Source organism: Maribacter sp. HS (genome assembly GCF_048059195.1).
Classification (GTDB): Bacteria; Bacteroidota; Bacteroidia; order Flavobacteriales; family Flavobacteriaceae; genus Maribacter; species Maribacter dokdonensis.
In genome coordinates, this window is the sequence record NZ_JAYLVV010000005.1 from 403701 (window position 1) to 461371 (window position 57671).

45 protein-coding genes (2 of these 45 cut by a window edge) are annotated in these 57671 nt (G+C 36.0%); 20 read left to right on the forward strand and 25 right to left on the reverse strand.

The window, feature by feature from the left end:
* The 6 genes from ilvB to VBZ51_RS14595 all read left to right on the forward strand — a co-directional run.
* Window positions 1-541, forward strand: partial view of a biosynthetic-type acetolactate synthase large subunit gene (gene ilvB, locus VBZ51_RS14570; RefSeq protein WP_074673504.1) — the final stretch only. The gene continues 1193 nt to the left of window position 1, outside the view; the window shows 541 of its 1734 coding nt (coding positions 1194-1734); its start codon lies beyond the left edge, outside the window; it ends in the stop codon at window positions 539-541.
* Window positions 542-562: 21 nt separating this feature from the next.
* Window positions 563-1141 (forward strand): O-methyltransferase, encoded by a 579-nt coding sequence (locus VBZ51_RS14575; RefSeq protein WP_099191977.1) that lies wholly within the window; start codon window positions 563-565, stop codon window positions 1139-1141.
* A 59-nt stretch (window positions 1142-1200) separates the two neighbouring features.
* Window positions 1201-1722 carry an acetolactate synthase small subunit gene (ilvN, locus tag VBZ51_RS14580; RefSeq protein WP_058105852.1) on the forward strand — a complete coding sequence of 174 codons (522 nt, stop codon included), beginning with the start codon at window positions 1201-1203 and terminating at the stop codon, window positions 1720-1722.
* Between the two features lie 37 nt (window positions 1723-1759).
* Window positions 1760-3235, forward strand: coding sequence for a ketol-acid reductoisomerase (ilvC, locus tag VBZ51_RS14585; RefSeq protein ID WP_074673508.1), 1476 nt, complete (start codon window positions 1760-1762; stop codon window positions 3233-3235).
* A gap of 154 nt (window positions 3236-3389) precedes the next feature.
* Window positions 3390-4655, forward strand: coding sequence for a threonine ammonia-lyase (ilvA, locus tag VBZ51_RS14590; RefSeq protein ID WP_416577401.1), 1266 nt, complete (start codon window positions 3390-3392; stop codon window positions 4653-4655).
* A gap of 92 nt (window positions 4656-4747) precedes the next feature.
* Window positions 4748-6334 carry an NADP-dependent glyceraldehyde-3-phosphate dehydrogenase gene (locus VBZ51_RS14595; protein ID WP_416577402.1) on the forward strand — a complete coding sequence of 529 codons (1587 nt, stop codon included), beginning with the start codon at window positions 4748-4750 and terminating at the stop codon, window positions 6332-6334.
* Window positions 6335-6370: 36 nt separating this feature from the next.
* Here VBZ51_RS14595 and VBZ51_RS14600 read toward each other — a convergent pair whose 3' ends face one another.
* Window positions 6371-7012 carry a tetratricopeptide repeat protein gene (locus VBZ51_RS14600; protein WP_091604974.1) on the reverse strand — a complete coding sequence of 214 codons (642 nt, stop codon included), beginning with the start codon at window positions 7010-7012 and terminating at the stop codon, window positions 6371-6373.
* Window positions 7013-7119: 107 nt separating this feature from the next.
* A complete protein-coding gene (locus VBZ51_RS14605; protein ID WP_416577403.1) occupies window positions 7120-9273 on the reverse strand; it encodes a TonB-dependent receptor in 2154 nt (717 codons plus the stop codon).
* A gap of 251 nt (window positions 9274-9524) precedes the next feature.
* Here VBZ51_RS14605 and VBZ51_RS14610 point away from each other — a divergent pair, with 251 nt between their 5' ends.
* The gene (locus tag VBZ51_RS14610; RefSeq protein WP_074673518.1) at window positions 9525-10724 is read left to right on the forward strand and encodes an MFS transporter; all 1200 of its coding nucleotides are present in this window, start codon (window positions 9525-9527) and stop codon (window positions 10722-10724) included.
* 190 nt (window positions 10725-10914) lie between these two features.
* On the forward strand, window positions 10915-12183 hold the full coding sequence (locus VBZ51_RS14615; protein ID WP_416577404.1) for a serine hydrolase domain-containing protein: 1269 nt from the start codon (window positions 10915-10917) through the stop codon (window positions 12181-12183).
* A 74-nt stretch (window positions 12184-12257) separates the two neighbouring features.
* On the opposite strand, the gene leuB is transcribed toward VBZ51_RS14615, so the two are convergent.
* From leuB to leuC, 5 genes are all read right to left on the reverse strand, one after another.
* Entirely contained in the window at window positions 12258-13313 is a 1056-nt protein-coding gene (gene leuB, locus VBZ51_RS14620) for a 3-isopropylmalate dehydrogenase (protein ID WP_416577405.1), read from the reverse strand.
* Window positions 13314-13388: 75 nt separating this feature from the next.
* Window positions 13389-13736: a four helix bundle protein gene (locus tag VBZ51_RS14625; RefSeq protein ID WP_416577406.1), complete on the reverse strand. Its 348-nt coding sequence runs from the start codon at window positions 13734-13736 to the stop codon at window positions 13389-13391.
* Between the two features lie 43 nt (window positions 13737-13779).
* Window positions 13780-15297: an alpha-isopropylmalate synthase regulatory domain-containing protein gene (locus tag VBZ51_RS14630; RefSeq protein ID WP_416577407.1), complete on the reverse strand. Its 1518-nt coding sequence runs from the start codon at window positions 15295-15297 to the stop codon at window positions 13780-13782.
* Between the two features lie 85 nt (window positions 15298-15382).
* Entirely contained in the window at window positions 15383-15979 is a 597-nt protein-coding gene (gene leuD / locus VBZ51_RS14635) for a 3-isopropylmalate dehydratase small subunit (protein ID WP_058105861.1), read from the reverse strand.
* 99 nt (window positions 15980-16078) lie between these two features.
* Window positions 16079-17491, reverse strand: a complete 1413-nt coding sequence (leuC, locus tag VBZ51_RS14640; protein ID WP_058105862.1) for a 3-isopropylmalate dehydratase large subunit — start codon at window positions 17489-17491, stop codon at window positions 16079-16081.
* 467 nt (window positions 17492-17958) lie between these two features.
* Here leuC and VBZ51_RS14645 point away from each other — a divergent pair, with 467 nt between their 5' ends.
* The 5 genes from VBZ51_RS14645 to VBZ51_RS14665 are packed head-to-tail and all read left to right on the forward strand — an operon-like array spanning window position 17959 to window position 23096.
* Window positions 17959-19248 (forward strand): MFS transporter, encoded by a 1290-nt coding sequence (locus VBZ51_RS14645; protein WP_416577408.1) that lies wholly within the window; start codon window positions 17959-17961, stop codon window positions 19246-19248.
* 13 nt (window positions 19249-19261) lie between these two features.
* Window positions 19262-20422 (forward strand): mandelate racemase/muconate lactonizing enzyme family protein, encoded by a 1161-nt coding sequence (locus VBZ51_RS14650; RefSeq protein WP_416577409.1) that lies wholly within the window; start codon window positions 19262-19264, stop codon window positions 20420-20422.
* A gap of 4 nt (window positions 20423-20426) precedes the next feature.
* The gene (locus VBZ51_RS14655; protein ID WP_416577410.1) at window positions 20427-21434 is read left to right on the forward strand and encodes a sugar kinase; all 1008 of its coding nucleotides are present in this window, start codon (window positions 20427-20429) and stop codon (window positions 21432-21434) included.
* Entirely contained in the window at window positions 21431-22063 is a 633-nt protein-coding gene (locus tag VBZ51_RS14660) for a bifunctional 4-hydroxy-2-oxoglutarate aldolase/2-dehydro-3-deoxy-phosphogluconate aldolase (RefSeq protein ID WP_416577411.1), read from the forward strand. The genes VBZ51_RS14655 and VBZ51_RS14660 overlap by 4 nt, the downstream gene beginning before the upstream one ends.
* 1 nt (window position 22064) lies before the next feature.
* Entirely contained in the window at window positions 22065-23096 is a 1032-nt protein-coding gene (locus VBZ51_RS14665; protein ID WP_416577412.1) for an SMP-30/gluconolactonase/LRE family protein, read from the forward strand.
* Between the two features lie 2 nt (window positions 23097-23098).
* Here the strand turns inward: VBZ51_RS14665 and recG are convergent, their stop codons facing one another.
* Window positions 23099-25204, reverse strand: coding sequence for an ATP-dependent DNA helicase RecG (recG, locus tag VBZ51_RS14670; protein WP_416577413.1), 2106 nt, complete (start codon window positions 25202-25204; stop codon window positions 23099-23101).
* 186 nt (window positions 25205-25390) lie between these two features.
* Here recG and VBZ51_RS14675 point away from each other — a divergent pair, with 186 nt between their 5' ends.
* Both VBZ51_RS14675 and VBZ51_RS14680 read left to right on the forward strand, forming a co-directional pair.
* Window positions 25391-27460: a M1 family metallopeptidase gene (locus tag VBZ51_RS14675; RefSeq protein ID WP_416577414.1), complete on the forward strand. Its 2070-nt coding sequence runs from the start codon at window positions 25391-25393 to the stop codon at window positions 27458-27460.
* 2 nt (window positions 27461-27462) lie between these two features.
* A complete protein-coding gene (locus VBZ51_RS14680; protein ID WP_058105870.1) occupies window positions 27463-28377 on the forward strand; it encodes a patatin-like phospholipase family protein in 915 nt (304 codons plus the stop codon).
* A gap of 7 nt (window positions 28378-28384) precedes the next feature.
* Here the strand turns inward: VBZ51_RS14680 and VBZ51_RS14685 are convergent, their stop codons facing one another.
* The 5 genes from VBZ51_RS14685 to VBZ51_RS14705 form a co-directional block, all read right to left on the reverse strand.
* A complete protein-coding gene (locus VBZ51_RS14685; protein ID WP_416577415.1) occupies window positions 28385-28804 on the reverse strand; it encodes a DUF3995 domain-containing protein in 420 nt (139 codons plus the stop codon).
* 34 nt (window positions 28805-28838) lie between these two features.
* Complete coding sequence (locus VBZ51_RS14690; RefSeq protein WP_058105872.1) at window positions 28839-29357, reverse strand: hypothetical protein; 519 nt, start codon at window positions 29355-29357, stop codon at window positions 28839-28841.
* Between the two features lie 83 nt (window positions 29358-29440).
* Window positions 29441-30211: a hypothetical protein gene (locus VBZ51_RS14695; RefSeq protein ID WP_416577416.1), complete on the reverse strand. Its 771-nt coding sequence runs from the start codon at window positions 30209-30211 to the stop codon at window positions 29441-29443.
* Window positions 30212-30236: 25 nt separating this feature from the next.
* Window positions 30237-31793, reverse strand: a complete 1557-nt coding sequence (locus VBZ51_RS14700; RefSeq protein ID WP_058105874.1) for an FMN-binding glutamate synthase family protein — start codon at window positions 31791-31793, stop codon at window positions 30237-30239.
* A gap of 5 nt (window positions 31794-31798) precedes the next feature.
* Window positions 31799-33109: an amidohydrolase gene (locus tag VBZ51_RS14705; protein WP_058105875.1), complete on the reverse strand. Its 1311-nt coding sequence runs from the start codon at window positions 33107-33109 to the stop codon at window positions 31799-31801.
* A 198-nt stretch (window positions 33110-33307) separates the two neighbouring features.
* Here VBZ51_RS14705 and VBZ51_RS14710 point away from each other — a divergent pair, with 198 nt between their 5' ends.
* Window positions 33308-35635: an ATP-dependent helicase gene (locus tag VBZ51_RS14710; protein ID WP_099192009.1), complete on the forward strand. Its 2328-nt coding sequence runs from the start codon at window positions 33308-33310 to the stop codon at window positions 35633-35635.
* A gap of 42 nt (window positions 35636-35677) precedes the next feature.
* Window positions 35678-36298 carry an L-threonylcarbamoyladenylate synthase gene (locus tag VBZ51_RS14715; protein ID WP_058105877.1) on the forward strand — a complete coding sequence of 207 codons (621 nt, stop codon included), beginning with the start codon at window positions 35678-35680 and terminating at the stop codon, window positions 36296-36298.
* A gap of 76 nt (window positions 36299-36374) precedes the next feature.
* Here the strand turns inward: VBZ51_RS14715 and VBZ51_RS14720 are convergent, their stop codons facing one another.
* The 3 genes from VBZ51_RS14720 to VBZ51_RS14730 all read right to left on the reverse strand — a co-directional run bounded on the left by VBZ51_RS14720 (window position 36375) and on the right by VBZ51_RS14730 (window position 38788).
* A complete protein-coding gene (locus tag VBZ51_RS14720) occupies window positions 36375-37229 on the reverse strand; it encodes an OmpA family protein (RefSeq protein WP_416577417.1) in 855 nt (284 codons plus the stop codon).
* A 98-nt stretch (window positions 37230-37327) separates the two neighbouring features.
* A complete protein-coding gene (locus VBZ51_RS14725; RefSeq protein WP_286814919.1) occupies window positions 37328-38329 on the reverse strand; it encodes a glycosyltransferase family 2 protein in 1002 nt (333 codons plus the stop codon).
* A 12-nt stretch (window positions 38330-38341) separates the two neighbouring features.
* On the reverse strand, window positions 38342-38788 hold the full coding sequence (locus VBZ51_RS14730) for a type I restriction enzyme HsdR N-terminal domain-containing protein (RefSeq protein ID WP_058105880.1): 447 nt from the start codon (window positions 38786-38788) through the stop codon (window positions 38342-38344).
* A gap of 26 nt (window positions 38789-38814) precedes the next feature.
* Here VBZ51_RS14730 and holA point away from each other — a divergent pair, with 26 nt between their 5' ends.
* Window positions 38815-39816 (forward strand): DNA polymerase III subunit delta, encoded by a 1002-nt coding sequence (gene holA, locus VBZ51_RS14735; RefSeq protein ID WP_416577418.1) that lies wholly within the window; start codon window positions 38815-38817, stop codon window positions 39814-39816.
* Between the two features lie 3 nt (window positions 39817-39819).
* Here the strand turns inward: holA and VBZ51_RS14740 are convergent, their stop codons facing one another.
* Window positions 39820-40197, reverse strand: a complete 378-nt coding sequence (locus VBZ51_RS14740; RefSeq protein ID WP_416577419.1) for a DoxX family protein — start codon at window positions 40195-40197, stop codon at window positions 39820-39822.
* A 292-nt stretch (window positions 40198-40489) separates the two neighbouring features.
* Here VBZ51_RS14740 and VBZ51_RS14745 point away from each other — a divergent pair, with 292 nt between their 5' ends.
* On the forward strand, window positions 40490-43270 hold the full coding sequence (locus tag VBZ51_RS14745) for a M16 family metallopeptidase (protein WP_416577420.1): 2781 nt from the start codon (window positions 40490-40492) through the stop codon (window positions 43268-43270).
* 70 nt (window positions 43271-43340) lie between these two features.
* Here the strand turns inward: VBZ51_RS14745 and VBZ51_RS14750 are convergent, their stop codons facing one another.
* From VBZ51_RS14750 to VBZ51_RS14780, 7 genes are all read right to left on the reverse strand, one after another.
* Entirely contained in the window at window positions 43341-45752 is a 2412-nt protein-coding gene (locus VBZ51_RS14750; RefSeq protein ID WP_058105884.1) for an alpha-ketoacid dehydrogenase subunit alpha/beta, read from the reverse strand.
* Window positions 45753-45909: 157 nt separating this feature from the next.
* Window positions 45910-48759, reverse strand: coding sequence for a M1 family aminopeptidase (locus tag VBZ51_RS14755; RefSeq protein ID WP_416577421.1), 2850 nt, complete (start codon window positions 48757-48759; stop codon window positions 45910-45912).
* Between the two features lie 8 nt (window positions 48760-48767).
* Window positions 48768-49454 carry a TIGR00730 family Rossman fold protein gene (locus tag VBZ51_RS14760; RefSeq protein WP_058105885.1) on the reverse strand — a complete coding sequence of 229 codons (687 nt, stop codon included), beginning with the start codon at window positions 49452-49454 and terminating at the stop codon, window positions 48768-48770.
* A gap of 39 nt (window positions 49455-49493) precedes the next feature.
* Entirely contained in the window at window positions 49494-52325 is a 2832-nt protein-coding gene (gene uvrA / locus VBZ51_RS14765) for an excinuclease ABC subunit UvrA (protein WP_416577422.1), read from the reverse strand.
* Window positions 52326-52440: 115 nt separating this feature from the next.
* On the reverse strand, window positions 52441-53262 hold the full coding sequence (locus tag VBZ51_RS14770) for a universal stress protein (RefSeq protein ID WP_058105887.1): 822 nt from the start codon (window positions 53260-53262) through the stop codon (window positions 52441-52443).
* A 68-nt stretch (window positions 53263-53330) separates the two neighbouring features.
* On the reverse strand, window positions 53331-54383 hold the full coding sequence (locus VBZ51_RS14775) for a response regulator (RefSeq protein WP_416577423.1): 1053 nt from the start codon (window positions 54381-54383) through the stop codon (window positions 53331-53333).
* Window positions 54384-54387: 4 nt separating this feature from the next.
* Window positions 54388-55899, reverse strand: a complete 1512-nt coding sequence (locus tag VBZ51_RS14780) for a PAS domain S-box protein (RefSeq protein WP_416577424.1) — start codon at window positions 55897-55899, stop codon at window positions 54388-54390.
* 93 nt (window positions 55900-55992) lie between these two features.
* Between VBZ51_RS14780 and VBZ51_RS14785 the strand changes: the two genes are divergently transcribed.
* Window positions 55993-56394: a hypothetical protein gene (locus VBZ51_RS14785; RefSeq protein ID WP_058105890.1), complete on the forward strand. Its 402-nt coding sequence runs from the start codon at window positions 55993-55995 to the stop codon at window positions 56392-56394.
* A gap of 2 nt (window positions 56395-56396) precedes the next feature.
* Here the strand turns inward: VBZ51_RS14785 and VBZ51_RS14790 are convergent, their stop codons facing one another.
* On the reverse strand, window positions 56397-57671 hold the 3' portion of the coding sequence (locus tag VBZ51_RS14790; protein ID WP_416577425.1) for a mannitol dehydrogenase family protein. Its footprint extends 201 nt past the window's final position; 1275 of the gene's 1476 nt are visible here — the last part of the coding sequence; the start codon falls outside the window, past its right edge; the stop codon is at window positions 56397-56399.

Here is a 57671-nt window from a genome sequence, read left to right on the forward strand (position 1 = left end):
TAATAAGGCGGTGATAGTATCAGACGTAGGTCAGCATCAAATGATTGCGTGTAGATATGCTAAGTTTTCACAGTCTAAAAGTAATATTACTTCTGGTGGATTAGGTACCATGGGCTTTGCTTTACCGGCTGCAATTGGAGCTAAAATGGGTGCTATGGATAGGGAAGTAGTAGCCATTATTGGTGATGGTGGTTATCAAATGACCATTCAAGAATTAGGTGTTATATTTCAGCATAACCTTCCAGTTAAGATTGTAGTGCTTAATAATGAGCACTTAGGTATGGTACGTCAATGGCAAGAGTTATTTTTTGATAAGAGATATGCATCTACCGTAATGGTAAATCCAGATTTCGTTAAAATAGCCGAAGGATATAGTATTGAGGCAAAGCGCATATCTGAACGTAAAGATCTAAAATCTACGATACAGGAAATGATGGCTTCGGACAAACCATACTTTTTAGAGGTAAAGGTAGAGCAAGAGGATAATGTTTTTCCAATGATTCCTTCTGGAGCTTCTGTGTCTGAAGTGCGTTTAAAGTAAATTAGAACAATCAATAACCTCATGAACGATAGCATCATACTTGATATTCCAAAAGTACATAGCTCTATTGTGCGTAAATCTGAAGAAATTGGATTTACAATGCCTTCTGATCTATATATAGGAAGTTTTCTTAAGACTTTGATGGCTTCAAAACCTAATGGTAGATTTTTAGAAATAGGAACTGGTATTGGATTAAGCCTTTCTTGGATGATTGACGGTATGGATACTGATTCTTTTTTGATCTCCATAGATAATGATCAACAGTTGACGGCCATTGCCGAAAATTACTTTGGTGATGACCAGAGAGTTGAACTTATTTGTGAAAATGGGACAGAGTGGATAAAAGGTTACACCGGTGAAAAATTCGATTTAATTTTTGCCGATGCCTGGCCAGGAAAGTATAGTGAGATAGATGAGGTTCTGGATTTGATCAAGGTTGGCGGGTTTTATATCGTGGATGATATGACCAAACAACCTAACTGGCCAGAAGGGCATGAGGAGAATGTAAAGTCATTGGTTGCGTATTTGGAGAAACGCGAAGACTTGACATTGACAAAATTAAATTGGTCAACAGGTGTAATAATGGCTGTAAAAAATTAGTAAAGATTAATAATAACAATACCATAAAATCCTTTTTAAGGAGTAGGTAATGAAAGCTTATGGAAAATAAATGGTTTACAATCTCAGTATACTCAGAGAATAACGTTGGGTTGTTAAATAGAATATCGGGTATATTCTTAAAGAGACATATTAATATTGAGAGCTTAAATGTATCTAAATCGGAAATTGACGATGTTTCTAAGTTTACTATTGTAGCACATACAACAGAAAAATGGGTTCACAATATTGTTGGACAGATCGAAAAACAAATCGAAGTTATTAAGGCGTATTATCATACGGATGACGAGACTATTTATCAGGAGTCTGCATTGTTCAAAATAGCATCGGGACTGTTGTTTGACGAGCGTCAAATTCAAAATATTATAAAGGATAATAATGCACAGATTGTCACGGTTTCAAGAGATTTCTTTGTCATTGCAAAAAGCGGGAGAAGAAATGAAATTGATCAAATGCATGACCAACTAAAACCATATGGCATTATGCAATTTGTACGCTCTGGGCGTATTTCAGTGACAAAAGATGAAATGAAGATTTCCGCTTTGCTAAAAGAGTTTAAATAAAAGAATTATAACATAAATCAAATAAAGTAAATATAAAATGGCCAATTATTTTAATACGCTATCATTAAGAGATCAGTTAACGCAACTTGGAAAATGTCGCTTCATGGATTCGTCTGAGTTCGCTGATGGTGTAAATGCTTTAAAAGGCAAAAAAATTGTTATCGTAGGTTGTGGTGCTCAGGGGCTTAACCAAGGGTTGAACATGAGAGATTCTGGTTTGGATATTGCTTATACACTACGTGATGCTGCAATAAAAGAGAAAAGACAATCTTTTATCAATGCAACTGAGAACGGTTTTACGGTAGGTACATATGAAGAATTGATTCCTACTGCTGACGTCGTTATAAACCTTACGCCAGATAAGCAGCATACTGCTGTAGTAGGTGCGGTTATGCCATTAATGAAAAAAGGAGCTACCCTTTCTTATTCTCATGGTTTCAATATCGTGGAAGAAGGTACTCAAGTTCGTAAAGACCTAACCGTAATCATGGTAGCGCCAAAAAGTCCTGGTTCTGAAGTTAGAGAGGAGTATAAAAGAGGATTCGGTGTACCAACATTAATTGCGGTTCACCCTGAAAATGATCCGGAAGGTAAAGGTTTGGCACAGGCAAAAGCTTATGCTGCCGGTACTGGTGGACATAGAGCTGGTGTTCTGGAGTCTTCTTTTGTTGCTGAGGTAAAATCAGATTTAATGGGTGAGCAAACTATTCTTTGTGGTCTGCTACAAACTGGTTCTATACTTTGTTTTGATAAAATGGTTGAGAAAGGTATTGATGCCGGTTATGCATCTAAATTGATACAATACGGTTGGGAAACTATTACCGAAGGTATGAAGTACGGTGGTATTACGCATATGATGGACCGTCTTTCAAATCCTGCTAAAATTAAGGCTTTTGAACTTTCAGAAGAGTTGAAGGATATAATGCGTCCATTGTTCCAAAAACATATGGATGATATTATGACCGGTCATTTCTCTAAAACTATGATGGAAGATTGGGCAAATGATGATAAGAATTTATTGACTTGGAGAGCTGCAACTGGTGAAACTGCTTTTGAAAAAACTCCTGCAGGTAGTCAAGAGATTACAGAACAAGAATTTTATGATAACGGTGTATTAATGGTTGCTATGGTAAGAGCAGGTGTAGAGCTGGCTTTTGAGGCAATGACAGAATCTGGTATTATTGCTGAGTCTGCTTATTATGAGTCTTTACATGAAACGCCATTAATTGCAAATACTATTGCACGTAAGAAATTGTTCGAGATGAACCGTGTAATTTCAGATACTGCGGAATATGGTTGTTACTTGTTCGATCATGCATGTAAGCCATTGTTGACTGATTTTATGAAGAATATAGATACTGATGTTATCGGTAAAAATTTCTCTGCGGATATAGATAATGATGTAGATAACGCCCAATTGATTGCAGTGAACAAAGCATTGCGTGAGCATCCGGTAGAAATAGTAGGAGCACGTTTGCGTGAGTCTATGACAGCAATGAAGCCTATAGTTTAGGTATCAATAACTTAAGGTAATCTTACTGATTGTCCGGTTGGGTATGTTCAAATCTGCAAGCACTTTTGCTCTTGCAGATTTAATGGGCATTACTTAAGCGGACAATTTCGGTTTTATGCATTAATGATAAATTATTAATAGCAAAGAAAAAGATATGAAAGGGAGCAAACCGGAGTATTTTCCAGTTTTAGAAGATGTTTTGCAAGCGGCACAGATTATTTCAGAAATTTCTGAAATTACACCGTTAACAGATAGTATTAGATTGTCTAAAGAGTTTAATTGTCAAATTCGTTTAAAACGAGAAGATCTACAAAGGGTAAGGTCGTATAAAATTAGAGGAGCTTTTAATAGAATTAGTTCCTTAACAGAGGAAGAAAGGGGTAAAGGGGTTATATGTGCCAGTGCTGGCAATCATGCCCAAGGTGTAGCTTTTGCTTGTTGTCATTTAAAGATCAAGGGTACCATTTACATGCCATCGGTTACACCCAAACAAAAAGTGGAACAAACCAAGCTTTTTGGTGGTGAATGGGTAGAAGTAGTGTTGCAAGGTGATACGTTTGACGATTCATCATTGGCAGCTAAAATACATGGTGATCAAACCGGTAAAATATTTGTACATCCATTTGATGACCCTAAGATTATTGAAGGTCAGGCAACTGTTGGTTTAGAACTTATAGAGCAGGCAAAAAAGCCAATTGATTACCTGTTCGTATGTATAGGTGGTGGTGGATTGGCATCTGGTCTTATTAGTGTATTTAGTCAACTATCTCCTAATACCAAAATTATAGGGGTAGAACCCAAAGGGGCTCCTTCTATGAAATCGGCAATCGATTCTGGTACAGTGGTTACCGTAGATAATATTGATAAATTTATTGATGGGGCTGCTGTTAAAAGGGTTGGTGACCTCACATTTCCTATCTGTAATTATTATTTGGATGATATGATTACGGTTGATGAAGGTAAAGTTTGTCAGACTATTTTGGACCTTTATAATAGAGACGCTATTGTAGTAGAACCTGCGGGGGCGTTATCTATTGCCGCGTTGGAAAAATACAAAGAAGAAATAGTTGGCAAGAATGTGGTTTGCATTATTGGGGGCAGTAATAATGATATTACGAGAACAGCGGAGATTAAGGAGAGAGCCTTATTATATGCCAAGTTGAAGCATTATTTTATTATTAGATTTCCTCAAAGACCGGGAGCTTTAAAAGAATTTGTGGTAGATATTTTAGGGGAAACCGATGATATTACCCATTTTGAATACTCTAAAAAATCCAGCAGGGAGAATGCACCGGCAGTCGTAGGTATAGAATTAAAGCACCCAGATGATTTACAACCATTGATCGAGCGTATGAAAAATAACAATTTCTATGGCGATTATATAAATGATAAACCGGATTTGTTTGAGTATTTGGTTTAAACTACTTTTAATATGTTAGATTCGGTTTTCTGTAGTTTTGGAGTGCCGTTCTATAATACATTTATCAATCATAGTACAAAATATAAAAAGAAATGAGCGATATTAAAATTCCAGAAGAATTTCAAATTACATCAACTATAGATCAAAAACAATATTTGGTCAACGGAGAACTAAAAGAATGGAAAGGAGATACCACAAATGTATACTCTACAATCTCTTCAACTAAAGAATATAAGCCAACATTATTGGGCAGTATTCCAGACCTGCAAGAAGCGGAAGCGCTCGAAGCTTTAGACGGAGCTTTAAAGGCGTATGACAAAGGTCAAGGGGTTTGGCCGACCATGCATGTAAAAGATCGTATTGAATGTATGGAGGTTTTCGTTTCAAAGATGAAAACGAAAAGACAAGAGGTAGTAAAACTTTTAATGTGGGAAATTGGAAAGTCATTGCCGGATTCTCAAAAAGAGTTTGATAGAACGGTAGAGTATATTGAAGATACCATTGAAGATTATAAGCAGTTAGATAGAGACGCAGCAAAGTTTACAAAGCATGATGGCGTGTATGCCCATATTAAGAGAGGACCTTTAGGGGTTGTTTTATGTTTGGGACCTTATAACTATCCATTGAACGAAACATTTGCATTGCTGATTCCTGCCATTATAATGGGCAATACCACCATTTTTAAACCTGCTAAACACGGTGTTCTGTTGATAACACCACTTTTAGAGGCTTTTCAAACAAGCTTTCCTAAAGGGGTAGTAAATGTATTGTTCGGTCGGGGTAGAACGGTTGCCGCGCCCATTATGCAAACCGGTAAGGTAGATGTGTTAGCATTAATTGGTAATAGTAAATCTGCCAATGCTTTACAAGATCAGCATCCAAAAAGTAATAGATTACGATTAGTTCTTGGGTTAGAAGCAAAAAATCCTGCTATTATATTACCTGACGCTGATTTGGACCTAACCATTAATGAATGCTTGGCCGGTACATTGTCTTTTAATGGGCAGCGTTGTACCGCTTTAAAAGTGGTTTATGTTCATGAAGATATCAGGGCAGATTTCAATAAAAACTTTGCAAAGAAAGTAGACGAGCTAAAGTTCGGAAATCCTTGGGAAGATGGTGTCAAACTTACTCCCTTACCTGAACCTGATAAAGCAGCTTACATACAAGGACTTATTGATGATGCGCTTTCTAAAGGTGCTAAGATCATTAATAAAAAAGGCGGTCAACATTTTGATAATTACATTTGGCCAGCGGTGCTATATCCTGTGACCAAAGAAATGCGTGTATATCAAGAAGAGCAATTTGGCCCTATTATTCCTATCGCACCTTTTACGGATATTGAAGAACCTTTAGATGACATGGCAGAAAGTAATTATGGTCAACAAGTAAGCTTGTTCGGTAAAGATGTGTATGCACTTTCTCCGCTGATAGATACCTTGGTGAACTTGGTATGTCGTGTTAACTTAAACAGCTCTTGCCAAAGGGGACCAGATGTTTATCCGTTTACCGGAAGAAAAGACTCTGCCCAGGCAACTTTAAGTGTGCATGATGCCTTACGCTCATTTTCAATAAGAACATTCGTTGCATTTAAGGATAACGAATTAAATACCGATATTATTGAAAATTTATTAGAGGCTAAATTGTCCAATTTTGTAAGTACAGACTATATCTTATAAGTTACCTTAATTGATTTATTTTAAGGAAAACCTCTTCTAATTTTTAGGAGAGGTTTCTTTTTTGCATTCTGTGGAAATGGCTTTTGCTCTTTCTAAACCAGAATATGGGTAGTAAGGTATGGTTTGTTCTTCTGCTTCAAATAATGTGATGGCACGTTCAATATCTTTACAAAATGGAACTGTTGATTTGCCAAAGAACCTAGCTGCGCCCATGTCCCATTCGGTTTTGCTTAAGACCACTCTTGGATTGTTTGGTGCAATACTTAAAGCTTTTTGATAAATAGCTGCATTCTCTCCAGACAAGGTCATACCATACTTAGCACCGTCAAAAGCTATATATGCTGTATTTAAGAGCGCATAGGATATCATTATTTCTGGATTGTTTTCTGAAATTGCCGATGCTGTATCTAAAAATTCTTTAGCCCTTGTGAGTTTTGTGGTCAATACCGTTTCATCCTTTAGCCCAAAGCTACTTACAATTTCAATTAAACCTGCATAATATGGTGGCAACCAATTATCGGTTTCTGCAGCTGAAATTCTTTCAAAAAGTTGAGATGCTTCGGTATTCTTTTGTTGGTCCCATAAAGCAAAAGCTTTGTTCATACCTTTTTCGTATGACGTTTGTGCGGTAATGTTCATTGTGAAAATAAAGGTGATGACTAGTAGTAAGGTTCTCATGGTATAATTTTTATATGTTATTTATTGTTTTCAAATATCTTTCTATTTAAATGTTATTAATAAAATAGATGACCCAGTTGTAGGTTATGGGTATTGAGTTGTAAGTATTAAAGGTTGTCTAGCTGGTTGTCATTTTTATTTTTACTGATTGTCCAGAAGAAACCAATGAAAAAGAAGCGGTCTGCGGCGGGTGTAATTGTTCTTCGGTCGAATATACCATCAGTATTTGGCTGATCTGCATATTGGTAACCATTTATGTTTTTTGTACCCAGTACATTACTAACGGATAAGTACACTATTTTCTGCGGACTTATCAAATAGGCGTAATTGAAGTTTAGTGAGTTGAAACTTTTGGCTTGTTCCGTTAAAAAACGGCCTGTGTTTGGGTCTGTATAACTACGACCTGATGCATAGTTGTAGCTGAATCCGATCTGACTTTTCCAATCTTCAACCCATCGTTTTACCACTAATGATGCATTATGCTTGCTAGCAAAATCTGGTGTAGCTTTGGTTGGGTAATTTTGATAATTTCTTTTTGTATCTAAATAAGAATAAGACATCCAATATTCTGTATTTTTTAATGTTTTGTTGTCTCTCCAAAAAATGTCCAATCCTTTTGCAAAACCATTACCGGTATTGTCATAAATTGATGTGGGTAAAGTGAAATCGGTATCGTACTTTACTAAACTACCATAGTCTTTGTAATACGCCTCGGCTCTAAAAATCTGTTTGTTTTTTACATATTGATAGTTGGCTATATAATGGGTAGTCTTTTCTGCGCTAAAATCAGTGTTGAATTTTAAATATTCATTCTTAGGATTTTGAAAGAACTCTCCGTATGCTAGAGAAAATTGTGCATTTTGCCCAGCTTTATAGGCTAGAGAGAGTCTCGGAGATAGATTAAATTCTTGTAATAATTGTGAATATTCACCTCTAAGACCCACTTTTGTCGCTAGATTTTTAGAGAAGAAAATATCTGCTTCGGCAAAGCCGCCTAAAAGGTTGTTGTTAAACTTGTATTCATTTTTAATAGTATTCGCACTGTAATCTTCTTTGAAGTCGGTTATAAAATATTCAGCGCCAAAGTTTAATTTGTATCTACTGGAAAAGTATTTCTTCAGTGCTAATTTAAAATGGGCAGAATTTTCGGTGTCCGTAATATCTGCTGTGTCTAACTTTAATTTCGTTTGATCGCTAGCAAAGCTTATTCCTGTTGAAATACTCCAATCCTTTTCCATAAAATCTTGATAAGAAGTATTTAGATAAAGGTTGTTATTGTTCAACCCAAATCTAACACCATTAACTTCATTGATGTCTTCTTGTGTTAAATCAAAGTCAACAGCGCTGTAGGCACCATATACTTTTAGAAGTCCGTCATTATTGAATTTATATCTGTATACTGCTTCGCCTCCAAAAGATGCTACAGGTTTATGCCATTCATTGTTATCTGGATATAATCCCTGATACGGTGCAAGATTTATATAATTGGCATTGACGCTCAGTGAACTTTTATCCCATATTTGGGTATTTCCAAGTCCTAGGCCAACCGTCATTATGGAAATATCCGTTTTTTCTTCTTGTGGTTCGTTTACACTGTTCAATAATAAAACACTTGATAGTGCTTGACCGTATTCTGCGGAATAACCTCCCGTTGAAAAGGTAATTCCTTTAAATAAGAAGGGAGATAATCGGCCCCTTGATGGTATGTTGTTTGCCGAAGGAGAATATGGAGTGAACACACGCATACCATCAACGAATATTTGAGTTTCCTCTGCATCGCCACCTCTAACGAATAATCTGCCATCCTCGGCAACATTAGAAGTACCGGGTAATGTCTGTAATGCGCCTACAAAGTCTCCTAAGGCTCCTGCTGTGGTTACAATATCAAGTGGTTTTAAAGCGGTAACCTTTGCATTGTCGCCTGCATTAAATGTACCGGCGTTAACGGTAACGGCATCCAATGTGTTTACATCGTCTCTTAATTTGATGGTGATATTTTGAAAATGAGTGATTTCGTCTGATTTTGAATAGGTTTCAAATGAAATGGATGAAGCAATTAAAGTATGTATTCCAGTAGCATCGGTTTCAAAGGAAAATACCCCTTGATCATTGGTTGCAGTACCATCATAAGTTCCTTTTAAATATACATTTGCCCCAATAATTGGTAAGCCTTGTTGGTCAATTATGTTACCGGAAATGGTTGATTGCGCGTATGTATTCAAGTAGAGTAGTGTAAGTAAAGCAATTAGTAGCGTCTTCATTATTGATTGTATTTTTTGATTGATGCCACAAATATGATTTGTTCGTAATGGTTTGAACAAAATGGTTTTCTCAATTGTAGATTTTCTATACTGAATTGGGTGAATTTATAATTGTGAGGAATTACGTGGGGTTAATTTTTCACAGAAATATGGTAATTAATTTGAGTTGAAACCGACATATGCGTTCTAACTTTGCCTTTTTAATTGCTTGTGTTATATAGATTGATGCAGAAAGATTTAAAGTTTGAATTATGGAAAAATTAAAAACAAATAAAAAAGCATTATTTGCTTTAGCTATAGGAGGTTTTGGAATAGGGCTTACCGAGTTCGTTATCATGGGAATTTTAACGGAAGTATCTGGTTCTTTAGGAATAACAATTCCACAGGCAGGGCATTTTATTGCTGCTTATGCTTTAGGGGTAGTTGTGGGCGCGCCGTTGTTGACAGGTTTTGGGTCTAAGCTTAGTCCTAAAAAAATGTTGTTCTTGTTAATGATTTGGTTTACGGTTTTTAACACCCTGTCTGGTTTGGCAACTGGGTATACCAGTTTGTTATTTTTAAGATTTTTATCAGGAATACCACATGGTGCCTTTTTTGGTATTGGTGCGGTAGTGGCCACTAAGCTTGCTAAAAAAGGAAAAGGTGCTCAGGCTATTTCCATTATGTTCTCTGGTTTAACCGTAGCTAATGTAATAGGAGTGCCAATTGGTACGTATTTAGGTCAGCAATTTAGTTGGAGTGTTTCTTTTTACTTAGTGGGTCTTGTTGGTTTATTGGCACTTGGCAGTATTTATTTATGGATGCCGCAAATTAAGGTTGATGAGCGGGAAGAAAAGGTTACGGTGTCCCAAGGTTTAAAAAATAGCGAACTATGGGCATTGATTGCGCTGACCACGATAGGTACGGGCGGATTTTTTGCATGGTACAGTTATGTTGCTCCTTTAATTACGGATGTAGCAGGTCTGCCAAATCATTTTGTTGGTTACGCTATGATGTTGGCCGGTTTGGGCATGGTTGCAGGAAATTTTTTAGGGGCTAAAATGGCAGAGTGGTTTTCTCCTCTAAAAGCGGTTATAATTAGTCTATCGGTAATGTGTGGTATTTTGTTATTGAATATGATGGTAGCGACCAACCCTTATCTGTTAATGGTACTTACTTTTGTTATTGGAGCAATATCATTTACTGTGGCAACGCCTATTCAAATGGCTATCATAAATACCTCTAAGGGTTCAGAAATGCTAGGTTCTTCTATGAACCAAAGTGCTTTTAATATGGGTAATGCATCTGGAGCGTATTTGGCTGGCTTACCAATTGCCTTTGGGTACGGTATTGTGTATTCTAGTTTAGTGGGTGCTATACTTGCTTTTTCTGGTGTTGCAATAGCTGTTGGTATTTTAATCGTAAGAAAAAGAAAGGAAAGTAAATATAGAAAAATGGCTATGGGCTGTTAATTAATAATTGTAATAAAATAGTAAAAAGCAACCTTGTTCAAGGTTGCTTTTTTTTGTTATTCTGTTTGGTTTATGGTTATATCAAAATGCTTGTAATCAATACCTTTTATTGTTAAATTTTTCATTTTGTGCAGTTCATCGGTAATTTTATACATTTTAACGCGTTATAAGGGTCTAAACCTACAATGCTGTGTCACGTACCAAACTATTCTTTGGAACCATAATTATGGTTATCTTACTTTTTGTTCTAACGGCTTCATCTTTTAAGCCTGAACATTCAGAGGCAATTATTGCAAATCCTAACCCTGTTAAAACGCTTGCGGAGAAAAGGGAAATCAAACTGTATAATATACGGCAGAAAGCTTTGAACAAAGCATTATCGAAATATTTTGATAAGGCTATAAAATCTGGCGATATTGTAGGAGCAGGTGTAAGTATTGTAAATGGCGATTCTGTAATTCTTTCTAATGGATACGGAAAAAGAAGTTATAATGGTAAAGAGTCGGTAGATGCAGAAACATTGTTTAGACTAGGATCAATATCTAAGGGATTTACCGGTATATTGGCTGCACGTTTGGAGAGTGATGGTAAGCTTCGTTTAGAAGATAAGGTTTCAAGTTATTTGCCCAATTTTCATTTTGGTAGTCAACAGAATACAGAGCGTATAAAACTTTCACATCTTCTTTCGCATACATCGGGTACGCCATATCATAGTTATACAGATTTGGTTGAGGCTGGGTTATCTATGTCCTCTATAAGTGAAAAATTCAATAATGTGGATCCTATCAGTGAACCTGGTATACAATACAGTTATCAGAATGCCATGTTTTCTGTTTCACAGGAAGTAATGTTGAAAGCCACAGGAAAAGATATAAAGGCCTTATTGACCGATAGATTTTTTGAACCTCTTGGTATGAGTTCGGTTTCTATGGATCATGAGTCTTTAATGAATACAGATAATATTGCATTGCCTCATATTAAGAGGCGTAATGGGTGGAAACAGGTATTGCCTAGGGACAATTATTACAACGCAATTGCTGCAGGTGGTATAAACGCGAATTCATTGGATATGGCCAAGTGGATGCGATTTTTATTGGGACATAATCCAGAAGTGATGTCAAAAGATGAAATGGCACCGGCTTTTAAACCATTTATAGAATTAAAAGGTCATCGTAAATATTATCAAAAGTGGCCTGGTCATGTAAAATCATCGTACGGTTTTGGTTGGAGAATTCATACTTTAAAAGAGAATGAAAGTGGGGCAGAAGAAACCATTTGGCATCATGGCGGGAGTGTGAACAACTATAGAAATGAAATAGCACTTTTTCCTGAATCTGATTTAGGAATCTGTGTATTGATCAACGGACCATCAAAATTGGTAAAAACCGTAATCCCGGATTTACGGGCAATAGTTAAAAGTATTTATGATAAGGATATTGCTGTTGCAACTAGTATTTAAAATTGAAATAGAATTTAAATAAAAAAAGTCCCTTTAATCAGTGATTAAAGGGACTTTTTAGTTAAAAAATTGGTCTAGATATTGTTAGCCAACCAATCTCCAACTTCACTGGTTTTATAGCTTTTGCCACCTTCGGCTAAATCCTCTGTAACATAACCTTCGGCCAATGACTTATTAACTACTCGTCTAATTTCTTCAGCTTCTTCAGTTAAATCTAAATCTTCAAAAAGCATTGCTGCAGAAAGTACAGTTGCTAAAGGGTTTGCAATGTCCTTACCTGCCGCTTGCGGATAAGAACCATGAATAGGCTCGTATAAAGAAACATCACTACCAACAGATGAAGAAGGCATTAGTCCCATAGATCCTGCAATTACAGATGCTTCGTCTGTTAGAATATCACCAAATAGGTTTGCTGTAATGATTACATCATATCCTTTTGGCCACTGAATTAAACGCATTGCTACGGCATCTATAAACTCATACGTAACCTCTACTTCCGGATAATCTTTTTCCATGGCCTGTACGGTCTCTCTCCAAAGTCTAGATGATTCCAATACGTTGGCCTTATCTACACAACATAATTTTTTAGAACGTTTCATAGCAAATTCAAAGCCTTTTTTAGCTAATCTTTCTATTTCAAAACGTTGGTAGGTCATGGTGTCAAATGCGGTATTTCCATCATCTTTTCTGCCACGTTCCCCAAAATAAACTCCTCCTGTTAATTCTCTTAGAATAATTAAATCCGTTCCTTCTATACGATCTCTTTTTAAAGGAGATTTGTCTATTAATGAAGGAAATGTAAATGTTGGTCTAACGTTAGCAAATAAGCCTAATTTTTGTCTCATTTTCAACAATCCCTGTTCAGGACGAACTTTTGCTGACGGGTCATTGTCAAAACGGGGGTGACCTATAGCACCGAATAAAACAGCATCTGCATTTGCACAAATTTCATGTGTTTCGTCTGGGTAAGGTTCCCCAACGGCATCAATTGCTGCCGCACCGGTAAGCGCTGGCTGCCAAGTGATATGGTGCTCATATTTTTTAGCAATGGTATCACATACCTTTACTGCTTGATCAATAACTTCAGGACCGATACCATCACCGGCCAATAAGGCAATATTTAATTTCATGGTTAATCGCTTTTTCGCTTTTCGCTGTACGCTAAACGTTATACTTTAATCGTATATAGTTTAGGCTATTTATAATTATATCTTATTAATTAAACTATTTAAACTTCTTCTCACTTTATTTACTTTATCATGAATGCTTAAAAACTCTTTATTCATAATATAGTCAAGGTCTTTTGCTAATATTGTAAAATACTCTAATTCACTTGCCGAGCCTTGAGCTATAATTAAAAATCTTTTGAATTCAGCATCAGATTCCCTTCCGCACCCTTCAGCTATATTTGCTGGTATGGATGAAGAAGCTCTTCTCATTTGACTTGTTAATCCAAAAATTTCATCGTTTGGGAAGTTCTTGGTCAATTTATACGTTTCTAAAGTAATTTCATGACCTAATTCCCAAACTGTATATTTTTTATAATCCCTCATTTTTGGCATTTAGCGCTTAACGAACAGCGTCAAGCGCTTTGCGCTATATTATATTCAACATTTTCTCGGTAGCTTTAATGGCACTAACCGTTTGGTCTGAATCCAATCCTCTTGATGTGAATTCTTTTCCGTTCAATTCCCAAGTAATTACTGTTTCGCATAATGCATCAGAAGTACTACCAGGAGGAATTCTTACCGCATAATCCGTTAGTTTAGGTAAGGCAATTTTTTTAGCAATGTACACCTTTTTAAGGGCATTCATAAAAGCATCATATTGTCCGTCTCCTTGAGCATGTGCTTCAATTACTTTTCCATCTATTTCAACAGATAGGGTAGTAGAAGGCATTAATCCCTTGGCGTGTGTAAGTACGTAAGATTTTATAAAAACCTTTTGCTTATAATCTGCAGTATCTAGAACATCGGATATTATAAAAGGGAGGTCATCTTTGGTTACGCGTTCTTTCTTGTCTCCTAATTCTATAATTCTGGCAGTAACCTTTTTTAATTCTTCATTATTTAGGGTTAATCCAAGCTCCTGCAGGTTTTTCTGTATGTTGGCTTTGCCAGACATTTTTCCCAATGCATATTTGCGCTTTCTACCAAAACGTTCTGGCATTAAGTCACTGAAGTAGAGATTGTTTTTACTGTCTCCATCTGCATGAATACCGGCGGTTTGGGTAAATACATTATCGCCTACTATGGGTTTATTCGCTGGTATGGTAAAACCCGTAAAAGCAGATACCAGTTTACTTACTTTATATAAAGAGGTTTCATTTACATTAATTTCCACTTCTGGTAAAAAGTCATTGATTACCGCAATGGCACTTGCCATTGGAGCATTACCAGCGCGTTCTCCCATACCGTTTACGGTTAGGTGAAGACCATGACAACCGGCTTTTACGGCTTCCATAATATTGGCAACACCTAAATCGTAATCGTTATGTCCATGAAAATCAAAATGTAAATTCGGAAATTTTTTAATGATTTCAGTTAAATAAGCATAGGTTTCTGTGTGTGTAAGAATACCTAATGTATCTGGTAATAAAATCCTTTTTACATTTTGTGTTGAAAGGAATTCTAAAAATTCAAAAACATACTCTTTTGAATTTCGCATTCCATTACTCCAATCCTCTAAGTAAATATTATTGATAATGCCTCTTTCTGTGGCTTGTTCAAAAATAGCTGCTATTTCATTGAAGTGTTGCTCCGGAGTTTTCTTTAACTGATATTTTAAATGGTTAAGAGAGCCCTTGGTCAACAAATTTTGTGATACGGCACCAGAAGTTTTCATCCAATCCAAAGAAACTCCACCGTCCACAAAAGTTAGAACCTCTACACGTTCTAAATAACCATTTTCAGCGGCCCATTCGGTAATTTTTTGAACAGCTTCAAGCTCACCATCGGAAACTCGTGCCGAAGCTACTTCAATACGGTCTACTTTTAGCTCTTCTAAAAGTAGTTTCGCCAAGGTTAATTTTTCCGATGCAGAAAAGGATACGCCTGAGGTCTGTTCACCATCCCTAAGGGTGGTATCCATTATTTCTAACTTTCTTTTTTTCATGTGATCTAATTGCCATTTCATCTAATATTAGGAAACGGCAAATGGTTAGTTAACGTAAATGATGTTGGTACTTTGAAAATTGAGTTTATAACGGAGTGTTTTCCGCAAATGTCTCAATATCCTTTTTGATGTTCAATAAGTAATCAATATCATCAAAACCGTTCAACATATTGTTTTTCTTGTAATCATTGATGTCAAAAGATTCACTTTCACCCGTAGCCAACAATGTTATTTTTTGCTCAGGAAGATTAATTTCCAATTCTGCAGAAGGGTCTGCCTCCACGGCATCAAAAATTTTCTGTAAAAACTCTGCACTTACCTGTACGGGTAAAACACCGATGTTTAAACAGTTGTTTCTGAAAATATCTGCAAAGAAACTAGAAACTACACATCTAAATCCGTAATCATAAACTGCCCATGCAGCGTGCTCACGGGATGAACCAGAACCAAAGTTTTTTCCACCTACTAAAATTTTTCCACTGAATTTATCTTGGTTTAAAACAAAATCTTCTTTCAGGGTGTTGTCCTGATTGTATCTCCAGTCTCTAAAAAGATTATCACCGAAACCTACACGCTCTGTTGCTTTTAAGAACCTAGCCGGTATTATTTGATCGGTATCTACATTTTCAATTGGCAACGGTACTGCCGTTGATGTCAATATATTGAATTTATCGTATGCCATTTTTTATAGCTTTTTGCCTCTGGTTATTGACCATTGGCCTGTATTATTATCATTGTTTTTTCACTAAAAGCCTTAGGCTATTAGTTAAGGACAAAATTGTTATACTAACTCTGCCATTAATTCCCTTGGGTCTGTTACTTTACCGGTTACGGCAGCCGCAGCAGCAACTAAAGGACTAGCCAACAAAGTTCTTGATCCAGGACCTTGTCTTCCTTCAAAGTTTCTGTTAGATGTACTTACGGCCAGTTTACCAGCAGGTATCTTATCATCGTTCATTGCTAAACAAGCAGAACAACCAGGCTCACGAAGTTCAAAACCGGCTTCGGTTAAAATATCCAATATGCCTTCTTCTTTAATGGCAGTTTCTACTTTGTGAGATCCAGGAACCAACCATGCGGTTACATTATCGGCTTTTTTCTTTCCTTTTACTATTGATGCAAAAGCACGGAAATCTTCTATACGACCATTGGTGCAACTTCCAAGGAAAACAAAGTCAATAGGCTTGCCCATCATACTTTCACCTTCATTGAAATCCATATATTTCAATGATTTCTGATATGTAGATGCACCACCTTGAACGGCATTTGCCATAGGTATATCATTTGATATTCCCATTCCCATACCCGGGTTGGTACCGTAGGTAATCATTGGTTCTATTAACGAACCGTCAAAAGTCAATTCTTTATCGAAAATGGCATCTTCATCGGTATACAATGTTTCCCAATAAGCCATAGCCTTATCCCAGTCGGCACCTTTTGGTGTAAACTCACGACCTTTTATATATTCAAACGTTTTTTCATCTGGAGCGATCATACCACCACGGGCACCCATTTCAATACTCAGGTTACACACGGTCATACGACCTTCCATACTCATGTCCCTGAAAATTTCACCTGCATATTCTACAAAGTATCCAGTAGCACCAGAAGTAGTTAATTGAGAGATAATGAATAAGGCAACATCTTTAGGAGTAACACCTTTACTCATTTTCCCGTTGATATTGATACGCATTCTCTTTGGTTTAGGCTGCATAATACATTGCGTAGCCAATACCATTTCAACTTCAGATGTTCCAATACCAAAGGCAATAGCACCAAATGCACCATGTGTAGAGGTGTGAGAATCTCCACATACTATAGTAGCACCAGGTTGTGTAATACCGTATTCAGGGCCAACAACGTGTACAATACCATTTTTTGCGTGACCTAATCCCCAATAAGAAATACCATATTCATTAGCATTTTCCTCTAACATTTTTAATTGGTTCGCAGAAAGTGGATCGGCAACCGGCAAATGTTGGTTTATTGTAGGCGTGTTATGGTCAGCCGTTGCAAAAGTTTTCTCCGGATGCATTACAGGAATATTTCTATTCTTAATGCCAAGGAAAGCAACAGGACTGGTTACCTCATGTACCATGTGTCTGTCAATGAACAGTACATCTGGACCATCTTGTATTTTATGTACTACGTGGGAATCCCACACTTTGTCAAATAATGTTTTTGTTGCGCTCATATTCTATATAATCTAAGTTCACAAATCTATTAAAACCAAGGGTTTTTTCGAAATTAACACCCTTCTAAATTACGATGTTCAACGATAAAGTTGTTATATTTTAATGAATTTCTAAGTACAATATAAAACTATAGGAGTCACTTGGTTTATTGTTTAAAAATTTAGGAAAACACATATATTCTTTAGAAAAATTCAATTTTTTCCTTCCCTTGAACACATTCTTAATTTTTTTGAACATTGTCTAGTTTATGTATAGTAGTTAATTCAATTGTTCTATTGTTTTCTATAAGTATAAATAGCAGGTCAATTTTATATGTGGTAATTTTTGGATGTTCTTTTAAGGTCTGTTTTTGATTGACTTATTGTTTAATTATCGGCATGTAGTTTAAAATTGATAATGAAATATTGTCAAAGGTGTAATGTCGTTAAATTCAGGGATAAAAATTACGATAATAACTTTAGGATACATGTTAGAAAAATCTACTAAAAAGCGTTACAACATATTGGCAATGGTATTTTTTACTGTTGTGATCAATTACTTAGATCGTAGTAATATTTCGGTTGCTGCGTTTGCTTTAAGTGATGAATTAGAATTAAGTACCGTACAAATGGGATATATTTTTTCGGCCTTTGCGTGGACCTATGCTATTTTGCAAATACCAGGGGGTATTATGGCCGATAAAATAAAAACAAGATTCTTATACCCTATTCTTATGGCATTTTGGTCAATTGCTACATTAATACAAGGTGTCGCCAATTCTTTTTTATTATTAATAGGTTTAAGGGCTAGCATTGGAATTTTTGAAGCACCATCTTATCCCATTAATAACTTAATAGTTACTCGTTGGTTTCCTGATAATGAAAGGGCTTCCGCAATTGCTGTTTATACCTCTGGACAATATTTGGGTTTGGCATTTTTAACTCCAGTCTTAACTTGGATACAATCTCAAATGGGGTGGAGGGGCTTGTTCATTGTAAGTGGTATTATTGGTTTGGTTTGGGCATTGGTGTGGTATATTTTTTATCGAGATCCAAAAGAACACAAAAGCATAAGCGAAAATGAATTGAAACATATTGCCGATGGTGGCGGACTTATTGACTTGAAATCGAATGTAAAGGGGAAACCGAAGGAGAAATTTGAGATGTCAGATTTAATTCAGGTTTTCAAGTATAGGAAGCTTTGGGGTATTTACATAGGTCAGTTCTGTTTAGGTGCTACAGCAATATTCTTTCTTACATGGTTTCCAACATATTTAGTGAAATATAGGGGGTTAGACTTTTTGCAATCTGGTTTTTTGGCGTCTATACCATTTTTGGCGGCATTCGCAGGTATTTTATTGTCTGGGTTTAGTTCAGATTATTTAGTAAAAAAAGGATATAGTAATGAAATTGCCAGAAAAGGACCTATTGTTATAGGTATGTTACTATCTACGGCAATCATTGGTGCCAATTATACAGATGACAATACTTTGGTTATTCTGTTTTTGGCAATTGCTTTCTTTGGTAATGGGCTGGCAAGTATAGCATGGGTTTTTGTTTCGCTTATGGCACCTAAGAACTTAATTGGCTTAACCGGAGGGGCCTTTAATTTTATTGGAGGCTTGTCTGCTGTGGTCGTACCAGTTGTTATAGGCTATTTAGTAGAGGATGGAGATTTCAAACCGGCTTTGTTCTTTATTGGAGGAGTTGCCTTTCTAGGGTTCTTCTGCTACACCTTTGTTATTGGTAAGGTTGAAAGAATAGTGTCAAAATCTTAAATAAACTTATGAAATGAGAATTACGGATATTAAAACATTTCCTATTAACATAGGCACAGGTATTCAGTTGGTAGTAAAAATAGAAACCGATGAGAATATTCATGGATGGGGAGCATCTGGTCTTTCAGGTAGAGAGCTAGCCGTAGTAGGTGCTATTCAACATTTTAAAATTTTCTTAATAGGTAGGGACCCAAGGCAAATTGGTGCACTTTGGCAAGAAATGTATCGTGGTCAATATTTTGAAGGAGGTCGTGTATTAACAGCCGCTATCTCTGCAATTGATATTGCCTTGCATGATGTTAAAAGTAAAGTTCTTGAAATTCCCATATATGATCTTTTAGGGGGTAAGCAACGAGATTATGTAGAGTGTTTTGCCTCCGTGCGTTTCACGACAAAAGAAGAGTTGTTGCATTATTCAAGAATTTTGGTAAAAGATGGATGGAATATGCTACGATTGGCTCCCGCAGAGTTTGAATCTCAGAAAGACCCGGGTATTTTTGAGCCAAGAACTTCTATTGCACTTTTGGCAGATTGGGTTACTGAATTGCGCAAAGAAATTGGTTCTAAAATTACAATGGGCATAGATTATCATACTAGGCTGTCTATACCAGAAACTTATTCGTTCATACAAAGAATGCCTAAAGGAACTTTAGATTTTATTGAGGAACCTATTAGAGATGAAAATCCTGAAGCTTATAAAAGTTTACGTCAAATGGTAGATGTGCCTTTTGCTATTGGTGAGGAATTTTCAAGTAAATGGCAGTTTATGCCCTTTATTGAACAGAATATAACTCAATTTGCACGTATAGACGTATGTAATGTGGGCGGTTTGACCGAGGCTAAAAAAGTAGCGGCAATGGCAGAAACACATTACATAGATTTAATGCCCCACAATCCATTAGGACCTATATGTACAGCAGCAACTATACAATTGGCGGCTTCTTGCCCAAATTTTAGTTGGTTAGAAGAAATAAATACACCTGCCCAATATATGGGTACCAATGCACCAGAGTTTTACCCAGAGCAACCCATTCTTGAAGGTCCTCGGTATAAAGTATCGGATTTGCCTGGTCTGGGTGTAGCGTTTAATGAGCAATTGGCGCTTTCTAAAGATTTCAAGCCTATTGAAATTCCTAGATTAAGAAAAAATGATGGATCATTAACAAATTGGTAATCAAATGAGCTTTGTAACTTTTGGAGAAATAATGTTGCGGTTAACGCCGAACGATCACGGACAGAAAATAAATTCTAGCAATACCTTTAATGTTAATTATGCTGGTTCAGAATCTAATGTGGCAAGTGCATTGGGCGTTTTGAACAATGATATTTCTTTTGTTTCCAAATTACCGTCCAATCAGTTGGGTGATGCAGCTGTTAGAAACCTACAGGCGTTTGGTGTTCAAACTAATTTTGTGGTCCGTGGTGGCAGCAGAATTGGCACATACTTTATAGAGATAGGTGACTCCATTAGGCCATCAAGTGTTATTTATGATAGGGCAAATTCTGCAATTAGTACTATAAAAGAAGGTGAGTTTCCGTGGGAAGAAATCCTTAGAAATAAAAAATGGCTCTTTCTTTCTGGTATTACACCTGTACTTAGTGAACAATGTGCAAAAGAGACTATAAATGTTGCAAAAATAGCCAAGGAATTAGGGGTTAAGGTTGCTTTTGATATGAATTATAGAAGGACCTTATGGAAATCCAATAAAGATGCACAGCTTATTTTTAACAAGATACTAGGTCATACTGATTTGCTTTTTGGTAATGCAGGTGTATTAAAAGATGTTTATGAGATGGATTTTGAAGGTGATTGTCCTGAAGAAAAGACTATAAACGCTGTTCTAAAGGCAAAGAAAAAGTTTGGCATTGAGCAACTGGCATTTACAATTAGAAAGCATAGCTCTGCCACTGAGAATGAGCTATCTGGTGTGTTGCTGTCCAATAATAACTTATCGGTAGCAAAAATTATAAAGGTGAACATAACAGATCGTTTTGGCACAGGAGATGCCTTCGCCGCTGCTTGTTTACATAGTATTAATAAAGGTGATGCGGATCAAGAAATTATAGATTTTTCTACGGCGGCTTTTGCATTAAAGCACACTATAAAGGGAGATCAGCATACCAGTTCAGAAAATGAAATTAAATCAATAATGGAAGGTAATATCTCCGGACATGTTTTAAGATGAATAGAAAAGAAATAGTTGCTAGAATCAAAAATGAAAAAATTGTGGCCATTCTTCGTACAAAGAGTCAAAATGATGTGCCCCAGTTGGTAAAAATTGTCTTGGAAACCGGGGTAGATGTACTTGAGATTACATCTAATACGCCTGGTTATTTAGAAGAAATTACCAATGCTCGTGCCTTGTATCCAAATAAAATTATTGGAGTTGGCACAGCTATTAATGTCAAAATTGCGGAGCAAGCCATAGCAGCTGGAGCACAGTTTCTGGTTACTCCAAATACTAATGTGGATGTCGTTGCACTGAGCCATAAATATGATGTGCCCGTTTTAATGGGCGCTATGACGCCTTCAGAGGTTTGTGTGGCTAGCGAAAATGGAGCAGATGTTGTAAAACTTTTTCCTGCCGGTGCAATGGGTCTTCAATATTTTAAAGCGTTAAAAGCACCTTTGGATCATATTGAATATTTTGCAGTGGGTGGAATTAATCCGAATAACGTTGGCGATTGGTTTAAAGCTGGTGCATCGGGTATAGGTTACGGTTGTGTGGTCAATGATGCCAAGACCGGTAAAATCGATTTTGAGGCCAGTAAAAAATTATCTGAAGATTTTGTAAATCAGGCAAAATCCAATTAACATGATTAAAAAAGTTCTATTCCTACTAGTATTCATTGTTACAGCTTCCTGTAAAATGTCTGGGACTAAAGAAATATTAGGGGATGGATCCATAACATCAAACTTTTCAATTGAGATACTAGATGATGAAGCTTTACAGGTTTTAGACTCAAAAAGTACATTGAAAATAATAGCTAGTGGTTTTGATTGGGTAGAGGGACCATTGTGGATAGAAGATGGTCAATACCTTTTGTTTTCTGATATTCCTAAAAATAAAGTCTATAAACTGAATGCCCAGAATGATACGGTAACTTATTTAAACCCTTCTGGTTTTGATGTTGAAAATTATACAGGTTTTGGACCGGGTTCAAACGGTTTGCTGTTAAGTCCACAGGGGCAGCTGGTACTTATGCAGCATGGAGAGCGGCGTGTTGGGGTGATGAAATCAGATTTGGATGATCCAAGTTCTACGTATGCTTCTTTAATAAATAGCTTTGAAGGTAAAAGGCTGAATAGTCCCAACGACGGTGTTTTTGACAAAAATGGAAATTTGTATTTCACTGATCCACCATACGGACTTCGAAACTTAATGGAAGATGAGGATAAGGAATTGGATTTTCAGGGAGTTTATTGTCTTTTAAGATCTGGTGAACTAATTCTAATAGATAAAGAATTGAGTTTTCCGAACGGAATTACACTTTCTAGTGATAACAAATTACTTTATGTAGCAGTGTCAGATGATAAGGTTGGTGGTGCTTGGTTTCAATATAGTCTAGAAGCACCAGGTAAAGCTGTTGACAAGAAGTTATTTTATGATGTTAAGCACTTGTTGGGCAAACCTGGTCAACAAGGACTTCCAGACGGTTTGAAAGCAAATAGTAAAGGCTATATTTTTGCCACGGGTCCAGGTGGGTTGTGGATTTTTAATAAAGAAGCTAAACCTATAGCTAGAGTATACACGGGTTTATTGACTTCTAACTGTGCCTTAACAACTAATGAAAAGCGATTATTTTTAACTGCAGATAGTTATATATTGGCTTTGGATTTAAAATAAAACTAACTAATATATGTCCAGATATTCTTGTGTTTTACCAGCTGTGCATACATATGTCTAATAATTAGATTTTCTGGCTTGCTTAAAGATGGGTCTTCTTTTAGTAATTGTAGGGCATAGTAGCGAGCCGATTTTAAGATGTCATTATCTTTAACTATATCCGCAATTTTTAGATTTAACAGACCACTTTGTTGGGTGCCCATAATGTCACCTGGCCCTCGGAGTTTTAGATCTACTTCTGCAATTTCAAAGCCGTCATTTGTGGTCACCATAGTTTCTAGTCTGGTTTTGGAGTCGTTAGATAGCTTATGGCCGGTCATTAAAATACAAAAACTTTGATCGGCACCACGGCCAACACGACCACGTAATTGGTGTAGTTGCGATAAGCCAAACCGTTCTGCGCTTTCAATGATCATAACCGATGCATTAGGCACGTTGACCCCAACTTCAATAACTGTAGTGGCTACCATTATTTGTGTTTCTCCCTTTACAAAGCGCTCCATTTCAAAATCTTTGTCCGCCGGTTTCATTTGTCCATGAACTATGGAAATCTGATATTTTGGTTGTGGAAAATCGCGCACAATGCTTTCATAGCCATCCATAAGATCTTTGTAATCCATGGCTTCAGATTCCTGTATTAATGGGTATACCACATAAACCTGGCGTCCTTTTTCAATTTCATCTCGTATAAAACGAAATACTTTTAATCTGTTACCGTCATAGCGATGCACTGTTTTAATGGGTTTTCTACCAGGTGGTAATTCATCTATTACAGAAATATCCAGATCACCATACAGGCTCATGGCCAATGTTCTTGGTATGGGTGTTGCCGTCATGACCAATATATGGGGCGGAAATTCATTTTTATGCCATAATTTAGAACGTTGCGCTACGCCAAACCGATGCTGTTCATCGATAATGGCTATTCCTAAATTCTTGTATTTAACCTTGTCCTCTAAAAGGGCATGGGTACCTATAAGTATATTCAATTCCCCATTTTCCAATTGCTCATGTATAGGCTTTCTAGCCGATTTTTTTACTGAGCCCGTAAGTAACGAGCAGGTAATTTCAGTACCTTCCAGTAACTCTGATATGCCTTGAAAATGTTGGTTGGCCAGAATTTCCGTAGGTGCCATTAAACAGGCTTGAAATCCGTTGTCAATGGCCAACAACATGGTCATTACCGCAACTATGGTTTTTCCCGATCCTACATCACCCTGCAGCAATCTATTCATTTGTGCATTACTGCCAAGGTCTGCCCGTATTTCTTTTATAACTCTTTTTTGTGCTCCCGTTAATTCAAAGGGTAGTTTGTTGTTGTAGAAATCTTTAAAATATTCACCAACTTCAAGAAATGGAAACCCTTTTATCTTTTTCTTTCGAGATACATTTTTTCCTATCAGTTGCAATTGTATATAAAAGAGCTCTTCAAATTTTAATCGCCACTGGGCTTTTGCAAGTAATTCTTGGTTTTTTGGAAAATGTATATTGAACATTGCCTCACTTTTGCCCAATAGCTTTAACTCATACAGTAATTTGTCCGAAAGGCTTTCGGTGAACTTCCCGTTGATTTCCATGAAAAGTTGCTGCATCAATTTGCTTATGACCTTGTTGGTTATGCCTTTATTACCTAATTTCTCCGTAGATGGGTACACGGGTTGCATGTACACTTTTGTGCCTTGCTCGTGCTCTTTTAATGGCTCCATCTCTGGGTGGGGCATTGAGAAAGTACCATTAAACCAATTGCATTTACCGAATATCACGTACGGTACGTTTAATTTTAGATTTTCACGAATCCATTTTTGACCTCTAAACCAGACTAATTCTATTTCTCCTGTGTCATCTTTAAAACGAGCTACCAACCGTGTACCTCTTTTTTGTTCAACGGTTTTAATATTGATGATTTTTCCAATAATCTGCACATCGGCATTGCTACGTTGCAATTGACCAATTTTATAATATTGGGTTTTATCAATGTAGCGGTTAGGAAAAAGGTTCAGCAAATCTTGGTAAGTGCTTACTCCTAATTCTGACTTTAAGGTTTCGGCCCTATTGGGACCAACACCTTTTAAGTATACTACTGGAGTTTGCAAGAAGTTTGCGTTCATGGTACTAAAATAGGGATAAGCCCCTTAATCCCCAAAGGGGAAAATGTCATTACTGCTCTTGTAAATATGGTTCTAATGGTAACTGGCGAAATAAGTGTTGTTTAGCATCACATTCAATTCAGGTAAAGGTTAGGGAAGTGCTCCCCAAAACATTAAATTTGAAATATTATTTGTTTGGAATACTGTATGAAGAAATTAATTTTCACCCTTTTTTTATTCTTATCCCTCTATGCTTTTGGGCAACATCAAGATAAAGTAGATTTTATTAAAGCCAAGGTTTACCTAGGTTTTTTACCTAAAGAGAAAAAGATTAAAGGCGGAGTGATCTATCGTTTTCATGTGTTACAAAATGTTGATTCTGTATTTTTTGATGCAAAGAATATGGATTTTTCAAAAGTAGAACTTGATGGGGAAAAGATAGACTTCACTGCCACAGAAAAGACAATTTCCATTACACAAAAATTCAAAGCGGGTGAATCACATAAACTGATGATCCAGTATATAGCCAAGCCTAAACAAACGGTTTATTTTATTGGTTGGGATGATGAATTAGAAGGCAATGAACAAATATGGACGCAAGGCCAAGGAAAGTATACCAGCCATTGGGTTCCTAGTTTTGATGACATGGAAGAAAAGGTAGAATTTGATCTTACCATTAAAGCCGATAAAAAATATCAAGTAATTGCAAATGGTAAACTACTTCTAAAAACTGATAATGATGAGGAAGATGCTATTTGGTTATTTGATATGAAAAAACCTATGAGCAGTTATTTGTTGGCATTCGCTATAGGTATATATCAAAAGCAGGTATTAACATCTGAAAGTGGTATAACTATCGAAAACTATTACTACCCAAACGATAGTCTAAAAGTGGAACCTACATATAGATACACTAAAGGGATATTTAATTTTTTAGAAAATGAAATAGGTGTACCGTATCCATGGCAAGATTATAAACAGGTTCCTGTTCATGATTTTTTATATGCAGGCATGGAAAATACGAGCGCTACTTTTTTCTCTGATGCATATGTTATTGATTCCACTTCGTTTATAGATAGAAATTATGTAAACATCAATGCGCATGAATTAGCGCACCAATGGTTTGGTAATTTGGTGACGGAAAAGAATAGTGAACACCATTGGTTACATGAAGGTTTTGCTACCTATTATGCCTATTTGGCTGAAAAGGAAATTTTTGGTGATGATTATTTCTATTGGAAGCTATTTGATACAGCTAAAACGCTAAGTGATATTTCTGAAAAAGGAGAGGGGCAGAGTTTATTGAACTCTAAGGCTAGTAGTCTTACCTTTTATGAAAAAGGGGCATGGGCTTTAGCTATTTTAAGAGAAGAAATTAGGGACTCCGCATTTAAAACAGGAATTAAAGCTTACTTAGATAAATATAAGTTCAAAAATGTGACTGTTACTGATTTTATTAATGAAATGGAAGAAGTGAGTAATCAAGATTTAGACAGTTTTAGAAAAAATTGGTTAGAAGGTGATTTATTTCTGATGGAAGAAGCAAAAGAGTACCTTATAAGAAATAGTGCTACCCATAAAATATATTATGATTTAATTTTAGGTAATTCAAAAGAGTTTACGCCTTCTGAAATTTTAGCAAATCCGAAATTTTCATTGCAATTAAAGCTGGCCTTACTTAGCCTAAGAAATGACTTTTCTGCATTGGAATTACCTGTTTTGATTACCAGTGACAATGTAAAAGTTAGGCAATTTGCCGCTGAGAAAATAAGTAAAATACAAGAGTCTCTTAAAGAGGATACAGAAGCGCTATTATTAGATGATAGTTACGTAACCAACGAAATAATGTTATATAATTTGTGGTCTAGTTTTGAGCAAGATAGGGTTATGTATCTAGAAGAAACAAAGGATGTTGTTGGTTTGCCCAATAAAAGCTTTCGGCAACTTTGGTTGACATTGGCATTGTTTACGCCCGAATATAAACCTACGGAGAAGGTATACTTTCACCGAGAACTTGTGGGATATACAAGCGCTGTATACAATCCGGAAATAAGACAAACGGCCTTTCAATATCTGTCCGAAATTAATGCTCTAAATGATGAAGCCTTGGTCAATTTAATTAAAGCTACCAACCATCATTCTTGGCAATTTAGAAATTATGCCAGGCTATTGTTAGATAGGTTATGGGAAAACGACGAACAGAAAAAGGAAATTGAAAAGGTGGCAAATCAACTAAATTCAGCAGATTTGCGTTATCTTAAAACGAAATTAAAATAATAATGAAAGCATTGGTTATTTCTGGTGGTGGTAGTAAAGGTGCCTTTGCAGGTGGTGTTGCTCAATACCTTATTCAAGAAGAGGGTAGAAAATATGATATTTTCGTAGGTACTTCTACTGGCAGTCTTCTAATCTCTCACCTGGCATTAGGTAAGTTAGATAAGATTAAGGAAATCTATTCTAATGTGAATCAAAAAAGTATTTTTAACAACTGCCCTTTTCTAGTGAAGAACATTCGTGGTAATGAAGAAATTTCAATTAACCATTGGAATGTTTTACGAAATTTTCTAACCGGTAAAAAGACCTTTGGCGAGAGTGAAAATCTTAGAAAGCTCATTGAAAATAGTTTAACCATTGAGGAATTTGAAACTTTAAAAAATGGAGATTCTGATGTAGTTATAACAGTTTCTAACCTCTCATTAAATCAAGTGGAGTATAAGTCAATTAAAGATTGCACTTATGAAGATTATTGTGACTGGGTATGGATTTCTGCAAACTACACGCCATTTATGAGTTTGGTGCGCAAAAACTATTGTGAATATGCAGATGGTGGTCTAGGTAGTATTGTGCCTATTGAGGAAGCAATAAAAAGAGGTGCTACTGAAGTAGATGTGGTTGTTTTGCATACCGAAGTAAATTATATGAACAGGGTAGCTTCTCGAAATCCGTTTGAGTTGATTACTACGATGATGAGTTTTATTCTTGACCGTATTGAAAATCAGAATATAAGAATTGGAAAATTGGTCGCCAATCAAAAGAATGCCATTATAAACCTGTTCTATACACCCACGATATTAACGACTAATTCTTTAATTTTTGATAAGGCAAAAATGACACTTTGGTGGAAAAGAGGATACTTGTATGCCAAAAATAAAAATGAAGAGACAAACCCAATAGAGCCAAACGAACACGAATAAAGATTGATTATTTATCTATAGTTTTTGGGTTTTTTAATGCAAGAAATATTCCAACACAGCCAATACCCAAGCATAAAGGAGAAAAGAGCAAAGTGTCCATTTGAGCAAATTCAGTTGTGGTTACTTCTTTGAAAAAACCAACATATTTAAATTCTCCTATAGCTCTTATTAAGAATATGATAGGAATTATCCATTGCCCAAATTTAATGAAGTACTTTAAAATTTTAGAGTTTGAATTGCTTGGGTTTTGCGTATAAACAATTGCGAATAAGAGCAAAACTACTCCCACAAGAATACAATCTACTGTAGTTGGGGCAAGTAAAATATTTCCGTTTTCATCGGCTGGTAATGAGCTGCTATAGCCAATTGACCCACCTGCACTCCAATAAAAGTGAATTATGGATAAGGCGAGAAATGTTGTTATCAAACAATATTTTAAAACATTCCTCATTTTCAAAAGATTACCATAAGTCACCAATCTCCTTTTTAACAAAGGATAGGGCAGTGGCAGATGGTGAAGTTTTATCCATGGTTTCGTTTAAGATGTCTTCTCGTAATTTATCTGCTGTCTCAGTATTGCTCATCGCAGCTTTTCTGATCATTTGAATTGTTGCGCTCTTAGCCGCTTTGATGACATTCCAACATTCATCTGTCATATATATTTGTTGGGAAAGGTTGTGGTCAAATTCGGTTTCTATGCTTTTGATCAATAAGTTTTCATAAGCATTTTTATCATCGGATTGCGGAGAAACACGAACAACCAAACTTGGTATGGCAATACGTTCTAAAAATAAGGCCATTCTTTCATAAGCCTGTAAACGTACGGGTAATGTATCTTTTTGAGAGTCTTTGTGCAATAGAAAACGTCGTCTTCCTTCTTCATTATTGGTGTGCATTCTAAAGAAATAGAAAGCAATTGCACCAGTTACTACTGATGGTATTAAATAAGCGAAAAGTTGAAAAATTTGGTCGGAGTTCATTTTTTAATCAGTTATTATTTACTAAACAAGAACGTCCAAATTTTTCAATTAGTATAGTACTTCATCGATGAAATACAAGTATTTTAATTTTTAACGTCTCCCTTGGCCATATCATAAAAAGCTTTATAATCTGGTTGAAACTTAATTTGTAAAGATTCTCTTAGCCCTCCATCTTGGCCAACGGCAATAACTCGCTCTCCATTGACACCAAAATCTTTGATCAATATACTAGCGATAGCTGCGGCTTGTTGCAGCGCTATGTTCATTTCACCGGTAATATTTAAGCTTGCTACCGTTATGGTGCTTTTCGGGTTTGCATTGGCAACCTTGGCTACATTCTCAAGCCAGCCTTTAGATTCGCTAGATGGATTTAAGCCTACACCATCGGCAAAGAAAAAATCTAATTTTTCTGAAATGATCACAGAACCATCTGTAACACCAACTTTAGCGTTTTCTCCTAAGACTTGCTTTGCATTCGTCAATATAACAACAGCGGTAGAGTCATTACTTGCCACAGCATCGGTAATTCCTTTTAATTGTTTTTCCTTACGTTCTAATGTTGCTAAGGTTTTGTTGATATTCTCTGAATTTTGGCTAGATAATGCAGCAAAACTATTGAGGTTCTTCATTAAGGTGGCATTGGCATCTTGCAGTTCTGTAACTTGAGACTGGTATTCGTCTGAGCGTTGATTTGCTAATTTCTCATTGCGTTGAGAGGTGCTTACCATTTTTGAAATGGAATCCAACTTAAATTTTAAATCTTGATTTTGTTCTATCAATTCACTTTTTTTCTGAGCTTGAATTGCACTTAATCCCAATAAGAATATAGCTGAACATATAAAAAATCGTTTCATAGTAATATGCATTGAATAGGTTAATCTAATTTTTGCCGCCAAGATACGAACAGTCTTTTAAATCTTGCACACAGGTAAAAGGTACTTTGGCTTTATTGTAACCATATGTAGAAGCCAAGCTTCTGTTAAGGTCGTTATCATCTACATTTACCTGTACATCATCCATGGTAAACTGACTTGGGTGTTCATAGCCGGCAGCATGGGTAATTTCTAAAAATTCTTTTCTGAACGTGCTAAAATATTGTGCCAAACGATCAGATTTTAAAGGAATGTTTATTCCCTTCTGTAACCATTTACTTTGTGTTGCAATACCGGTTGGGCAAGTATTGTTATGGCAAGCTTGCGCTTGTATGCAGCCAATACTCATCATAGCCTCTCTTGCTACATTAATACAGTCTACACCCATTGCAAATGCCATTGCCGCTTTTGCTGGAAATCCTAATTTTCCTGAACCTATAAAAACGATTCTATCGGTTAGGTTTCTGTTCAAGAAAACACGGTATAAACTAGAAAAGCCGTACACCCATGGTAATGAAACATGGTCTGCAAATGATGGGGGAGCGGCACCTGTACCACCTTCACCACCGTCTACGGTAATAAAGTCAGGGCCTTTTCCCGTCTCCAGCATTAAATCTGCCAACTCTTCCCATTGGTCCAATTTCCCTATTGCTCCTTTGATACCTACAGGTAAACCAGTTTCATTTGCAATATCTTCAATTAGGGCCATAAGCTCTGTTACATTGGAAAATGCCTTATGTGTTGCGGGTGACAAGACATCTTTGCCCACTTCAACACCTCTGATCTCTGCAAGTTCAGGAGTAATTTTTGCACCAGGTAATACTCCACCTTTTCCTGGTTTTGCGCCTTGTGATAGTTTTATCTCTATGGCTTTAATACACGGATTGTCTTCAACCAGTTTTTTCATTTTCTCCATAGAGAAATTACCATCTGGAGTTCTTACGCCAAAATATCCGGTACCAAAATGGAATACAATGTCCCCGCCATGTTTGTGGTATGGTGACAAACCACCTTCACCTGTGTTATGATATGCTCCCGCCTTTTTTACGCCTTTATTCATGGCTTCGACCGCTGCGGCAGATAAGGAGCCAAAACTCATAGCCGATACGTTTACAATACTACTGGGCCTAAAGGGTTTTCTACGATTATTATGTTGTCCCATAACTTTTGCACACGGTAAAAAGTAAGGGTCAATGGCATTTGGATGTCCTTCAGGAACCACAAAGCCCATCATTCTATTTTTCACGAAAATGTGCTGATGAGCGTAAAGGTCCCGGTCAGAACCAAAACCTTCATAATTATTCTCTTTTTTTGCCGATGCATAGATCCATCCTCTTTCAATTCTATTAAAAGGAAGTTCTTCTCTATTGTTGGCCACAAAATATTGCCTCATTTCAGGACCTATACTTTCTAACCAATACCGTAAATGCCCTACTATAGGAAAGTTATGTTTAATAGTGTGCTTTTTTTGAATAAAAATATCATAGATAGCAACTATTAGAAGAAACAAAAAAATCCAAGTCCACCATGGTGGACTTGGAATTGAATTAAAAAAATCGTTCATCAAAATTATCCTTTTGGTTTAATATCTAAACGAGGCGTTTGATCACTATTTAGGTAATCCAAACTCATTTCGGTTAGTGTTCTAACCCCTAAAAGTAAGCCGCTATCATCAATTAGAAAGTCTGGCGTATGATGTGGGTAAGATTCTGTCGTACCCGGTGTCATTCCTCCTAAGAAAAAGAAAAAGCCTGGAGCCTCACGTTGAAAATAAGAAAAATCTTCTGCTCCGGTTACCGCTTTTTGAAAAAGAACATTGTTTTCACCTGCAACCCTTTTCATGGTCGGTAGCATTTGTTCTACTAATTCTGGGTTGTTATACGTAATATCGGTAGCATCTGTAATTACACAAGTAGCTTCACCACCGTAGGCTTTGGCAATATCGCTCACCATTTCTACCATACGCTTGTTAAGCTTGTCTTTCATGTCATAGTCCAATGTTCTAATAGTACCGATCATTTCTGCAGATTCTGGTATAATATTAAAACGTACACCACTCTTTATTTTACCTACGGTAATAACAGCGGCTTCATTGGTTAGTTCTGTCTCTCTACTGATTATTGTCTGTAGACCATCAATAATTTTTGCACTAATTAAAATAGGGTCTATTCCTGACCATGGCTGCGATCCGTGGGATTGTTTACCTTTTACATTGATCACAAATTGCTGTGCCGCGGCCATAGTACCACCAGATTTGTAGCGTATGGTACCCACAGGTGTTTGAGAATTAATGTGAAGTCCAAAAATGGCATCAACTTTAGGACTGTCCATTACGCCTTCTTTAACCATTAAAAGTGCACCACCTTCTTCACCCTGTGGCGGACCTTCTTCTGCAGGTTGAAAAATGAACTTTACGGTTCCTTTGATCTTATCTTTGTTCTTGGACATAACTTCGGCAACACCCATTAGAATCGCCGTATGTGTATCATGACCACAAGCATGCATTACGCCTACTTTTTCACCCATAAATTCTGTAGTAACGTTCGATTTGTATGGCAAATCATTTCTTTCTGTAACAGGTAAGGCGTCAATGTCTGCTCTTAGTGCCACTACTTTCCCTGGTAAATCTCCTTTCAATAGACCTACAACACCGGTATGTGCTACTCCTGTTTGTACTTCTATGCCAAGTGATTTTAAATGTTTGGCTATTTTTTCGGCAGTCTTAAACTCACGGTTTCCCAATTCAGGATTTTGGTGAATTTCTCTTCTCCAATCAATTACTTTGCTTTCAATAGCTTTGTAATCCTTTTCAAGATTGGGACCTTGTGCTTGTACGGAAACCCCGAAAAGTACAATGGCCATTAACCATAATTTTCTCATAATGTATATTTAAAGTTAGTTAAAGTAGTCGTTCAACAAATATATTGATCAAACATACATAATACTAAGATTATGATAGTGATTTTGTATTTATTATCAATTTCAAAAAAATACCCGTATTTGTTTATAAAACTAGCGGACTTCACTTTTACTATCCCTCAATAATAGCTAAATTCACGGCTCTAAAAAAAAGAAAATTTGAGCTCATTTATAGATGAATTGAACGATGCCCAAAAAGCTCCTGTTTTACACAAAGACGGACCTTTAATGGTAATTGCCGGGGCAGGGTCTGGAAAAACACGAGTATTAACGTATAGAATTGCGTATCTAATGGCGCAAGGTGTAGATTCTTTTAACATTTTGGCGTTGACCTTTACCAATAAAGCGGCACGTGAGATGAAAGAACGTATTGCGCATATTGTTGGTGCCAGTGAAGCTAAAAACTTATGGATGGGTACCTTTCACTCGGTTTTTGCAAAGTTATTGCGTATAGATGGAGACAAGTTGGGTTACCCAGCCAACTTTACTATTTATGACACACAAGATTCCCAAAGGCTAATTGCCTCTATCATCAAGGAAATGGGACTTGATAAGGATATCTACAAGTATAAGCAGATTCAAAATAGAATTTCATCATTTAAAAATAGTTTGATTACGGTTAAGGCCTACCGAAATGACCCAGATCTTGTTGAACAAGATGCTATGGCCAAAAAGCCAAGAACTGGAGATATTTATGAGAATTATGTTGACCGTTGTTTTAAGGCCGGGGCAATGGATTTTGATGATCTCTTATTACGAACCAATGAACTCTTGACACGTTACCCAGATGTGTTGATGAAATATCAGAATAGATTTAGATATATTTTGGTAGATGAGTATCAGGATACCAACCATTCACAGTACTTGATCGTAAAAGCATTGGCAGATCGTTTTCAGAATATATGTGTGGTAGGAGATGATGCTCAAAGTATATATTCTTTTAGAGGTGCGAACATCAGCAATATTCTGAACTTTCAAAAAGATTATGATAATGTAGGTATGTATCGCCTAGAGCAGAATTACCGTTCTACCAGAAATATCGTAAATGCTGCCAATTCCATCATCGGGAAAAACCAAAATCAAATTGAGAAAGTAGTTTGGACAGATAATGATGATGGGCCTTCAATTAAAATTCATAGAAGCACCACCGATGCTGAAGAAGGTAGATTTGTAGCAAATTCTATTTGGGAACATAGAATGCAGCAACAAATGACAAATGGTCAATTTTGTGTATTATATAGAACAAACTCCCAATCTAGGGCAATTGAAGATGCCTTGCGTAAAAGAGATATTCCATATCGTATTTATGGCGGACTGTCATTCTACCAACGTAAAGAGATCAAGGATGTTTTGTCATATTTACGTTTGGTCATCAACCCAAAAGATGAAGAAGCTTTAAAAAGGGTAATCAATTTTCCAGCAAGGGGTATTGGTGGTACAACATTGGATAAATTGGTGGTAGCCGCCAATCATTACAATCGTTCTATTTTTGAGGTCATGGAGAACATTGATAGAATTGATTTAAAAATTAATTCTGGTACCAAACGAAAGCTGCAGGACTTTGTAACCATGATCAAAAGTTTTCAGGTAATGAACGAAACTACCGATGCTTTTGCATTGTCTGAACATGTTGCCAAAAAAACAGGTATTCTTTTAGAGTTTAAAAAGGATGGAACTCCAGAGGGTATTGGTAAAATGGAGAACATTGAAGAACTTTTAAACGGTATTAAGGATTTTGTTGAAGGGCAACAGGAAATTGATGAAGCTACCGGTAGTATTAGTGAATTTTTAGAAGATGTAGCTTTGGCTACTGATTTGGACAATGATACTGGTGATGACGATAGGGTTGCCTTAATGACCATTCACTTGGCAAAAGGATTGGAATTCCCTTACGTTTACATTGTTGGTATGGAAGAAGATCTTTTTCCTTCAGGAATGAGTATGAATACCAGAAGCGAATTAGAAGAAGAAAGAAGATTGTTCTATGTTGCTTTGACCAGGGCAGAGAAACAGGCGTACCTAACATATACGCAAAATAGATATCGTTGGGGTAAGTTGATCGATGCCGAACCTAGTAGGTTTTTAGAAGAAATAGATGAAAAATATGTTGAGAACCTTACTCCTGTAGATGGTGGCTATCGTTATAAATCATTGATTAATGCAGATATTTTCGGTGAGGTAGATAAAAGTAAATTACGACAACAAAAACCGGTTAGGGGAACTCCGCCATCTATAAGTCAACCAAATTCTGGTCAACTTAAAAAGCTGCGTAAAATTAAACCGCAATTATCAGAACCAGTAGGTAATACCAATAAGATAGACCCTAATTTACAAGAAGGTTCTCTAATCAATCACACTCGTTTTGGGCGAGGTAAAGTGGTGAAGATTGAAGGTGCCGGAAACGATAGAAAGGCAGAGATAATGTTTGATAAAGGTGATATTAAGAAACTACTACTTCGTTTCGCAAAGTTAGAAGTGATCGGATAGTTTTGGTATATTTAATATCAATATGGTTTAAAACCTAAAGCTATGGCAGAGTTCATCAGAATATACGAAGAGAATCCTAACCCCAAGGAGATAAAAAAGGTGGTGGATGTATTACGTAAAGGTGGTTTGGTCATTTACCCCACAGATACTGTATACGGTTTAGGTTGTGATATTACCAATACCAAAGCTTTGGAGAAAATAGCACGTATAAAGGGTATTAAATTGGCAAAAGCAAATTGGTCATTTATTTGTACAGATCTGAGTAACCTGTCAGATTACGTTAGACAAATAGATACCGCAACATTTAAAATTTTGAAAAGGGCATTGCCGGGTCCTTATACCTTTATTCTTCCTGGTAATAACAATCTACCTAAAGAATTTAAAAAAAAGAAAACCGTTGGTATTCGTGTTCCTGATAATAGTATTGTCAAAGCTTTGGTAGAAGAACTGGGCAATCCTATTGTCTCTACATCTATAAGAGATGATGATGATGTTTTGGAGTATACGACCGATCCTGAATTGATCTATGAAAAATGGGATAATCTTGTTGATGTCGTAATTGATGGTGGTTATGGGGGTAATGTAGGTTCTACTATAATAGATGTGTCTACCGGTTATCCAGAAGTGATTAGAGAAGGTAAGGGCAGTTTAGATATCATTTAAGATAGATTCCACAATTTCAAACATAAAAAAAGCGGCTCAATTGAGCCGCTTTAATTTTATATGTTACAATCAATTATTATTTGTTGATTGCAGGATCTTTCATTCCTTCTTCGATCATGCTGTAGAACTGATCAATTTTTGGAAGAACTACGATACGGGTTCTTCTGTTTTTAGATTTTTCAGTTGTAGATACCGGTACATATTCTGATCTACCAGCGGCAGTCATACGCTTAGGGTCTACATTGAAATCGTTCTGTAAAATACGAACAACAGCTGTAGCACGTTTAACACTTAAATCCCAGTTATCCAATAGAGAACCGTTACCTCTGTAAGGAACGTTGTCTGTATGACCTTCTACCATAAATTCAAAATCAGGCTTGTTATTTACAACTTTAGCTACTTTTCCTAAAACTTCTTTAGCTCTACTTGTAAGATTATAGCTACCGCTGCTAAATAAAAGCTTGTCTGATATAGATACGAAAACAACACCTTTTTCTACGCTGATTTCAATATCCTCGTCATCCATGTTTCCTAATACACCTTTTAAGCTCTGTACCAATGAAAGGTTTACAGAATCTCTACGGGTAATAGCGTCATTTAACTTACGAATAGTTAAATCTTTTTCTTGTAAGCTTTCTAAAGACTTCTCTAAGTTCTCAGCACCTTTGGTAGTCAAAGTTGTTAGGTTGCCCATATTGTTGATCAACTCTTGGTTGTTTGCCTTTAAAAACGCATTTTGATCTTCTAAAGTTTGAAGTCTAGATGAAGCTGTTGCTTTCTCTTCTAAACAGTCATTTAACTTTACAGTTGCAGAGTTTAATAAATCTTGTGCATTTTTGTGTTTTGCTTCAAGATCGGCATACTTCTTTGATGATACACAAGAAGAAAGTAAAAGCGTTACTCCAAGACATCCTAATAATACTTTTTTCATAATTTGATTCTATTATAATAATTTAGTTATTTACTCAATTTCGCATCTAAGCGACTCCAAAATTATATAATTACAAAGTCACTTATATGTGTTGTTAGTTAATCTTTTACTAAAATGTTAAAATTACTTATTCTATGTACGAAGTAAGACCATACAATGGACTTCGTAACATAGTATTTTCTCAGGAATTGAGTTTTTTCCCGTTTTTTATACATTTTTCTAAATTGTCTGTAAAAGCTTAAATGCGCCCTAAAAATAGCGAAAAAGTGTTTGAATCTTAACTGAAAAAGAAATCGTATTGCTGCAATACCATCTAACAGTAATCTTAAGAAGATAATAATAAAGGCTTTTCTTCTGGGCAGGTTCTTTGTAATGGAGAATAGTGTATTTCTAAAATTTAAATACGTCTTTTTAGGATTCATGTTACTTAAGGTAGAACCTCCTAAATGAAATATATGCGATGTACCCACATATAATATTTTATACCCATGGTTTTTTGCTCTCCAACAGAGATCTACTTCTTCCTGGTGGGCAAAGTAATCTTCATCAAAACCATTGAGTTCATGAAAAACAGATTTCTTAATGAACATGCAGGCTCCGGTTGCCCAAAAAATTTCTCTAACATCATTATACTGCCCGTTGTCTTTTTCTAAAGTTTGAAAAAGCCTACCCCTACAAAAAGGATATCCTAATTGGTCTATAAAACCACCGGCTGCACCTGCATATTCAAAGTGGTCTTTTTTAAGAAGGTCCAGTATTTTTGGTTGAATAATGGCAGCGTCTGGCACATTATTGAAAGTTTCCTTAATAGGTATTAACCAGTTAGGCGATACTTCTACATCTGAGTTTAACAAGCAGAAAATATCAGCATCTACATGAACAAGTGCATCATTATACCCTTTTGTAAACCCTCCATTAACGGCATTTTGAATAATTTTTACCGTAGGGTAATTTTCAGTGATAAATGCTACCGAACCATCTGTAGATGCATTATCGGCAACATATACATCCGCTCCTTGGGAATATGAGATAACAGAAGGTAGGTACCTCTCTAAAAGCACTTCACCATTCCAGTTTAATATGACTACGGCTATCTTCAAAACGATCGCAAATTAACGGCTAAAATCAGGAATTTCCTGCATGAATTGATATTTTTCCGCAACAAAGTCCATTTGACAGTAATAATGTGCGAGTCCGTTAGTGACCATTAGGTAGTTGGCGTTGAGTTTAAAATTGTATTGTGCAATCTGATCAAATGTATTTTGGGATATGGTAATTTCCGGTGCTTTGCACTCTACTAGTATATCTAATTTTCCATCTGGCTTAAATACTACTATATCATATCTTTTTTTTAACCCGTTCAAGGTAATCTGCTTTTCAACGTTGATATGACTGATCGGATAATTTTTTTCTTGTATCAAGAATTTTACCACATGCTGCCTTACCCATTCTTCTGGAGTAAGTACTATAAATTTTTTACGTATTTCGTCAAATATTAAGGGTCTATTTTCGCTATTTTTGACCCTGAAAGTGTAGCTGGGAAAATTTAGTGGCTGCATTATACAAAGTTGATGAATTTTTCTGAATGGATGAAGCTGTACAAATAGTCAATGCGATCAAGAAAGGACAAATAAGTCCTATTTACTTCTTATATGGCGAAGAGGCGTATTTTATTGATAAAATATCAGATTTTATTGGCGCTAAAGTGTTGACGGAAGAAGAGAAAGGCTTTAACCAAATGGTACTTTATGGAAAAGATGTTTCTATAGACGATATTGTTGGTAACGCTAAGCGCTATCCAATGATGGCAGAAAGACAAGTGGTAATAGTAAAAGAAGCCCAACACCTTTCTAGAACTATAGAGGATCTATGTGCCTATGCGGAAAATCCGCAGCAAACAACCGTCCTTGTTATTTGTTATAAATATAAAAAGCTTGATAAGCGTAAAAAGTTGCACAAGATCATTAAAAAGAACGGTGTAATCTTTGAAAGTAAAAAGTTATACGAAAATCAAGTGAGTGACTGGCTTAGAAAGCATCTTTTAGGGCATGGCTATACCATTTCCCATAAAGCTTCATTATTATTGATAGAATATCTGGGTACGGATTTAGGGAAGATCAGTAAAGAATTAGAAAAACTAAAACTGGTTCTTCCTAAGGAGACAGAATTTAATCCTCAGCATATTGAAGAACATATAGGCATAAGTAAGGATTATAATAATTTTGAATTAAAACGGGCCATTGGTGATAGGGATATAGTAAAAGCTACTAAAATCATTAATTACTTTGCTCAAAATCCTAAGGATAACCCTTTTATATTGACAATAACCTTGTTGCATTCATTTTTTACCCAACTGTTACAATATCATGGGCTAAGTGATCATTCTCCTAAGAATGTAGCCAGTACGTTACGTATTAATCCATATTTTGTAAAGGAAATACAGACGGCAGCTAGAAATTACCCTATGAAAAAAGTAAGTGCTATTATTTCCAGTCTACGGGAAATGGATCTTAAGGGTAAAGGTGTAGGGGCAAGCCCAATGAAAGAGGCTGATCTGTTAAAAGAACTTCTTTATAAAATAGTTTAACATCTATCTTTTATCGATACCAAATTTTCCTGGTCCCAATAAAGAAATGGTAATAAACGCAACCAGATAGAAAATAGCCTTTTCTTTAGTACTGAAATCATCTGCACCGTGAGCAACAAAAGCTGCTACCGCCATAGTAATGGCTGGTGGAATTGCCGCTAATCGTGTTTTAAAACCGATAATAATCAAAATAGGACAAACAAATTCACCAATAACGGCTAAAAATAATGAAGGGGTAGCTCCTATACCAAATGGGTCTGTAAATTGAAAATCTCCTGAAATTAATTTTTGAAATTTTGGAAGTCCATGAGTTAGCATCATTGCAGAAACAGCAATTCTAAAAAAAGCTAAACCAATATCTTTTAATAAGGTGTTTTTCATTAGTCGGAATTATTTCCTTTAAAAGTATCATTTTTTTTTGTTTTTTGTTTATAGGTATGGTGTTTGTATGTATTTACAGAATGTGTTTTGCCCAGTAATAGGCAGGCTGACCTTTATTATCAATAGATTAGATAGTTATAAATTTTTGTTAAAATAGATGGGCTTGATCCCTAGGAAGTTTACGTATAAGAATAATGCAATTTTTTTATAAGTTTTTTCGTACCTAATAATACAATTGTTCCATACTTTTTTAAAGATTATATTTACTTAAATCATTAAAAAAGTATTCATCATGAAAAAAACAATCTTATTTATTATGCTGTGTTTGTTTTGTTTAACAAAACAGCACGCACAAGATTTTGAATTTAAATCTGATCAAATTGATCTAAAATACGAAAGGTTCATATTACCTAATGGTTTAACCTTGTTGGTGCATGAAGACCATAAGGCACCAATTGCTGCAGTGAACGTATGGTATCATGTAGGTTCTAAGAACGAGAAACCAGGTAAAAGTGGTTTTGCACATTTATTTGAGCATTTAATGTTTAACGGTAGTGAGAATTATAACGATGATTATTTCCAAGCTTTGGAGAGAATAGGAGGTACCGATCTAAATGGAACAACAAATACTGACCGTACCAACTACTTTCAAAATGTACCGGTTGCGGCCTTAGATCAAGTACTGTTTTTAGAGTCTGATAGAATGGGTCACCTTTTAGGGGCAATTGACCAAGAAAGGTTAGATGAACAACGTGGTGTTGTTCAAAATGAAAAAAGACAAGGAGAAAATCAACCCTATGGTAAGCAATGGGACCTTTTGACCAAGGCGATGTACCCTAAAGGGCATCCGTATTCATGGACCGTTATTGGTGAAATGGAAGATCTAAATGCAGCTTCGCTTGAAGATGTACAAGATTGGTTCAAGTCTTATTACGGTGCGGCTAATGCCGTAGTAGCTGTTGCAGGAGATATTAATCCTCAAGAGGTGTATAATAAAGTGTTGAATTATTTTGGCGATATACCTTCTGGACCAACAATAGCTAGACAAGAAGTGAATATTCCTTTAAAAAGTTCAGACACCTATCAAATTTATGAAGACAGAGTGCCAGAAGCCAGAATTTTATTTAGTTGGAATACGCCTGAATTTGGCAATAAAGAAGACATTCATTTTGATCTAATCTCTTCTATATTGACAAGTGGTAAAAACTCTAGATTGTACAAAAGATTGGTATATGATGAGCAAGTTGCTAGTTCTGTGGTTTCTTTTCAAGCTTCAAATGAAATTGCAAGTGAATTTATCACTTGGGCAAATGTAAAGCCAGAGGGAGATATTGATAGGGTTCAACAGATTATGGAAGAAGAGTTAGCCAAATTAATTGAAGAAGGACCTACCGAAGGTGAACTTAAAAGGGTAAAAGCGGCTTATTTTTCAAGTTTTATAAAAGGTTTGGAACGTATTGGCGGCTTTGGTGGAGTATCAGATATTCTAGCATCTAACCAAACTTATTTTGATGATGCAGCTTATTATAAAACCGTGTTGCAATATGTTGAAAATGCTACTGTACTGGATATTCAGAATACAGCTAAAAAGTGGCTTACTAGGGGTAAACATATTCTACTTTGTAAACCATTTCCGGAATATACCATTACTAAAAGTACTGTAGATCGCAGCAAATTGCCAGAAGTAGGAGAAGCTAAAAGTTCTCAATTTCCAGCCTTACATAGGGATAAATTATCTAACGGTCTTAATATAGTACTTGCAAAAAGAACCGGTGTACCTACCGTTGTCATGAATTTAATGTTTAATGCAGGATATAAAACCGATTATCTTTCAAGTCCGGGAACTGCTGCTTTGGCTATGGATTTATTGGATGAAGGAACTAAAGATTTAAATTCTTTAGAAATAAACGAGAAACTTCAATTATTAGGGGCAAGTCTTTACACGTATTCCAGTCAAGATAATTCTAATATTTATCTCAATACTCTGAAACCAAGTTTAGGTGCTAGTATTGATTTATTTGCCGATGTTGTTTTGAACCCTGCTTTCCCAGAAAAGGAATTTGATCGTTTAAAGGATGAACAATTAAACAGAATACAGCAAGAGAAATCTCAACCCATTTCCATGGCACTGAGGGTGATGAACAAGTATTTATATGGTGAAGGTCATCCTTATAGTAATCCATACACAGGAACAGGTTATACGGAGACGGTTTCTAAACTCTCAAAAGATGATGTGCAAAAGTTTTATGCTACTTGGATAAGACCTAACAATGCAACTCTGGTAGTTACCGGTGATATAGAAATGAAAGATTTAAAATCGAAGTTAGAAAAGGCTTTAGGAAAATGGAAAAAGGCAGATGTACCTAATATTACGTTTACCACACCAAAAGTGAATTCGAAAAATACACTTTATTTAATGGATAGGCCAGAGTCTGAGCAATCAGTGATTTTGGCAGGACATTTAACTGAAAAATACGGAGATGTCTCTCAAATTGCATTAGAACAGATGGTCAGTATTCTGGGTGGTGATTTCACATCTAGAATTAATATGAATTTAAGGGAAGATAAACATTGGGCTTATGGAGCTAGTGGTTTTGTTATGGGCGCTAAAGCTGAAAGACCGTTTATAATGTACGCACCTGTGCAAACGGATAAATCTGCTGAATCCGTGACAGAATTGCGAAAAGAGATATCTGAGTTTATCTCTACAAGACCGGTAACAAAGGAAGAATTGGAAAAAGTGAAGACCAATCAAATTTTAAGTCTGCCTGGTCAATGGGAGACTAATAGCTCTGTAAACCAGTCTATAACAAATTTGGTCAATTATGGTTTGCCAGATGATTATTATCAAAAATATGATGCCAATGTACGTAACCTTTCATTGCAAGAAGTGAGAGATGTGAGTAAAAAAGTGGTTAAACCAGAAGCTGTAAATTGGTTTATGGTAGGCGATAGGGCAAAAATTGCGGACAAATTAGATGAATTGGGTTTTGATGCCATTATTGAAATAGATGCCGATGGTAACCCTAAAAAACCAGCTATAAAGGAGGTGAAACCTGAGATTAAAAATTAAAGTTGAACACATAAAATATAAAAAGTCCCATTTTAAATGGGACTTTTTATATTTTATGATTGTATCAATTTTACCTCAATTTAGGATAATCGTCTGGGTGGACTTCATGCATAATGCTATACACCTTTTCGAAAATATCTTCTCTATTGGGTTTGGAGAAATAATCCCCATCTGAACCATATGCAGGTCTATGAGCTTTTGCGCTTAAAGTTTGTGGTGCACTGTCCAAGTATTTAAATGCCCCTTGTCTTTCTATAATTTCATTTAGCAAGTAAGCAGAGCATCCTCCAGGAACATCTTCATCTATGACCAAAAGTCTATTCGTCTTTTTAACACTTTCTAAAACCTCCATTTCAATATCAAAAGGTAATAAGGTCTGTGCATCTATAACTTCTGCATCAATACCAACCTCTATTAATTCTTTTGCTGCTTTTTCAACAATTCGTAATGTGGAGCCGTACGATACCAGTGTAATGTCTTTTCCTTCCTTTAAGGTTTCAACCTTACCGATCGGGGTACAGAATTCCCCTAAGTTCTTTGGTTTCTTTTCTTTTAGCCTATAGCCGTTAAGACTTTCAATGACTAAGGCAGGCTCATCACTTTTTAAAAGGGTATTGTAAAAACCGGCAGCTTGTGTCATGTTTCTAGGCGCTAAAATATACATGCCTCGTAACAAATGAATCAATCCGCCCATTTCTGATCCAGAATGCCATATCCCCTCTAATCGGTGACCTCTTGTTCTTATAATTAGCGGTGCTTTTTGTTTTCCGGCAGTTCTGTAAAGTAATGAAGCCAAATCATCTGTAAGCGTTGCCAGTGCATAAAATATATAATCTAAATACTGTATTTCTGCAATGGGTCTTAGTCCTCTAAGGGCCATTCCTATTCCTTGCCCAATAATGGTGGTTTCACGTATACCGGTATCTGCAACACGTATTTTGCCATACTTTTGCTGCATTCCTTCTAGACCCTGGTTTACATCTCCAATTGCTCCAGTATCTTCACCAAAAATTAGTGTATTTGGGTATTTTTCAAATAATTTATCAAAATTGTCACGTAAAATTACCCTGCCGTCAACTAGCTCTGAATCGTCATTGTAACTTGGGTTTATTGCGGTAATGTTACTTGCTTTACTATCATTTTCACTGTAAAGGTGAGAACTATACTTTTCTTGAGCTTCTGCCAAGAAATTGGTAGTCCAATTAATTAAATCTTGCTTTTCGGGTGTATTCTCACCAATTAAATAACGCAGGGATTTTCTTGCGGTAATGGCTAAGTCTTTACGAACAGGTTCTTCAGTGGCAATTAAATCGTTCTTTAATTTATTCAAGAAGTTTTTGTTCGGACTTGTAGCAGCAACTTTATCAATTAAATTGACCAATATTGTTTTATTGGAAAGCAAGGTTTTTAAATACTCGTCCCAAGCTTCTTTTTTTGCTTCACGAACAGTACGCTTAATTCTTTTTTCAATAGTTGCCAGTTCTTCTGTTGTGGCAATACCAGACTCTAAAATCCATTCTTTAAAGCGTTTGTTGCAATCATGGTCACGTTCCCATTCTAATCGCTCATTGTCTTTGTAACGTTCATGGGATCCAGATGTAGAGTGTCCCTGAGGTTGTGTTAATTCTTTTACGTGAATTAAAACAGGTACGTGCTCTTGTCTGGCAATATCGGCAGCATTTTCATAAGCATGCATAAGGGCGGTATAGTCCCAGCCATTAACTTTTAAAATTTCATAACCGCTATTGTCCTCTGTTCTTTGAAATCCTGAGAGTATTTCAGATATATCTTCTTTAGTAGTATGAAACTTTGCAGGTACGGATATACCGTATTCATCATCCCATATACTTATGACCATGGGTACTTGTAATACACCTGCAGCATTTATAGTTTCAAAGAACATGCCTTCGCTAGTACTTGCATTGCCTATGGTACCCCAAGCTATTTCATTTCCATTAACGGAGAATTTTGCACTATCTAGTCCCTTTTGATTTCTATAAACTTTTGATGCTTGTGCCAAACCTAATAGACGTGGCATTTGTCCAGCGGTACAAGAGATATCTGCACTACTGTTTTTTTGTTTGGTCAAATCTTTCCAACTACCATCGGCATTTAAGCTGTGGGTAAGAAAGTGTCCGCCCATCTGCCTTCCCGCGCTCATAGGTTCTTTTTCTATATCGGTAGTGGCATAAAGGGCGTGAAAAAACTCCTTGGGATGTAAAAGACCCAACGCCATCATAAACGTTTGATCTCTATAATAACCACTTCTAAAATCTCCGTTTTTAAAAGATCTGGCCATGGCAAGTTGTGGAAGTTCTTTACCGTCACCAAAAATGCCGAATTTGGCTTTGCCGGTAAGCACTTCTTTTCTTCCCAATAAACTACAGGTTCTGCTTAGAAAAGCAATTTCATAGTCATTGATAATTTGTTCTTTGAAATCTTCGAAAGAAATATCATTACTGGTTTTAGAAGAAACATCCATGTATTAAACGTGTTTATACAAAATTACCGAATCAAGTACTTTCTAGCAACGCTCTTACCAGTTAATTTATTCCATATTTTTCAACAAATTTGATATTTTTTTAAAAATATCTAAATTTATTGTAAAAATTCTACGGACCGTATTAGAAATTCTTAGTTTAAAACCATTTTCTTGTGAAAAGCCCTGTTAAGGTTTTTGGACTTACGGTAATGATGAATCTTATTTTTTCACCATAATTTGGTTGAGACACTTCCCATCCGTTGTTAGAGTATACTGGTAGGTAAAGTTCAAAGTAGTCGGTAACCAAATTTAATCTGACACCAGAATCATAAACGAATTTACCGTCAAAATCCCTGTTTTTTACTAAACCGGCATCACCATAAAGCTCAATCCATTTCCAAAGATTAAAGCTTCCGTTCATGGTTGCCATCCAATCATTTGAAAAACGGTATCGTTGATCTAAGAAAGATTTAAACCCGCCTTCTGCGATAATAATTTGCTGACTATAAATACCTGAGTCTTCCGATCTTCCTAAATATCCGTAATCAAACAAGTAATCTGTTGGGCGATCTAAGGCAAAACTGAAAAAGTCCGTTTGGGTTTTATTACTTAAAAATTTACCGGCAAAAAATCTAAGATTTAACTGTCTGTTATTCTCAAATAATTTTCGGTATTCATATTCAAATGAAAGTTTACTGAAATTTCCTGCTAGCTGAAAATCTAAAAACCATGATTTGTAATCCAGTATTCCATTGTCCCTATTGATGTATCTAGCATTAAATACACTATAATCTGGGTTTTCTGGATCGTTGGCCAAATTCTGTAAAGAAGGGTCAAAGTCCCTTAAAATATTTACATACCTAAATGAAAGAAACTCTCTTTTGTTCGATAAGAGATCAGCTGGTCTAAATCCAAAACTTAAAGACGGAGTTATAGATGTGTATCTGGAATTTTCATTGAAATGGGAGGTAGATGCACCAATACCGTAGTTTGCTACATATAATCCACTTTTACTTAAGTACTTTCTGTAGTTGAATTTTCCATAGCCTACAAAAGCTTTTTCTCTAAACGAATAAGACGGGGCAAAGTCATAGACAAAGGGTCTCTCAAGCAAGGTTTTGTTATAAAGTCGCATACCCGGTACCCAGCCATCATACACGTTAAAATTTAAAATGGGAACATAGAATACCTGGTTATAATATGGATTCTCGGCATCTTTAAAAAAGGTAAACTTTAGCTTTTTGTTGCTTGATAAAAAGCCTTTAAGTGATTTCCAATTATCTCGCTGGTTAAACTCAGGAATCTTTTGGTCATAATTAAGAACAAGTCTATCTTCTTGATTGTTGGGTATGCTAAAGGTTTCTTCGAATTCTATATCTTTAAACCAATATTCCGATACTACGGAATCTTTTTTTAAACCAAAAACAGAAATAGGTACGTTGGTTCCTTCCTTGTTCTTAAGGGTAATATGTAGGGAGTCTGCTTCCTTTTTTACTTTCTTGATCTTGAAATCTATCTTACGATCTGTAGAAACATAATCATTAAAAAACCAATTGATATCAACATCGGTTGATCGTTTTAAAATAGACTCAAAATCATGAACTTTTACATTATTTAACTTAAAATACTTGAAGAAGGTTTTTATACTTTCATCAACATGTTCTTTGCCTATATAATCCGCTAAATATGCTAATCCTAGACCTGCCTTGTATTTATTGGCAATTTTTTGATTGAATTTTATTAAAGAATCATTAGAGGTTTCTAATGCTTGATCTAAATTTTTACGAGCAGTTAAATTATAAAGAAAAGAATATTGGTCGTTAAAATCCATTTTGGCCAGTTCAAAACTTCTAAAGCCCCATATTTTAGAAAGTTTGCCCATGAGCTTTTGGTCTGGGTAATATTGCTCTACAAAGGCAATCATTAAATAGTTGGCTATGGCGCTGTTCAACCACTGTTCTTTACGTGGGTTTAAGAACATAGTCTCTTTTAAAATACTATTGATGGCCGTTTTCAAGAATTTCATTTCAAATTGAAATTGTTCTTCATACGGTCTAATGAAAGAGGGGAGTTGGTTTATACCGTAAAGCGGATTTTTGTTATAATCCAGCTCGCTAACCAATATCTTTTCATGAGGGTAGTCACCAAGATTGTTATGTATAAAATTGGCAACCTTGTTAATGGATAGCCCTTGACCTATTGGACTGTATCTTGGCGCTCTAAAATCTGTTAGGAACGTCATGTATGGCGTTCTGTGTGTTATAAAGTTTTTTTGTGGGTTTAGAATGATTTCACCACCACGTTGCAAATTACCTTTTAATTGGGCAAATTGACCATTTGGAAAAGAGGATTCTGATGTTATATCAAAGTTTGAAGCTAAAAAAAGACTGTCTGGAAATTTAAAATTTATGACCGTATTGGTCACGTCCATATATAAATCCTCAATGTTCTTATTTGAGTAAAGGTGCCATTTGCCATCATAAACTGCAGGTGTTAGGTACCAATCTTTTAGATAGTAATCTCCCTTATTATCATAGCCATACGGAGTGTATTTATTTGGCGGTAACTTCACTTTATAAGTGATATGGATTTTGGTAGACTCGCCCGGTGGTAGAATATCTTTTAAGGTAACCTTTACTATATCTTTACCTTCCGTACGGCTCCATTCAAGTCCATTATAGGTTTCGTCGACTACACTTGTAATTGTAGTTTTACCGCGTTCATCTGCTTTTGCCAAATGAAGCGATTTTTTGAATTCTTGAGCAAACCTCTTTGCTAATGCTGTGTTTTTATCTGAATAGGCATTTGCCCAATCGTTGAAATAGATAACACCTAAATTATAGTTAGATTTATTGAAATAGGTGAATTCTTGCTTAATATCCAACTCTTTGGTATACTCGTTTAAACTAACTGTAAGGTTAGTGTTATACTGAGCATAACCAATAGTAATGTTAGTTACTAAGAGAATAATACAGTAAAAGAAAAAGGATTGAAAGTTACGTACCAAGGCTTAGATTAAAAATTAGGACTCATGCTGTGCCCTTTGTAAAAGGAATCGATTATTTCAACTACTTCTTCTTCTGTATCTACTATTTTGATAAGGTTTAAATCTTCCGGACTTATATTGCCCATCTTCAGCATGGTGCCTTTTACCCAGTCCATAAGACCTGTCCAGAATTCACTGCCAACCAATATGATCGGGAACTTACCAATTTTATGTGTTTGAATTAACGTTATTGCTTCAAAAAGCTCATCTAAAGTTCCAAAGCCACCTGGCATTACCACAAAACCTTGAGAGTATTTTACGAACATTACTTTCCTTACGAAGAAATAATCAAAATCCAAGCTTTTATCATTGTCAATATACGGATTGTCATGCTGTTCAAAAGGAAGATCTATGTTTAGACCCACAGAAGTTCCACCGGCAAGATTTGCACCTCTGTTACCCGCTTCCATAATACCAGGTCCGCCACCGGTAATTACACCATAGCCAGCTTCTGCTATACTTTTTGCAATAGAAACCGCCAATTTGTAGTAAGGGTCTTCTTCTTTGGTTCTGGCAGAACCAAAAATAGATACACATGGGCCAATCTTGCTCATACGCTCAAAACCATTTACAAACTCTCCCATTATCTTAAAAATGGCCCAAGAGTCATTGGTTTTTATTTCATTCCAGCCTTTGTGATGTTTTTCTGATCTCATTCGTTTATATATTCTTTTAGATAATTTTTTATCTATTTATTATTTTAATTCTCTCTTTAAAAATTTAGCCGTGTAGCTTTTCTTGTTTTTGGCTACTTGCTCTGGAGTACCTTTGGCAACCAATTGCCCTCCTGAGCGGCCACCTTCGTAACCAATATCAATAATGTGGTCTACCATTTTAATTACGTCCATATTATGTTCAATAACTAACACAGTATTTCCTTTATTGGCTAATTTATTCAAAACTTCCATCAAAACCCTAATATCTTCAAAATGAAGTCCGGTTGTAGGTTCATCTAAAATATAGAAGGTATTACCGGTATCTCTTTTAGAAAGTTCGGTAGCCAATTTTATACGTTGTGCTTCTCCCCCGGATAGGGTGGTGGATTGTTGCCCTAACGATATATATCCCAATCCTACATCTTGGATGGTCTTTAACTTACGATGTATTTTTGGAATAAGTTCAAAAAATGATACGGCTTCGTTAATGGTCATTTCAAGAACATCTGAAATAGACTTGCCTTTATAGCGTATTTCCAAGGTTTCCCTATTGAACCTTTTGCCGTTGCAGGTTTCACATTCCACATAAACATCGGGTAAGAAATTCATTTCTATGACCCTTAGACCTCCACCTTGACAGGTTTCACATCTACCGCCTTTTACATTGAAACTGAATCTACCTGGTTTATAACCCCTTATAGATGCTTCGGTGGTTTTTGCGAACAAAGATCTTATTTCACTGAACACACCGGTGTATGTGGCAGGGTTTGATCTTGGTGTTCTACCAATGGGAGACTGGTTAATGTCAATTACTTTATCTATATGCTCTAGACCAGTTATCTTTTTATAAGGCATTGGTTTTTTAACGCCATTAAAGTAATGTGCGTTCATGATAGGATATAGCGTCTCATTGATCAAGGTAGATTTTCCACTACCTGAAACACCGGTTACCCCGATCATTTTCCCCAGTGGAAATTTTACGGTAATGTTCTTTAAGTTGTTACCTGTGCAGCCAGATAACACAATCTCATTACCGTTGCCTTCTCTTCTTTTTTTAGGAACTTCAATCTCCTTAACTCCCGTCATGTAATCCGCGGTCAAGGTATGCACATGTTTTAATTCTTCCGGTGTTCCTTGAGAAATAATTTCACCACCATTCTTACCCGCTTTTGGACCTATGTCAATGACATGGTCTGCACGCTCGATCATATCCCGGTCATGTTCCACTACTATGACAGAATTTCCTATATCCCTTAAAGATTCCAACGATTTGATCAACCTTTCGTTATCTCGCTGGTGTAATCCAATACTAGGCTCGTCAAGAATATAGAGTACGCCTACCAATTGTGAACCTATCTGTGTGGCCAATCTAATACGTTGTGCTTCACCACCTGAGAGCGATTTAGAACTTCTGTTCAATGAAAGGTAATCTAAACCTACATCTAACAGGAATTGTATTCTTGTGGTAATTTCCTTAATGATTTCTTCGGCTATTTTTAGCTGGTTACCACTAAGTTTTTTGTCTAACCCTTTAAAAAACGATGCAAGTTCAACAATGTCAAAATTTGCCAATTCGGCAATGTTCTTCTCTTCAATTTTGAAATAAAGTGATTCCTTTTTTAGGCGAAAACCTGTACATGTAGGACATGTAATTTTGTCCATATATTCTTTAGCCCATCTTTTGATTGAAGTAGAAGCAGCTTCCTCGAACTGATTTTTTATAAAGTTTGATATACCTTCATAATCTATCTTATAGGTGCGTTTAACACCTAAGGTTTTTGAATCTACATCAAAACTTTCTTTGTCTCCGTTCAACAGAATCTCAATAGCTTCTGCAGGAATGGTTTCTATTGGGTCCGTGATTTTAAAACTATAACGTTCGGCAATAGTTTCTATTTGTTTAAAGGCCCATGACTTTTTGTAATCTCCCAAAGGAGCAATACCACCACCTTTAATGGATAATTTTTTGTTGGGGAATATTTTCTTTTCATTTACCTCGTATACATGGCCTAAACCCTTACAATTGGGGCACATACCCTTAGGGGAGTTGAAAGAAAATGTATTGGGCTCAGGAGTAGGATAGGAGATACCTGTGGTAGGGCACATTAAATCCCTACTGAAATATCTTGGTATATCGGTGCCTTCTTCAAGCACCATTAAAACGTTGTCACCACTATACATGGCGGTATTGATGCTTTCTGATAATCGTTTATGAAAGTCCTCACTTTCTGCAACCTTTAGCCTGTCTATAACGATCTCTATATCATGGGTTTTGTAACGGTCCACTTTCATGCCCTTTACAATGTCCTTTATTTCACCGTCTACCCTGACTTTTACAAAACCTTGTTTGGCTATCTGCTCAAAAAGTTCACGGTAATGTCCTTTTCTTGACTTTATTACCGGTGCAAGAATGTTGATTTTCTTGTCTAGATAAGATTCAATGATCAAGTTTTTAATTTGCTCATCGCTATAGCTTACCATCTTTTCACCAGTATTGTAACTATGCGCATCTGCAGCACGGGCGTAAAGTAGCCTTAAGAAATCATAAATTTCGGTAATGGTACCAACGGTAGATCTTGGAGATTTTGAAGTGGTTTTTTGTTCTATGGCAATTACGGGAGACAAGCCATCTATCTTATCAACATCTGGTCGTTCTAAACCTCCCAAAAATTGTCTTGCATAGGCAGAAAACGTTTCAATATATCGTCTTTGTCCTTCTGCATAAATGGTATCGAATGCCAATGATGATTTTCCACTACCAGATAGACCGGTAATAACGACCAATTTATCTCTAGGTATGGTAACATCTATATTTTTAAGGTTATGAACGCGTGCGCCCTTGACCTCTATGTTTTCTTCAAAATTAATCATGTATTCACAGCAAAGTTGCAAAAGTACGATTTTGAGTGCGAATTACATACGTTACCTTTTAGTTTGAAATGCTATAATCTCTTTAATTTTTAATGCAATACGTATATAATGTTATTTATTCATGAAGAACGAGCAAGGGTACAGATGATTGATGGTTTAATTGTGATTTGGAAGGATTGAAAAATAATTGCTGGAACAGATTTATATTTTTTGCTGCCATGGTAAGCATTTCAACACTATTGTCAGTCAGATAGGTGGTAATGGTTTCTTTAATGTTCAATCCTTGAATTTCTTTGAAGCAATGAAAACCTGTAAACATTTCCTTTAAATAATCATGCAAGTAAGCTTTGTTGGCGATTTGGGTGTTTGAGAAGTTTGTTTTTGCCTGCGTAACATGAACCACGTCTAAGGTCGCATTTGATATTTGTAAAACTTCGGTCAAAGATTTAAGAATGGGGTAGGTGTAGAAAATGTTATAATCCGTTGGAAACCCAATTTTGCTTGGTTTTTTGATGGAGACTTTGTCTGATACCACCAATACATTACATGGTACTTTTGTAATTACATTGACTGTATTGCGGCCAAAAATAGTGTGTTCATAATTTGAAGTGCCTTTTGCACCCATAATAATCAGGTCTATTTTTTTTTCGTCTACGGTTTTTTTAATGATATCGGTAAAGTTGCCATAATCTCTTAATGTGATAAACTGATGTAAAAAGTTAGACTTTAATTGTGCTAATTGATCAAAAAAGAGATTCAGTTTTTTATGTATGGGTAATGATGTACCTATACTATTTTTATTGACAGATTTGTCACTTAATTCTTCAACATATAGTACATAAAAGGTGCATTGGTCATAGCCATACAGGCATGCGGCATATTTTAGCGCATTCCAAGAATTTGCCGAGAAATCAGTAGGAATTAATATGTGTTTCATTCATAAGGCTTACTAGTCAAAAGTAATCCCATATTAAATGCTGGTAAATGATATTTATCAGATTTGAATTAATTTACATATTGTAAGGCCTTTAACTCTATAATTTGAATATTTCTACCTTCAATGACAATGAGTCCTTCTTTTTTAAAACCAGATAGTGTCCGTATTAAACTCTCTGTAGCTATGCCGGCAACACTTGCCAAATCATTCCTGGAAATTCGTATGGGTTCATTTGGCTTGGTATTCATTAACTCGGCAAATTGGAGTAAGGTCTGCGCCGTTTTTCTTCGAACGGAGCTATAGGCCATTTGTAATAATTGGGCTTTGATCATCGAAATGTTTTCAGATAACAACTCCATTAATTCCATAGAGATGTTCTTGTTCTCATTCAGTATTGTTTTGAGGTTATCTTTAGAAATCCCTGCAAGTTCTACTGTTTCTAAAGCCGTGGCAGTCTCTTGGTACGGTACGTTATTTAAAAAAGAGGTGAAACCTAAAAAGTCATCTGCTTTAGACAATGAGGTAATCAACTCTTTACCATCAGTATCCATACTATGGCACTTTACAAGACCTTTTAAAATGAGATAAATCTTGTTTGATCTGGCACCTTCATCATAAATTGATTCCCCTGCTTTAAAACTGGAAACCTCACCATTGTCGTCAAAGAAGTTTTTGAGTTCATGAACCGTACGTATTTCATTATCTGTGACACCATGTTCTTTGGTGCTCTCATCTTGCATACGTTTAATCAATTCTGCTTTTGCAAGTCTACTTTCAATAGCGCTGATAAGATCTTCTTCGTCAAAAGGCTTGGTAAGGTAATCATCTGCACCTAGATCCATTCCTTTCCGTATTTCTTTGTGCTCAGTTTTAGCCGATAAAAAGATAAACGGAATTTGCTTTGTTTTTTCGTTATTAGATAATTGTTGAAGAACTCCATAGCCATCTAATTCTGGCATCATAATGTCGCAAATAATAATGTCCGGCACATCTTCAATGGCTGCATTAACACCTATTTTTCCGTTGGGTGCGGTATTTACGCTATAACCAGCTAATTCTAAAAGTTCTTCCGTGTTTTCACGTAAGGCCTTGTCATCTTCGATCAATAGAATTTGTTTCATAATGTTAGCTGGTTTTTAAATTAGGTATACTTAGTGTAAACGTAGATCCAACACCTATTTCACTGGTGAATTCTAGACTTCCTCCTAAGTTTTCCATATGTTGTTTTGCGATATTAAGACCAATACCGGTACCTTGGGTTAGTAATGCGTTTTCTGCTCTGAAATAGCGATTAAAAATATGCTTCTGTTCTTCTTGGGGAATACCAATGCCTTGGTCAATTACACTAATGATTATGTTAGTATCGTTCAATGTCACTTTAATGGTAATAGTAGTATCTTCAGGAGAGTACTTTATGGCGTTATGTATTAAATTAGATAAGGCCAACTCTAGTGTTTTTTCATCAAAATTGATGTTTAGCTCGTCAATATTTTCTGGGTAATGAATTTGTTGACCAGATTTTAATAACATATTACTATTGTAAACTACTTCGTTTACAATTTTGCTTAGCGGAAATTCTTCTACTTTGTAATTGACTTTGCCGGACTCTAAACGCTCTACAGATAAAAAATCTGTTAGTATGGTGTCTAAATATTTTACTTTACTTTTAATGGTTGCCACATGTTTGTCCCTCTTTGGTTGCTGATCGGTCTGAGTATATTTTCCTAGCAAGGTGATAGAGGTGAGTATACTACTTAAAGGCGTTTTGAATTCGTGCGATACCAATGATAAAAACCTGGTCTTTAATTCGTTGAGTTCTTTTTCTACGGCTAAAGCTTCCGTTAATTGCTGTGTGCGTTCCTCAACTTTTTTCTCTAGATTTTCAGTGTAATTTTTTCTTTCGGTTATATCTAGTATAAATGCTACGAAAACCTTCTTTTTTCCTAATTCGGACAACTGCAAATGAACTTCTACTGGGTAAGTAGAACCATCCTTTCTACCGTGTACCGTTTCAAATTTAACTTTGGGAATTTCATTATTAAGTAATGGGGAAATCAATTTTTTAAAGTTTTCTTCATTGAACTCCGGTTTAATGTCTACCGGGGTCATTTCATACATTTCCGTTATGGTATAACCAATGTTTCTTTGTGCTTCTTTATTGACATTCAAAAACTTGAAGGTTTCTGCATCAAACACAAAAATTTCGTTAAGTGATTCGTCAAAAATTCGTGCCCAATGGCTTAGTTCTTCTTCTTTGTTCTTTCTTTCGGTAATATCGATCACCAAGGCCATAACATAAGTAGATCCGTAAAATTCAAACGGATTTAAGCCGGCCTCTACCGGAAATTCTTTGCCACTTTTAGTAATGCCGTAGAGATTTCTACCGTGTCCCATTTGTCGTTTATCACTATTGGCAATAAACTTGTTTACATGTTTACTATGGTTGGCAAGATATCTTTTGGGTATTAAGATATCCAACGGTTTTCCTAATAATTCCCCCTTTTCATACCCAAACATTTGTTCTGTAGACGTATTGGTGGCCACTACATTTTGTTGGGCATCAACAACAATAATACCTTCTGAAACTCCTTCTGAAAGCAAATTGAAGATATCACTGTTCTTTTGAAAATCTTGCATAGTATCAAATATATAGATTACGACTGATTTTTATCATATATAAAGTGGGTTCTGAGCTGTATTTTCATGGTAAATTCATAGAAAAACTATAAAATGGAAAATACTGCGAAAACAATGAACGGTCTTTATGAGAGCTTAGGAAAGCTTTTTTATGCCGTGGCTATGTGCGATGGTAGCGTTCATAGTAACGAATGGGATAAAGTTAAGGAGTTGGTGAAAGAAGATTGGTTGTACGTTGATGATTTTACGGATCGGTATGGTACGGACGCCGCTAACCAAATTGAAATTGTATTTGATGTTCTTATGGAAACTTCAAAAGGGAGTAAGGAGTGTTTTGGAGAATTTGTGGAATTTTACAAGGAGCATCCACATGCTTTTTCAGATGAGATAAAAGCCTTGACCCAAAAAACGGCCAAGGCTATTGCAAATTCATTTTCAGGTAACAATAAATCTGAGCTAATACTTTTGGCCAAGATCAAATTGTTACTCAACTAATGCTATTTCATTAACTTTTTTATATCTGGGTCTGCGTATATTTTCTGCACCATTTCGCTGTACAAACTGGAGAATGTCGTATTCTCTGCCAAGTTGCCAAATAAAGATTCTTGTTTTATAAATGCAAGTGGGTCTTCATTGGTTTTACTGGCGGCTTGGTGCAGTTGGTCTTGCATGGCATCTATAATTTCTATGGATTCACCATCTTTATTTACGCCTTTATCACTATAATAACACCATGCAGCTATCACTAAAGTTGCATATTTAATACTGCCACCCTTAGCCAGGTTATCTTGAATGGTGGCGATTAAAAATTTTGGAAGTTTTGCCGAACTCTCTGAGCAAATTCTACTAACACTATCCTTTATGTTTGGGTTGGCAAAACGTTCTTGTAGACTGTCCTTATATGTTGTAAGATCAATACCTTCTAGCTTATCTAATACAGGTGTTGCTTCCTTATCCATAAAAGCTCTTAAATAGGTGACAAAAAGATCATCTTCCATACAGGCATTAATGGTTGGATGACCATGCAATGCGCCTAAAATGCCTAGCACGGAATGCCCAGCGTTTAAAAGGCGCAGTTTCATTTTTTCGTACGGTTTTACATCTGGTACAAATTGTACACCTACTTTTTCAAACGCAGGCCGTCCGTTAGAAAAGTTATCTTCAATGACCCATTGTATAAAAGGCTCACAAGTTACGGGCCACTCATCTTTTAGGTTGTAAGTTTGTTCTAAATAGTCAATGTCAGCCTGTGTGGTTACTGGGGTAATGCGATCAACCATGCTGTTAGGAAAGCTCACCTCTTTTTCAATATATGAAGCTAACTCCCCATCTTGTTTGTTGGCAAAAGTTAGCAACATTTCTTTGGCAACATCTCCGTTGTGTTGAATATTGTCACATGACATTACGGTAAAGGCCGGTAAACCGTTCTCCTTTCTTTTTCTAATGGCAGCGGTCAAAAAACCATAAATGGTTTTTGGCTCTTCTGGGTTCGCTAATTCATGTTGCACATCTTTATTCTCAAAATCGAATTCACCTGTAGCCGGATTAAAATTATATCCACCTTCCGTGATGGTCAATGATACTATTTTTGTGTCAGGATGCGCCATTTGGTCAATCACGACATTGGGAGTGTCAAATCCCAATTTAAAATCTATGATAGCACCAATAACTTCAGAATCAATTTTTCCATCCGGATGTTTGATTATTAAGGTGTACATACCGTCTTGCTGTTGCAATACATCATGTATTTTTTGATCACCTTTTCGTAAGCC

What these genes read in the sequence shown, in the direction of transcription:
- VBZ51_RS14705 (WP_058105875.1), bottom strand. Translation starts at nt 33,109, where the DNA reads ATGAGAAAATTATGGTTAATGGCCATTGTACTTTTCGGGGTTTCCGTA.
- VBZ51_RS14785 (WP_058105890.1), top strand. Translation starts at nt 55,993, where the DNA reads ATGGAAAATACTGCGAAAACAATGAACGGTCTTTATGAGAGCTTAGGA.
- VBZ51_RS14610 (WP_074673518.1), top strand. Translation starts at nt 9,525, where the DNA reads ATGGAAAAATTAAAAACAAATAAAAAAGCATTATTTGCTTTAGCTATA.
- VBZ51_RS14760 (WP_058105885.1), bottom strand. Translation starts at nt 49,454, where the DNA reads ATGAGATCAGAAAAACATCACAAAGGCTGGAATGAAATAAAAACCAAT.
- VBZ51_RS14665 (WP_416577412.1), top strand. Translation starts at nt 22,065, where the DNA reads ATGATTAAAAAAGTTCTATTCCTACTAGTATTCATTGTTACAGCTTCC.
- VBZ51_RS14780 (WP_416577424.1), bottom strand. Translation starts at nt 55,899, where the DNA reads ATGCAAGATTTTCAAAAGAACAGTGATATCTTCAATTTGCTTTCAGAA.
- holA (WP_416577418.1), top strand. Translation starts at nt 38,815, where the DNA reads ATGGATGAAGCTGTACAAATAGTCAATGCGATCAAGAAAGGACAAATA.
- VBZ51_RS14750 (WP_058105884.1), bottom strand. Translation starts at nt 45,752, where the DNA reads ATGGATGTTTCTTCTAAAACCAGTAATGATATTTCTTTCGAAGATTTC.
- VBZ51_RS14675 (WP_416577414.1), top strand. Translation starts at nt 25,391, where the DNA reads ATGAAGAAATTAATTTTCACCCTTTTTTTATTCTTATCCCTCTATGCT.
- VBZ51_RS14680 (WP_058105870.1), top strand. Translation starts at nt 27,463, where the DNA reads ATGAAAGCATTGGTTATTTCTGGTGGTGGTAGTAAAGGTGCCTTTGCA.
- VBZ51_RS14690 (WP_058105872.1), bottom strand. Translation starts at nt 29,357, where the DNA reads ATGAACTCCGACCAAATTTTTCAACTTTTCGCTTATTTAATACCATCA.
- VBZ51_RS14745 (WP_416577420.1), top strand. Translation starts at nt 40,490, where the DNA reads ATGAAAAAAACAATCTTATTTATTATGCTGTGTTTGTTTTGTTTAACA.
- VBZ51_RS14645 (WP_416577408.1), top strand. Translation starts at nt 17,959, where the DNA reads ATGTTAGAAAAATCTACTAAAAAGCGTTACAACATATTGGCAATGGTA.
- recG (WP_416577413.1), bottom strand. Translation starts at nt 25,204, where the DNA reads ATGAACGCAAACTTCTTGCAAACTCCAGTAGTATACTTAAAAGGTGTT.
- VBZ51_RS14740 (WP_416577419.1), bottom strand. Translation starts at nt 40,197, where the DNA reads ATGAAAAACACCTTATTAAAAGATATTGGTTTAGCTTTTTTTAGAATT.
- leuC (WP_058105862.1), bottom strand. Translation starts at nt 17,491, where the DNA reads ATGAGCGCAACAAAAACATTATTTGACAAAGTGTGGGATTCCCACGTA.
- VBZ51_RS14655 (WP_416577410.1), top strand. Translation starts at nt 20,427, where the DNA reads ATGAGCTTTGTAACTTTTGGAGAAATAATGTTGCGGTTAACGCCGAAC.
- VBZ51_RS14700 (WP_058105874.1), bottom strand. Translation starts at nt 31,793, where the DNA reads ATGAACGATTTTTTTAATTCAATTCCAAGTCCACCATGGTGGACTTGG.
- VBZ51_RS14605 (WP_416577403.1), bottom strand. Translation starts at nt 9,273, where the DNA reads ATGAAGACGCTACTAATTGCTTTACTTACACTACTCTACTTGAATACA.
- VBZ51_RS14715 (WP_058105877.1), top strand. Translation starts at nt 35,678, where the DNA reads ATGGCAGAGTTCATCAGAATATACGAAGAGAATCCTAACCCCAAGGAG.
- VBZ51_RS14660 (WP_416577411.1), top strand. Translation starts at nt 21,431, where the DNA reads ATGAATAGAAAAGAAATAGTTGCTAGAATCAAAAATGAAAAAATTGTG.
- VBZ51_RS14625 (WP_416577406.1), bottom strand. Translation starts at nt 13,736, where the DNA reads ATGAGGGATTATAAAAAATATACAGTTTGGGAATTAGGTCATGAAATT.
- VBZ51_RS14695 (WP_416577416.1), bottom strand. Translation starts at nt 30,211, where the DNA reads ATGAAACGATTTTTTATATGTTCAGCTATATTCTTATTGGGATTAAGT.
- VBZ51_RS14730 (WP_058105880.1), bottom strand. Translation starts at nt 38,788, where the DNA reads ATGCAGCCACTAAATTTTCCCAGCTACACTTTCAGGGTCAAAAATAGC.
- VBZ51_RS14650 (WP_416577409.1), top strand. Translation starts at nt 19,262, where the DNA reads ATGAGAATTACGGATATTAAAACATTTCCTATTAACATAGGCACAGGT.
- ilvN (WP_058105852.1), top strand. Translation starts at nt 1,201, where the DNA reads ATGGAAAATAAATGGTTTACAATCTCAGTATACTCAGAGAATAACGTT.
- VBZ51_RS14575 (WP_099191977.1), top strand. Translation starts at nt 563, where the DNA reads ATGAACGATAGCATCATACTTGATATTCCAAAAGTACATAGCTCTATT.
- ilvA (WP_416577401.1), top strand. Translation starts at nt 3,390, where the DNA reads ATGAAAGGGAGCAAACCGGAGTATTTTCCAGTTTTAGAAGATGTTTTG.
- ilvC (WP_074673508.1), top strand. Translation starts at nt 1,760, where the DNA reads ATGGCCAATTATTTTAATACGCTATCATTAAGAGATCAGTTAACGCAA.
- uvrA (WP_416577422.1), bottom strand. Translation starts at nt 52,325, where the DNA reads ATGATTAATTTTGAAGAAAACATAGAGGTCAAGGGCGCACGCGTTCAT.
- leuD (WP_058105861.1), bottom strand. Translation starts at nt 15,979, where the DNA reads ATGGCATACGATAAATTCAATATATTGACATCAACGGCAGTACCGTTG.
- VBZ51_RS14595 (WP_416577402.1), top strand. Translation starts at nt 4,748, where the DNA reads ATGAGCGATATTAAAATTCCAGAAGAATTTCAAATTACATCAACTATA.
- VBZ51_RS14720 (WP_416577417.1), bottom strand. Translation starts at nt 37,229, where the DNA reads ATGAAAAAAGTATTATTAGGATGTCTTGGAGTAACGCTTTTACTTTCT.
- VBZ51_RS14770 (WP_058105887.1), bottom strand. Translation starts at nt 53,262, where the DNA reads ATGAAACACATATTAATTCCTACTGATTTCTCGGCAAATTCTTGGAAT.
- VBZ51_RS14630 (WP_416577407.1), bottom strand. Translation starts at nt 15,297, where the DNA reads ATGAAAAAAAGAAAGTTAGAAATAATGGATACCACCCTTAGGGATGGT.
- leuB (WP_416577405.1), bottom strand. Translation starts at nt 13,313, where the DNA reads ATGAAATTAAATATTGCCTTATTGGCCGGTGATGGTATCGGTCCTGAA.
- VBZ51_RS14775 (WP_416577423.1), bottom strand. Translation starts at nt 54,383, where the DNA reads ATGAAACAAATTCTATTGATCGAAGATGACAAGGCCTTACGTGAAAAC.
- VBZ51_RS14600 (WP_091604974.1), bottom strand. Translation starts at nt 7,012, where the DNA reads ATGAGAACCTTACTACTAGTCATCACCTTTATTTTCACAATGAACATT.